Raw genomic sequence first — 56091 nt, forward strand, 5'->3', positions numbered from 1 at the left:
GGTGAGTGTCTCGGTGAGTACCCGCGCGATCCGCACGGTCGGGTCGGAGCGCATGGCGGCGGCTGCGATCTGCAGCTCGTGCGGCGGCAGGTCGTCGTGGATGCCGTGGTGAGCGCTCAGGAGTTGCTGGAGGATGTCGTTCCCGAGTTGGGTGACCAGGACGGCCGTGGGCGTCTCGCCGGGCCGGTGGTCCAGGAGCGCGGCCTGCTCGCTCAGGTTCTCGTTCCAGACGGCCTCGAGGTAGCCGCAGGCGCGCAGGACGTCGTCTGCCGGCAGGGGGTTGCTCACTGGTACTCCCACACGTTGTCGGTCTGCGCCTGGTCCAGGTCGAGTTGTACGAGCAGGCCGCGGTGGTCGGAGGCGCCCGCCGTCGGATCGAGCAGCCGGTAACGGGTGATGGCCTCGCGCAGCGGCGCGAACACCCACAGCTGATCGATCCGGTCATCGGTCCCGGTGCGCCGCAGCAGGTCCTCGTCGCCGGTGCGTTCCTAGAGCTCCCAGGCCGCGTCGACGTAGCCGGAGTAGGACAGCATCTCGGCGACGCGCCGGTCAAGGACCGGAACGGGCCCGTCGCCCGACTCGCTCGGCAGACGAGTCCTGCTCGAACGGCTGTACGGACGCATCGATGCATAGCCGGGAGCCGGGTGACTGGGGGAGTGGGGCGGGTAGTTGATGTCGCCTCCGACGATCGCGTACGGGCCGTAGCGGTAGGCCCGCGTCGCGACCAGTTTCGCCTCGGCTCGTGCGCGGTCCGCGCTGAAGGGATCGAGGTGTGCTGGGGCGACGGCGAGCGGCGCCGGCAGTCCGAGGTCGAAGGTGGCGACGCCGAAGCCGTGCAGGCTCTGCGCGGCGAAGTCGATGTTCCAGCGGGTCCAGCGGCCCATCGTCTCGCGCCGGTAGAACAGGACCGGGGGCATGCCGGAGCTGGACGGCGGGAGCGGGCAGGCGTCCATGTCGAGGTCGCGCATCGCGCGTGCGAGCTGTCGGTGCCCAAACGCCGACCAGCCGACAGCCTCGCACCCCAGCACCAGATCCGGCGCCACGCCCGATGCACGGATCCGTTCCACGAACAGCGGCCAACGGTCCTCCGGATCCCCGTCCCCGTTATGCAGGGCGCCCTGCTGGAAGTTCTGCACCCAGATCGAGATCGACCTCGTCATACCACCCCCCTTCGCCTGCCGCGCCGCCATCGAGGACACCGTACGGCCAGCTGTCCGCAGCTGTGCCGTGGTGCCAGTTGCAGACGCGCGTTGCGGGCCCGGCGGGGGATCCGGGGGAGTCCATACCGGGGACGATATGGGGACCGATTGCGGCCGCGCGGGGCGACTGCGCACGATTGCGCATATTCCCCGGAGGTCTTTCGTCGTTTACTCACGCCCCGTCAAGCGCGGCCTGGGCACGGCTGATCAGGCGCCGTGCGGTGGTGTCGTAGGCGGCGGAGTCGGCGAGCCACTCCCAGGCCCGTTCGTACAGGGTCACGCTGTCCTGGTCGTCCAGCCACATTTCCGCGTTGATCGTCTCCACGATGACCAGGCGCCGGTCGTAGATCCAAGACCCGTGCGCGGGTGTGCGGCCCAGTTGGGCGCCGAGCGGGATGATGCCCAGTTCGACGGTATCGAGGCCGATCAGCGATCCTAGGCGGTCCAGTTGCTGGGCCATCACCTGCGGCGGGCACACCAGCATGTACAGGGCCGCCTCCCAGACCAGGAATCGGAAGGTCTTGCCCGGCTCGTAGAGCGCTGCTTGCCGGCGGATCCTCGCCCGCACCGCGTCCTCGATGTCCTTCGAGACACCCTGGAAGGCCGCGGCGCTGGAGAGCATCGTGCGCGCGTACTCGGGTGTCTGGAGCAGGCCCGGGATGCGCGCGGTCTCGACGCCCCGGATCATCTTCGTCGCCGCGGTCTCCACGATCGCGACCTCTTGCCGGGCCCGGTGCCCCGCAGACCGCTGCCGGCGCCACGAGCGGTACTGCGTCTCCAACCCGTTGCGGCGCGCAACGAGCTCGCCCGCGAGGTCGGTCCGGCCGACCGCGTCCGCCCAGGCCCGCAGGTCCGCCTCGGACGGCGTCTGCCGGCCGTTCTCCAGCCGGCTCACCTTCGAGCCCTGCCAGCCCAGCAGCGCGGCCAGGCTCTTGCCGTCCAGCCGTGCCTCGGTGCGCAGTTCACGCAGCCGCGCACCGAGCGCGATCCGGCCGGCCTGGTAGTCGGTGCTCACCGCAGCGACGGTACCTGCGCCTGGAAGAGGCCGGTGGGGGCGGCGTGGTGCCAGGCGGCGTCCCGCACCTGGCACGCGGCCAGGACCTGGACAGGGTCCTCGGTGACGGTGACACCCACGGTCCCGTCCGCGTCATCGAAGTGGAGGCGCACCAGCAGACGCGAGTCGAACAGCCAAAAGTCTTCTCGCGGCAGGTTCAACCTGTCGGCGTCCGAGCGCCACAGATTCCGGACGTCCTCGCCCGCCTGCACGTTGCCGAGCCCCGTGGCGAGGAGGTAGCGCTGGCCCTCGCTGGGCGGAGCGTCGACCACGCGGACGCGTTCGATCCTCTTGCCCTCGCCGACCTGACGGCGCACGTTGACGGCCCAGGGCCGCCCCGCGTCGTCGGGCACCGTACCGGTGGCAAGGAAACGGGCGTACTTCTCGCTGCCCCGATCAGAGCCGTACCCGCGCCGCGTCTCCAGCCGCCAGGCCGTGTGCTCGAAATCCTCGAAGAGGTGGCCGACGTCAGCGAACGGGATCAGATCCGGCACGCCTACTCCTTGGGGGCGAAGCGTACGAGGAGCTCTCGCGGGATGCGGACGAAGGTCTCACCGGCCTTCACGTCCCGCAGCTGGGCCAGGTGCCCGGGATCGGTCTCGACGTCTCCCTGCACCAGGATCTCGCCGGTCTCCACGACCTCGTAGAGGGTGGGGCAGTCGCCGTTCTCACTGGTCGTACCGATGAACCTCAGCGTCATGATGGCCTCCGGGCCCGGTAGGGGAGGATCCAGAATGCGCCGGACCGCTTGCACCCGGCAGGCGATTGCAGCAGATTGCGCAAGGAGGGGCAGGGCAGGGGCCCGGGCATGACAGGACGTGCGTGCCTGGGACAGCCTTATTCACTGCCCTACAGTCCTCCCTACACTCTCCCCTACAATCCTCCCTACAGTGCCTATGCTCGACGTCCGGGCGTTGACGCAGTGGTCCGCTGCCGCGGACAGGATCAGTCATCCGCCGCTTGCTCTGGTCTTCGCCAAGGACGTCACCGCCACGGTCCTCGAGCGCCGTATCGCTACGGTCCGGGACCTCTCCCGAGCCTGCTGGTCCGCCCCGTGGACCAGCTACCAGGGCTTCGGGGCCGGGGGCGCGCGGGAGGACGACGGATGGCGCGAGTACGAGGACGTCATCCTGGTCATCACCACCACCCTCGCCCAGCTGCAGAAGCACGGCCCACACGGAGAGGTCTGGACACGCTTCGGCCGCTCCCAGCCCCAGTCCCTCACCAACGCGCTCGCCCCCCGCAACACCCACGAGGACTACATGGCGCGGAATGAGCGCCCTCAGGCCGCGAGACGTCCCCTGCCGGGTCAAGGCGGTAGCCCCCAGGGGATGCCAGCAGCGGATCCGCGGGCGGCTCCGGAGGCAGACCCATGGGCGGACGGCCTCCGACCTGGAAATGCCCCTCGTGCGGCACTGCGACCTCCACTGTGGCGCCGGGATTGGACGGCTACGCTCCCGAGTCGGGCGGCCGGTGCCCGCGCTGCGAACAGCTCCACCGCGAGCTCACCCGGAGCCGCACACAGGCCGGCGTCCTGGCGCGCTTGCGGGCACGCGCGGAGGGACGTCACCCAGCCTCCCCAGAAGCCTGAGATGACGGCGCGTTGAGAGTTCAGTGCCGGCCGGAGGCGCAGTCTGAGGTCGCGTCACCGGCCGGCGAGTGCCCTTTCCGGGGTGCGCACGCGTGAAGCGATCCGGTGGGGCGTTTCCGAGTGTGCCGTACCGCGGGATGATCGCGTGAACGGGCGCGTCACTAAAGCCGCGCGTTGTCTTCAGACCAGGAGAACCAACGCCGACAGACGAAATCTTCGCCGAGCCGGCATCGGTGATCCGCATGACGCATGTTGCGATATGGGCCGGCCGTCATACGGCAGCCGGCTGCGGCAGTTCCAGCACCCCGGCGATCTTCCGTGCGAGCGCCGCTACGTGGGGTGGCAGATAGCTCTCCAGTGCGTCGACGTCGTCACACAGCCGGGCGCGCAGCGCGTGCAGACATGCCTCGGTGAACAGCCTCTGCTCATCGGGCTCGGACATCAGTCCGCCTTCCGCACACCCCTGGCCCATCGAGAAACCGCATCTGCGCGTCCCGACCGTCCTCGGGGGAAGCGGCGTGCCGAGCATCCCGGCGACCGCCTGCCGGTCCGAATCCCTTGGGCCGGCCGCCCGGCTGCGCTGCTGCCGGGTCTGGAGGTACGAGGCGAGGGTGTCCAGGGCCAGCCTGAGTGTCGTCCCGTGCACGCGTGGGACGACGAAGGTGAGCCGCTGGTGCTGTGGAAGAAGGAACATGGGACGGCCCTGACCCTTTCCCAGTCCTTCCGCTTCGGCCCTCGCCTCGCCGACGAAGTCAACGGGTGGCTCGCCATCGTCGACGCGTCCGGCGTCGCGCCGCGACCCTGGGCATGGGCCGAACGGGTCCATCTGAGCCGGTCTGTGGGGGTGGGCCGCTGCGATCGCGATCTTGCCTGGCCCGCCGGGTTATGGTCCGCGTGGAAACGCTCCCTGAGGCAGTTCCTGCTGCTCCCGCTGGTGTGCTTGGAGGCTCGCAGGTATGCCCCGTTCGTACTGCGGGCCGGCGGACGGGCGACGTGACTTCCTGGCGGGGCTCCGGTCGCGAGCGGGCGCCCTGCTCGCAGTGGCCGCTGCGGTGCTGAGCTCGTTGGTCATCACCACGCCCGCCGCTGCGGCCGTGCCCAGTTGCAGCGTCGGGGCTTACGTCACCGACCTCTACGCGGTGGATCCGATCAGGGGCACCGTGAACGCGGACCTGTGGCTGTGGAGCGTATGTCCACGCAAGGACCTTGCCGCTGTCCAGCGTCTCGAATTCACCAACGCGACGAAGACCATGTTGACAGCGCCTTCCAGCGAGAAGGTGGACGACGAGTACTGGACTCAGGTCAAAGTGTCCGGGACCTTCCGGCAGGCCCTGGACCTGACGGACTTCCCGTTCGACAAACAGGTCATCCGGATCCAAGTTGAGGAAAACAAGCTGGACAAGTCGCGATTCGTCTACCGGGCGGATGTGAAGAACTCCACGTACAACCCCAGGATCCATCCCGCCGACTTCAAGATCACGCAATTCCGGATCGGTGTCGGGGACGCGCCCTACAGGACGAACTTCGGCGATCCCCGGCTCGAACAAGGAGGAAGCAGCCGCTACTCCCAGCTGATGATCGAGTTCCAGCTCACCCGAGAGGGCATCACAAGTTTCGGCAAGCAGATCCTGCCAGTATACGTGGCTTTCCTGGTCGCCCTGATCTCGTTTCTGATCTGGTCGAAGGACAACGAGGTCGCCATGGTCGCGCGGCTCGGGATCCTCGGCACCGCGCTTTTCACGATCATGCTCAACTTGCGGGCAGTCGACGAGGCGCTGGGCACCTTCCTGAACGTGACGCTGGTCGAAGAGATCCACTTCATGAGCCTGCTCTACGTACTGATCGGTGTCGCCAACACCGCCTACGTCATGAAGCTGCTGACCGATCCCATGGTCCAACCGGCAGCACGGCGCTTCAACAAGCGCATTTTCGCCATCGCGACGGGCCTGTACGTCATCGCCAACATCGTCGTCATCTCCCTCACCGTGTCGTTCTGAGTCCGTGCACTGCTCGGCGGGCACACCAGCTGGGAGGCGTACTGCCGGGCGGAGCCCGGCATCTCCCGCGCGCAGGCCTACCTGCTCCTGGACGTCGCCCGCGCCCTGGCTGCGATCCACGACGCGGTGGCCCGCTCCGAGGCGTCTCGCACGCGAGACACCGACTCGGCCACCGCGGCTGTGCTCGACTTCGGCCTGTCCCAGCGCGCCCCGGTCGCCGTGGCCGGCCTCACGGAAACCGTCGCGGATCTGATCACCCGTCGTCCCGCCACGCTCGTCGGCAGCGGCCTGCGCGGCCTCGATGCGCCCGCAGTCCGCGCGGTGGTCCGCCAAGCCGTCCGCGACACCCACACCGCCCCGCCCCGCCGCCCGCCGAAGGGCCGGCCGATGCGACCCTCGCCGCACTGCACCGCACGGTCGACGACCTCACTTCGGGCAGCCACCCGATCGGGGAGCTGCTTCTCGAAGTCGCGCCGGCCTACCTGTCCGATGCCGACGCGGCCCACACGCTCGCCCCACTGTGCGAAGAGATCGGCGAAGAGCTTGACCACGGCCTCGCCGCCCGCCGCTACGCCATGACCGGCGACCGCCGCGCCCTACACGGCACCGTCCTGTATGAACGCCTCGCTCACAGGCAGGCCTGATCACGGCCATTCCTGTGTGCCTTTTTGGCCGTTGTGCTGGAATCGTCCGCGCGGTCGGAGGTCTGGCCGTCGCTATCCGTGCGTGCTGAAGTCTCCCGGACGCCTCGTCCTCACCGCCGTCGCTGCACTGACCGCCCTCTCCCTCACCAGTTGCAGCACGGACTCACCGCCGCAGCAGTCCACCCGGCTTCAAAAGGCCGCGGGTCTCAACGCCAAGATCGACGCTGTGAAGAAAAGGCTGAGCCCGAGCGACCCGCCGCTACGGATTGTGGTGGACACCGCCTTCACTCAGCGCTGAACCACCCGGCTCTTCCCTTGCGGGAGCGGCCGACCCCTCAGCCCACCCACCGGCGGGCTGAGGGGTCGGCCGGCCGAAAGCTCGACAGATGTCTGCCCGTCATGCAATCGAGGCTGGCGTTCGGACGGCCACTGTCACTGGACGTGGTTGGTCTCGATGCTGTCGTCGATCCGGAACGTGATGCCCGTCGTCTTGCCGGCTTCGGCGTCTGGATCAACGAGATCGACGAAGTCCACGAGCTTCCTGTAGAGCCGATTGCTACAAGCGGATGTGGTCGCATCGTCCACTACTGACCCCGCCTGCAACGAAACGAGCAGCTGGGCCAGATTGTGACCGGAAAGGATCACCTTCTGCATGCCATTCTGGCGTCCGCCCTCTGTCAGCTTGGTGATCCTCCCGTCCGGAAGGTTTGGGTTCTGTGTGAACTTGTCCTCGTAAGTTGGACAGCGGGTTCCGGTAATTGAGCGGGTGACGCTGTCAGTCCAGGTCGGCTTCCAGGTGCCGAACGCGAGGATTGCCATGAAGGTCCACGTGTCCTCATGGCAGACCAAGGTCAGATAGGAGACGCCAGTGGCCACCTTGAGGTTCTCGTTGTGCACTGCAAGGTCGACGGCGTTGTCTGCGAGGGCTTTCTCGCGTGCCGCCCAGTCCTCTTCCAGCCAGTGCTTCTCTTGCTGCCAACGGTCAAGAGCGATCTGCCGCTCCAGCGCCTTGCCCGCCCGGTACTCCTCGCGCTATGTCTTGAGCATCCACTCTCCCCATCACTGAAAGTGCAAAGAGTATGCCTGTCCGTGTCCAGGGTCGGTAGTGCACCCTAAGCCGGAGGCAGGCGCGATCGGCTCTGTAGGGCGCCCACCTGCAGGGGCGGGCCGCTCGTCGACAACTTAAGTGGCCGGCACCCTCAGTCCGCCCGAAGGCGGGTGACGCGGGTGCCGGCCGACCCAAGACACCACCCCAAGGGGCGTGTGCTCGCCCCGCAGGTTGTCGCCCCCCGGCCGGTAGGTGAACCTGTAGTGTTGTTTTCTCGACACGTTTTCCGGTGGAGTGCCGGACGCGGGAGGCCCTGAAAATGATCCGTGCCGGACGCCGGCACCTGGTGCGCACTCTGGCCGACATCGCCGCGCAGCAGGACGTTGCTCTACAGACCCTGCTCAACACCCGCCAGCACCAGGCGGAGGGCTTCCCCGCGCCGTTGAACGCGGGCCGCACCCGGCTCTACGACGGAGAGCAGATTGACGCGTTCCTGGCCAGGCGCCCGGTGCCGCCGCTGCCGGCGAGCGATGAGGAGGAGGACCTCCTGGACCGTCAGGAGGCCGCCGCGCTGCGCGGGGTGGAGCCGTACCAGTGGGACACCCGCAAGAAGAACCCGGCCGTGGCCGAGCACCTGGTCCTCATCCATGGTGTCGAGCACTGGCCCCGCCACGTCGTACGCGACCACACCCCCACGCCGCGACGGCACGCCGGTGGGGGCGGGGGTGGCCGGCCCACCGGCGCAGGCGACCAGGTCCCGCGCGATCAACTGCACGCGCGCGTCGCGCAGCTCCTGGACGACGACCCCCACCTCACCGCGGCCGGCGTCACCGACAGGCTCGGCGTGCACCGCAACACCGCCCAGAGCGCGCTGACTCAGCTCCGCGCGGAACGCATGGCCGACCGCATGCAGGAGCGCGAGCTGAATACCGCGCAGGCCGCCACAGACCTCGGCTACCCGCCCGGCCTGACCCGCCGCGCCGCCGTGCGAGCCGAGGCGGTCCTGCGCGGCCGCCAGGTGCTGCCGTACCTCGCCGACGTCGCCCAGGCGCTCCACACGCAAGGGTGGACGTCGTCCGGCACCGCGCCGGCCGTTCAGTACCCCGACAACGTCTGCGTCGCGGTGCTCGTGCTGGATGCGCCCGCGGCGCCGGCCCCGGCCTTGGCGTGGTCCGAGCAGCACGGCTGGCGCACCGCGACCTCCCGCCGCCACCCCCTCGGACGGGGCGCAGCACGGCCCCCGCCCGGCGACGGCGTATGCCACCTCGCCACCGGCATCACCCCCGCCCCCGCCGCCCTCGTCCAGGCGCTGTACACCACCGGCTGACCCAACCCGCCCCACCGCGCACCGCCTGGGCCCCCAGGACCCCCTGGGGGCCCGCGGCATGCCCGCACCAGCACACCCGGGACCCCAGGGCGCGCCGGAAGGCCAACACGGCGCAGGGCCGCGACCGGGCGGGGCGCAGCAGCGGGCAGGGCGCGGACCGCCCCGTCGAAGTGAAGTTCCCTCAGCGGGGAGCGGCCGCGCCGGGGCCTGGCCGCTCCATATGGGTTGACCTGCGTAAACGTTCCCTCATAGGTAGATCAGTAAGCAAGTTAGAGATGCACTTGTCTTATTGGTCGATAGCAACATCCGACCAACACCCAAGACCACCAACGCACTTGAAGGGGATACCCATGCTCGCAACCAACCTCGCCCTCGTCATCCGCCCCGACGCCACGTTCGACGTCATCGACTGGCCCGCCGACGGCGCCACCCTGCGCACCCTCTACACCGCGCTCAACTGCGACTACGTCGACATGGTCGACGTATCCCCCGAGCTGTCCATGTGGCTGGACGACAGCGGAATCACCATCGGATCCCCCGTCAACATCCCCGCCACCAACCACCGAGGCGACACCATCGGCCTCACTCGCGAACAGTGCGACATGGTCCTCGGAATCATCGGAATCGAAACCCCGACCATCCCGCACCAGCACACCAAGTAACTCCCCAATCCCCGGCGGCCGGGGAGACGAACTCCCCCGACCGCCCGGCCGCCACACGCCCCCAGCGCCTCACAGCGGCCCGTCGGATGAACTCTCCGGTCCCCTTCTCCCCGCGCGCCAACAGCCCGAGTCGAGCCGCCCCATGGGCCCGCTCCTCGCCCCCGCGCCCCTCACACGCCCAAGGAACCCCTGTGATCCCGGTCAAGAGCACCGAAGAGCAGCGCGACGCCTACACGCGAGCGATCACCAGCACGTTGGACGCCGCCCCGCCGGACCAAAAGCGGCGCGGACGCGAGCGGTACGCCACGGCCCATCAATTCGCGGTCGGGATCTCCAAGGGAGCCACCTCGAAAGGCGCGGGAGTTCTCGCCGCACTGTCCGCCAACAAGTCATGGCGCAGAATTACAGGCTCGCCCGAAAGGCATTCATGGAGGGCACGGCAAGCGGACACGTCCGCGACGCGGTCACGAAAGCCAACCGCATCATGGCCGGTACCGGCCCCACCGAAGTTCTCCCCATGCACATCAAAACGGGATACTTCTATGTGTGCATCGCCAACCCCGAAGACGGGCAAGCGGCAGTGATTGGCCGTCACGCGCACGACATCGCCGTAAGAGAGATCTACGGCCAAAGGGAAAGGGGGCTCGGCGAACTCGGGCGCTACAACGTACTGGCCGACTGCTACCGAGCCGCCACACGAGAAATCGGAGAGGTACCCAGCAAAGTTCAGGCCGTCACGCCGGCAGCGCACATCGAGCTGAAGGCCCCCTCGTACCGTGGAGTCCGTGATACCAGGGGAAACAGAGGTTCATAGGGTCCGAGCAGCAGAAGTACGACGCCGAGTTTCGTGAGGGTGCTGTACGCATCGTGATCGAGACGGGCAAGCCGATCCCGGAGGTCGCCGAAGACCCGGGTGCTCATCCGGGGATGCTGCCCGCTGGGTCTCGCGCTGGAGGAGGAATGGATCGGCCTCCTCGGACCGGCCCGCGCCCGCCGCTTCGGGCGGCCGACTGCGGGAAGGCGAACGCGCTGAGCTGGAGCGGTTGCATCGCGAGATGGGTGAAAGGAACGCGAGCTGGAGATGGGGCGTGATGTCTTCAAACAGTGCATGGCCTTGTGGGTGAAGTAGCTGCCGCGGACCCGGCCCGGCTGGCCGGGGTGATCAGCGGCTGCAAGGCCGGGCAGAACATTCCGCACGCCGTGTCCTGCCGCGTGCTGGGCGTGCGCCAGTCGCGGTTCTACAAGTGGAAGGACAAGCCTGTCACCGCCCGCGAGGTGCGGCGAGGACAGCTGGCCGACGCCATCCGGCGCGTCTTCGACGCCTCGGGCGGCACCCACGGCTCACCGAAAGCGTGGATCACGCTCGCCCGGGAGGGATGGCGCATCTCGGTGAACACCGTCGCGAAGACCATGGCAGAGCTCGGTCTGGCCGGACGGAAGGTCCGCCGACGCCGCGGTCTCACCCGCCCGGGCCGGCGGGCCGCGGCACCGGACTTCGTGCGCTACGACGCCCCGGACCAGGTAGGGGCCGGCGACATGACCGAGATCGTCACAAGTGAGGGCAACCTGTACCTCGCCACGGTGATCGATGTGTTCTCAGGTCGTCTGCTCGGCTACGCGATGGGTGCCCATCGCGATGCCGAACTCGTCCTGGCCTCAATGCACATGGCCGCCGCCACCCGCGGCGGAGACGTGAAAGGCGTGATCTTTCACAGCAGAGGCAGCGAGTACGTCTCCCGCCACTTCAAGCGGGCCTGCCGGAAACTCGGCGTGACCCAGTCCATGGGACGCGTCGGGTCGTGCTTCGACAACGCCGTCAGCCAGGCGTTCAACAGCGTACTCAAGGTCGAGTACGTCCACCGGCGCACCTTCGCCACCCGCACCGAAGCCCGGCTGAAGATCACCACATGGATCACCGGCTCCTACAACACCCGCCGACTACACGGCGTATGCGGATACCGCAGCCCAATCGACTACGAAAACAATCACCAGACCGGCTCCGACCTTGAGCTGGCCGCATAGAAGAACTCCACACTTCGAGGGGATTGACACGAGGACCGCTCCCAGGGCCGCACCGGCAACGCGCCCCGCGTCATGGCCGGCCTCCGCAACACCGTGATCACCCTGCTGCGTCTCCACGGCCACCACAACATCGCGCCGCCCTACGGCATCACGCCCGTGACACCGACCGACCCGTCAGCCCCTTCCTGGCCGCATGATCAACAGCTTGCCGGGGCCCTGACCCGCAACATCCCCACCCCGGGGGCTGAACCGCACCAGCCAACACCAACGTCGTACCAGAAAAGAGTCCACCCATCCCCGACTCAAGCGTTGTCCCGTAACTCAGGGCATGAAGTCGGCGGGTCACCACAGGCAGATCCGATTGTCCGATCGTGCCCCAAATCACGGCCTCAACCCGATCCTGATCAAGTAGGTCGAACCCGACAGTGGTAAGGGCTGTCCAGAGTTACAGAACAGCCCTTAACAAACCAGCCCCCACCTACACGAAAGGCAAACCCCATGCCACACAACGAGGCCGCCCAGCGCCAGATCGAGGCCGCGTACGTAGAAGAACTCCGCAAGCTGGGGCCGGAAGACCCCCTCCCCAGCAAAAGAAGTTCCCCTCTTGGCGGGTACCTGGTGAGGATGCGGTCACGCGGGTCGGCCGGAAAGCCGGGCCCAGAGCTGTGCGAGGAGCTAAGGCGGTACGACCTCGAATTCACACAAAGGGTGACTGGCGGCAACTGGTTCCTGCCGTACCTCACCAAAGAGCAGCAGTACGCGACAAAAGCAAAAGCGCAGCGCAAGGCTATAGATGCAGGCGCGCACCAATCCTTCTCGCGTTTTTTGGGGTCCGAGGCCGCGTACGTAGAAGAACTCAACAAACGGAATGTGGGAGAACTGCCCGTCCAGAGGGATGCCGGCCTTGGTCGGTACTTGAGCGACATGCAGAAAAAAGGTCGGGCCAGTGTGTCGGAAGGGATGCATGATGCGCTGGGTCGGCAGGGCCTGTTCGTCGTCCGGAAGGACGGCAAATGGCACCTGCCGAAGGGCTACAAGGCGTCAAGTAAAGAGTTCGAGTCCATTTTGAGGAGTGCGGCGGGCCCTTCGTGGTCGGGGGACGTGTCTTACCCGGCCGGAGAACGGCAGCCCTCCACGTCACAGACCACGCGATCCCAGTGGTCACCGCCCGGCTTCGAGGGGGAAGGCAGTTCCCAGACACCGGCCCTCCCCGGCCGCACGCCCTCGCCGTATCAGTCCTTCCCCGCACCGACCTACCCCAGACTCCAGGAAGCACCCACGAACCACCAGCCCCAACAGCAGTACGGCAGCACACCCACCCAGCCCTATCCGCAACACCCGCACCACACCCTGCCCGCACCCACCCACCCGGCGTACCAGCGGCCCGCCACCTCCTCCCTCTCCAGCCTCGCCGACGCCATACCCGGCATAACCCACCTCACCCAACTACAGCCCACCGCATCCCACCAACAGCCCCCGACCCCCTCCACACAGCCATACCCCCAGTACCCGCACCAGCCGCACCCGGGACCGCACCACCAGCCGCCGAACACACAATCCGCCCGCCCCAACCCCCCAACCCCCCAAAGGCAGGCACCCTACACACCCCGCTACCTCCCCCTACCGCCCCAGAACACCACAACGGGACTCCCAAGCTCCTCATCCACACGCCCAACCCAACCCCCCACCCGCCCCAAAACCCCGGCGCGCAAAACCCGCTGAAAGACAGAACAAACCAACCAAAAAACAACCCGAACCGCCAGGGGACTGTAAGAAGAACAGCTCTGTTCCGTAGTCGGTGGTAACGGCAGGTGACAGGTGTCGTTGACCTGGTATGCGCGATGTCAACTCCCTTGTGGCAATGGTGTTTTCAGGGCTCTCGGCACTGGTCATCGAAGACGTGGCAGATGACGGCGAGGTGATCCGGGTCATCGCCCGGACCCGGGATGTTCCGGTGCCCTGCCCCGTGTGCGGGGTGCCGACGGGGAAGGTGCATGCACGAGTATCACGCCCGGACGGTGGCGGATGTGCCGGTGGACGGTCGGCAGGTCGTGGCCAGCGTCCGGGTGCGACGCCTGGTCTGCCCGGTCCTGGGCTGCCGGCGGCAGACCTTCCGCGAGCAAGTCCCTGGGCTGATCGAGCGCCTTCAACGTCGCACCATGCGTCTGACCAGCCAAGTCTCGAAGGTAGTCAAGGAGTTATGTGGCCGGGCGGCCTCCCGTCTCGCCCGGTTCCTGGCCACGCCCCTCTCCTACGCCACCGCCCTGCGCCTGCTGCGGCGCATCCCCCCACCGACGGTGCGGATCCCGAGGGTGATCGGGGTCGACGACTTCGCCCTGCGCCGCCGCCACCGCTACGCCACGATCATCATCGACGCCGAGACCGGGGAACGCGTCGACGTCCTGCCCGACCGCGAGGCCGCCACCTTGGAGGCATGGCTGCGCGGGAAGAAAGGGGTGGAGGTCGTGTGCCGGGACGGCTCGGCCACCTACGCCGAGGCGATCCGCCGGGCACTGCCCGACGCGGTGCAGGTCAGCGACCGCTGGCACCTGTGGCGCAACCTGTGCGACAAGATTCTGGCCGGAGTCCGCGCCCACGCCCCTTGCTGGGCCACCGTCAATCCGCCCCGGCCCGGCGGGGTACGCGAGCAGACCACCCGCGAGCGCTGGCACACAGTCCACGCCCTTCTCGACTCCGGCGTCGGCCTGCTCGAATGCGCCCGCAGACTGAACCTCGCCCTGAACACCGTCAAGCGCTACGCCCGCATCCCTGAACCGTCCGCCGATCGCATCGCCCCACGCTACCGGCCTACCGTGGTTGATCCCTACCGCGACCACCTGCGTCAACGACGGGCGGAAGACCCGACCGTCCCCGTCACCCACCTCCTCCACGAGATCCGGGAACTGGGCTACACCGGCAGTGCCAACCTGCTGGTCCGCTACCTCAACCAGGGCCGCGCCGAAGGCGACCGCCCCGTGACAACCCCACGCCGAGTCGCCCGGCTTCTGCTCACCCACCCCGAGCACCTGTCGACCAAGGACACCGACCTGCTCGGACTCCTCACCGCTGCCTGCCCGGAGATGACCGCGCTCGCCCGACTCACCGGCGAGTTCGCCGCTCTCCTGACCCCGGCCCAGGCCAACGACAACAAGCTCACCCAGTGGATCACCACCGTCCGCACCGTCGACCTGCCCCACCTGCACAGCTTCTGCAACGGCCTCGAACTCGACCGCGCCGCCGTGAACGCCGGCCTCACCCTGCCCCACCACAACGGCCGGACCGAGGGCGTCAACACCCACACCAAGCGGATCATGCGGCAGATGCACGGCCGTGCCGGATTCGAACTCCTCCGCTACCGCATCTTGCTCAGCGCATAGGCATGCAACGTCACCACCGACTACGGAACAGAGCCGTTGATTGGGCAGTCCCGGGGACTCACGACCGGCCCGTCGGCTCAGCCGACGGGCCGGTCCAGTCAGAGGGCGAAAGGCGTGCGAGCCTCCTGCGTCAGGTCACCCCAGGGGCAGTGTCAGGTGGGCCGCGCTCTTGGCGGGTGAGCTGATCGTTGTCGTGCTGTTGTCGGTGTCGCCGTCGGTGTCGGCGTCCGAGTAGAGCTGGTCCCTGGTCCCGACGACCAGCATCAGGCGGTGTTCCTGGGGTACGTCGTAGCCGGCTGCCTGAAGGTCCCAGGTGGCGCTCTTGTCCTGGCCGCGGGTCAGGTCGGTGAGTGTGAGGGGCTCGTGGGTGATGATGCGGGCGGTGTTGTCGGGGCTGACGTCGAACAGGTAGGCCACCAGGGTGGCGGCGTCGGCCGTGCTGCGCACGGTCAGGCTGAGCTGGGGGACGCCCCGGATGCGGCGGGCCGCGGTGAGTGGCGTGCTGGTCCAGACACCGAGGTACTGGCGGTCGAACTTGTCCGGGCTGTAGGTCTTCGGGCTGCCGTTCCACTCGGCCTGGCCGATGGTGATGACGGCGTCCACCGCTGTGGCGTCGGTCAGTTGTCCCGGGGCGAACTTCCGGTTCCAGCCCGTCGCCGGGTCTGCGCCCAGAACGCCGTCGCTGCTCTTTGGCGCGGAGCCGGTCAGGTACCAGCGTTCGGTGGAGGTGGTGACGTCCGCCCAGGAAGACCGGGGCTCGCGGATGCCCGGCTTGGTGATGACGTTCTTTCCGGTCTTCGGGTCGGTCCGGGTCTGGTAGCTGAACATGATGTGGCTGGTGACCGGGGACCAGTCGGGCACGCCGTTGTCGGCCCCGAGGACGTGGTGGTCCAGCCACGCGAACGCCTCGTCGACCGGCAGGTTCGGGCCGCTGAAGGGGATGGTGAGGCCGGCGCCCTCGGGGGCGGCGTGGTCACCGATCCACAGGTTCAGGTGCTTGGGCACAGCGAGCTTGTCGAAGTGCTCGAGGACCTGGTTCACCGGGAACAGCGTCTCGTGCCAGGTGTTGGAGAAGTACGTCGGGACGTTACGGTCGTTGGTCGCCGCGGCGTAGGAGGAGGGAGCCCGCTCGGTGCACCACTCCACGACGGATTCCATCCCCTGCCCGCGCATGAAGTCCGACAGGATCTGCTGGGTGGCCTCGTCGAACTTCCGGTCGAGCGGCCCGCCGGTGAAGTTGATCAGGGCTGTCACCGCGGCGAGGTGCCGGGTGTCGTTCTGGTAGAGGGCGGTGGCCAGGTTGCCCCAGGTGCTCAGGGCCACGACGGCGTCGACACGCTTGTCCTTGTCGTGCGCCGCGACCAGCTGGCTGATGCCCGAGCCGTACGACTCGCCGAGGAAGGCGACGCGGCTCGGGTTGAAGTACTGCTGGGCGTAGTCGATCGCAGTGGAGGCGTCGGACCAGTCCAGGGGGCCGGCGACATCGATGGTTCCCCCGGAGGTGAAGGGGCTGTCCACGTAGCCTCCGCCCGGCATTTGCGTCGTGAGGCCGATCCCGCGCGGCGTGTAGGCCAGCACGTGGTAGCCGCGCAGCGCCAGCTGGAGGTAGGTGTACTCGAACAGGGCCCAGCCGTACGGCGTCCAGCCGGAGGGCACGATCACCACAGGCATGGACTCCGAGGTGTTGAGTTTGATGGTGTGCGCCGACAGCCGCACGCCGTCGGCAGCGGTGATCCGGGGAAAGCCGACGGTGGCCGCTTGCTGCACCTTCCCCGTCAGCTGCCGGAGGTCAGAGGTCAGCACAGACCGCTCGGCCGTGCCCTGCAGGGTGGCGATCAGTGCCTGGGCGACGTTGACGGCGGCCGGGTTCAGCGAAGTCGGCGAGGCGTAGACGCCGTGCTCGGCACATCCTGGTCCGTCGGCTCGAAGACGTGCCAGGCCGCCTTCATGATCGCTGGTGGTCTCATCGTCGCCCTCGTGGGGGTGCGCGGTGCCCTGCTCATCGCTGGGCTGCTGTGTTTGGCGAGCGCGCTGCTCCTGCCATGGCGGCAGGAAGGCACCGCCACGGGGAATGTTCCGGCGCCGGCGACGGAAGCGGCTCCGTCCCCGGTGACGGATAGTCCCTCCGCATAGCGGTTTTTGCCGGATTGCAGTGATACGGCTTTGCCGGTGGGAGGGTAATACTCAGGGGCTGCGATCCGGGCCCGGTGGCCTCTTGGTGGGACTGCTGACCGTCAGTGCCAAGAGGATTCAGTCGCGGTGGGCCTCGCGGGAGGCCGGCTGTCCGCTCATGCGGGAGATGCGGCGGGTAATTCGCCTGGTCATCAGCGTGATCGTGGCCCAGGTGATGAGCGATTCCGAGTGTTGGACGAGCCGTTCGTAGTCGCGCGCGTGTCGACGGGCGTGCATGACCCAGGTGTGTGAGCGTTCGACGACCCAGCGTCGGGGCAGGACGACGAACCCGGGGACGTCCTTCGGGCGGCTGACGGTCTTGATCGTCAGGCTCAGGTAGGCCTTTGCCCAGGTCACGAGCTGTCCGGCATAGGCGGAGTCTGCCCAGACGATGGTGATCTCGGGGTGCATCAGCCGCAGCCGGAGCAGCACTTCCTTGGCCGCGTTGCGGTCGGTCATGTCGGCCGGGGTGACCATGACGAACAGCGGCAGGCCTTTGGTGTCCACGACCAGGTGCCGCTTGCGGCCGTTGATTTTCTTGCCGGCGTCGTAGCCGCGGGAGTCGTTGCCGACGGTGTCGGCGGCCTTGATCGATTGGGAGTCGATGACGGTGGCGACCGCCCCGGGCGCCTTCCCCATCTCGCGGCGAATCCGCTTGCGGAGCTGGTCACGGATCTGCCCGATGACGCCGGCGGTTGCCCAGCGGGCCATGAACCCGTAACACGTGCGCCAGGGCGGGAAGTCCTTGGGCAGTGCCCTCCACTTGCATCCGGTGTCGACGACGTAGCGGATCGCGTCGACCACCTCCCGGCGCGAGTGCTTCTCTGGGCGGCCCCCGGCCGGGGTCTCGCAGGCCGGTGTCGGCAGCAGCGGTTCGAGCAGGGCCCACTCGTCGTCCCAGGTGTCGGAGGGGGTAGCAGCGCCTGCGCGGCAACGTTCCCTCCTTGGAAGACGGGGTGGGCCCGGCCGCGAAGGGACCGGGCCCACCGGTCAGGCGTCGGCGTCGGTGAAGTCGGCGATGACGTCGAGCGTGGACTCGACCGAGTTGAGCTGGGTGTTTAGGTGTTTGATCCACCGGCCCTTGGGTTGAAGGACGGCGTGCGGGGCGACGGTCCCAGTGATGAACCGGCGGATCTCGGTGAGCTTCCCGCGGATGACCGCGACCTCGTATGCCTGGAGCTCGGCAGGGTCGGCGCAGAGCTTGTAGCCGTCCGGCCTCGTCCAGATCAGCGGCGGCCAGCCGCGTTCGGTGATGGTGTCCCGCAGGCAGGCCAGACCCGAGCGGGTCTGGTGGGGCGACAGTTCGCTGGATCTGACCAGTTGGGGGAAGGCCAGACCGGCCGGGCGGGCTTCGAAGAGTACGAACCGAACGGTGTCGGCGTGTCGCTGGGCGGCGGGTGATCTGCGCTCGGAGGCGCGGGGCATCGCCTACTCGCCTTGCAGCAGGCGGGCCAGTTCGCCGTCGACGTCGACCCTGCCGGTGTCCACCGGGGTCTCGATCCAGTCCAGCGTCGCCCTACGCGGGCGACGTTCTCGTGCACGATGGTGCGTTCGTCGTCGCCGAGCTGGCGGTCGCGCAGGCCCGGTACGACGCGGCCGGACGCCGCGACGAACGCGTGGCAGGCGGTGACCAGGTCCAGGAACTCCACCGACCGGTCGATGTTGCGGATCGCCGGGGCGACGGGGCCGGACTCCTCGAAGTGCTCGCGGGCCTGCCGCCCGCGTTCGACCTGGTGGCGGGCGGTGTCGTCCGACATCGCCCGGAAGGCGACGTCCGGGCGCCGGAGCAGCCCGGTGGTCACCTCGGCCGCGACGTGCTCGTCACGGGTCAGCTCCTGGACCGCCTTCACCTTGTCCGCCTTGGCGACACGGGCGACGACCGCGGGCCTGCGAAGGAAGTCCGGGGCGACGGCTGCGGCGACCTGGTCCTCCCGGGTCAGTTCCTCCACCGCCCGGACTTTGGCCCTGTCCTTGACCTGCGCGACGACCGCGGGACGCCGCAGCAGATCACCGGTGACGGCGGCGGCGACCTCTTCGTCCTGGGCGAGCGTGTGAATCGCGCTGACCTTCTCCTGCGGGGTGACCGGTTTGACGACCTGCCGGCCGACCCGCCGGTTCGCCTCGTCCGGCGTCCAGCGGGACTTGCCCTCGGGCGGGCTGAGGATGGTGGTGAACCGTTCCTCGTCGTCGGCGATGGACGCCAGGATCTGGTGGACCGTGAACGACACGCCCGCCTTCCGCCGGTCCTTCGGCCACTTCGACGTGGTCCCACCGGGGCCTTGTCCACCCTTGCGTAGGACAGCCCGATGTCCTCAGCCAGGCGGAACAGCGACTCCTTGACCGTGAACAGCGAGTCGCTCCGCTCCTGGTCCCCGGAATCGCGCATGGGCTCGACTTCGAGCGCGTAGTCGCCGCCCGTGAACTGGATCCGGCTGGCGGTCTCCACCAGCTTCCGCAGCTCGGCCACGATCTCCGCGTACCGGTTCGCGCTGACACTGCCGACCTTGTCGGCGTCGTTGATCTCTTCAGTCATGGGCTTCTCACCCTCAACTACGGGCCGACCACTCAACTCAGCAGCCACCCGCTTGCGCAACCGGCGGTCCCGGCGCCACTGCCTGGCACGACATGCCGCCGAGCAGTACACGACAGCGGGCCGCGCGTCCGGCCTCAGCCGTTCACCACAGCCCCCGCACGCACGCTCCACAGCCCCCCGGCGTCCTCGGACACCCAGCCAGCCTAGGACCCAAAGCTACTCAAAACCGGGGATCGAAAACAGGCACTGACGCGGGCGCTCGATGAGGCAGGCTCAACCGATCGAGAAGTCGGCGAACTCGACGTCACTGAAAGCGATGTGCTGCCCGTGGGCCCGGCGGCCCCACCCGCGAGAGTAGGAGCGCCCCAGCGCACGGGCGAGTATCACCGTCTGCTGCTGCTCACCCGCGCCGGCATCCCGAGCAGCGAACAACTCCCGAGCTACCTCTCCCGGCAGGTCCTGGGTGATCCACCGAACCCGCGGATCGTCCGAGGAGCCTGCAGGAGCCGCGAATCCGAATCGCGCACGTGTATGGAAGGCGGACCCCCCGCCTCTGCCTGGGCACGCCGACGGGCCCGTACCCGGGGTTGCCACCGACCCAGGACCGCTTCCTCAATAGCCCGCACCTGTGTCGGCCCCGGGGGACGACGTGCTCCGGGCTTCTTCGTCACCCACCGCTGCACGGTGCGCTCTGCAACGCCTGTGCGAGACAGCAGGAGCTATGCCCCGCCCTCACGCCCAGGGACGCGAGCGCCCTGTCACCTGGAGAGGGAGCGTGGCAGCCGCGGCAGATCCCGGACTGGAACGGCGACCGGCGCGTCGCGACCCTCGCCGTACTCGCCCACAACCCCCACACCTCGAAGCCGGCTGTAACCGACCTGCTGCCCACGCTGCACCCGGTCGAGATCCGCTGGCTGATCACATACGACAAGGCCCCTGCGTGGCTGAAGCAGGAAGCCCAGCGCCACGTCTCGCCGGATCCGAATGCCGGCGTCCTGCGGCTGCTGAGCGACGAGGAACTCGATCAGACGGCCGACCCGGCGGCCATCCTGCAATCCTGGATCGACACGGGAAACGTCTCCCACATGGACCAGGTGGCGTACGCCATCATCGCCTCCCGTCACTGCACCCGCGACCTCCTGCGCCAACTCCCATTCCGTATCCCGCTGACTTCCAATGACCGGGCGGCTGCGACCGATGAAGTCCTCAGGGCCTGTGGAAGCGATACCCGTTGCTGGCACAAGCTGCAAAAGGTACTGAAAGAGGCCTCGCGCGAGCGCACGTTCGGAGAGGTGCTGGACGGCGCCGACATGCCGGCGCCACGACCCGTGCTCGACGCGGGCCGCCACGCCGACAACGAGCCATCGCTGCCCGACGAGCACGTCTGACGTAGCCCCAGACCCCCAGGACTCGGGGAATCATGACGGCCGCCCGGATCGATCCGGGCGGCCGTCATCTGGGGAGTGTCAGTCGTCAGCCCCAGTGCCCGGGGGGAGGCCGTCGTCCAGGACGATGCGGATGGTCTCGCCTTGTCCATCGATGCCGGCGAGTTCGGCCGCGATGCGGTTGTAAGACGTCGTAGCCAGTGCCCAGTCGCCCTGCAGCGGAGTGGCGGTGGAGCGGGTGTTCCACAGCTCGATCAGCAGGGCGATGAGGGAGCGTCCGGACAGGACGGTCTGGACGCGTCCTTCCTTGATGTCCTCGACCGAGGGAGGGGTGCGGAAGTGGCCGTGGTCGACGGCGAGTGCGGTGAGCCACTCCCAGGTGTCACGGTGCGCGATCAGTTCCGCTGAGGCCACGCCGGCGGCCTTCAGCAGCAGGACACCGTGGGCGATCCGCGGATCCTGCGAGTCGGTGAAAGCCTGCGAGGCGGTAGCGAGAGGCTGTGCTGCGGAAGGGCTGGTCCCCTGATAGGCGGCCTCGATTGCCTGCTTGAGAGCGAGGTCCCGATCCTGACTTTCAGGCTCCGGCTGCGGCTGGCGGGCGCTGTGCTCCATGGTTCCCCCCTGGGAGTCGATGTCAGATGGGATGGGCGGCTGCATCGTTTCGGGGTCGACGGAGTCGGTGTCGCTCTCCGCTCCCGGCTCCGGCGAGGCTGTCTCTTCGGTGTGCCTGTGCGGGCCGTCGCCGGGCTGCTCACCCGTCCCCTGTAGCGAGGCGAGGGGACTGAGGGTGTCGAGGTGGTCCAGCAGTTGCCGGAGCTCGCCTCGGGTTTCATGCAGATCGCTGATCATTCGGTCCTGGCGCCGGCGTACTTCCCGGTTCTCCTCGCGCAGTCCGGTGACGCCTCCTTGGACGGTTTCCAGGATCTTCAGCCGGCCCTGTGTGAATTCTCCGTGCAGCGCGGTCAGCCCGACCGTCGGCTCATCAAGACGTGCAACTTGCTTCCGTATCGCCTCCAGCTCTTTCATCGCGCGATCGAACGCGTCTTTCCACTTCACGTGACCCCCTGGTTACTCAGAGCATCCATCTGCCCGTATCTCCCCGCAAACCCTCCCCGTGACGCGATGCTTTCCAGCCCTTCCCCGGCCGGGGGGTACTTCCTGCCACCGCACGCGCTTCGTACGCGATTTGTACTGTAAATGTACACTGATCGTACGTTTCATGAGGTAGAGTGGCACTCGGGAGGTGCTTCATGTCCGAGTTGTTCGACGCGGTCGACGCCCTGCTTGCGTCCCGCGCCACGCTCCCGCCGCCGGCGGAGCGCAAGCGGCTGCGCGCCGCGCACGGCCTGACGATCGACGAAGTGGCCACCGCGCTGAAGGTGCGCCGGGCCACAGTGTCCGGCTGGGAGTCCGGCAAGACCGAGCCCCGCCCGCCCGAGCGCGACGCCTACGCCCGGCTGCTGGACAAGCTCGCCGAGCTCTACCCCGCAGCCGCGTCCAATGCGGTCGCGCCCCTCCAGGACGTCGCGGAGCCAGCCACTTTCACCGCCGTTCCCGACCCGGCGGAAGACCAGACTCTGTCCACAGGGGAGGCGTCCGAGGCTGCGGCCATGACTGCAACCGAGAACACCCAGCCCCCTGCCCCTGTCGCCACTCACCCGGCGGGCGCGCCACATCCGGCGGGCGCGCCACATCCGGCGGGCGCGCCACATCCGGCGGGCGCGCCACATCCGGCGCGCACCACCAAGACGTCGTCGACGTCGCGCCGCCCGGGTGCGAAGAAGGCGGCCCCGGCCGGAACCCCGGCGGCCGATCTACGGTTCGAGAACGGCCCGCTAGCCGTCCTGGACGTCGACGACGACGGCAAGGCGCTGGCGTACTGCACCGGCGGACTGATCCTCGACGTGCCCGCCAAGAGCATCCCGGCCCTGGTGGACTGGACGCTCAAGGAGGCGAAACTCGGGGCGCCGAAGCTGTCCGGTCCGGGCAAGGACGCCGATCCGCTGCTCGTGCTCACCAAGGCCGCGCTGGAGCGCTACGGCCTCCCCGTCACCCTCACCGAGGAGGAGCGCCTCGCAGGGCGCCTCACGGAGGACCACAAGGTCATCAAGCAGCTGGCCCGCGCGGAGTGGAAACTGACCAAGCGCGGCCTCGGGCCGTGGGCGCGAATCTACCGCCCCGCCACCGGCTCGGAGCGGGCCTGCGTCCAGCTGTGCATCCCCTCCTGGCAGGCCCTGGACACGCGGCACTGGGGCGAGGCCGGACAGCTCCCGCCGGCCGAACTCGCCCGCGTCCTGGGCGTGTACGCGTCGCGGGTGATGACGCCGCGCGGCTCCACGGCCGTGACGGGCCTGGAGCTGATGACCGCGTTGCATCCGCCGACCCGGGCCTCCGAGCCGGATGCCGACGGCAAGCGGCACTCCGAGCACAACCCCGGCTCACTCGGAAAAGACGCCATCGAAGCGATGGACTGGCCGCCGTGCGAGGTCCCCGACGGCCACCCGGTCCTCAAGGATCTGCCCCGCTTCCATGTGCGCGGCCCGGCGGAGAAGCTGTTCGAGGAGGCGTACGACTGGGCACGGCCGATGACCGATGCCGAGTGCACCCTGCGCCACCTGGTCGGCATCGACGTGAACATGGCTTTCGCGGCCGGTGCCAACGGTTTGCCGGTCGGCCTCGGAGCGCCGGCGCACGTCACGGATCCGGTGTTCGACCCGAAGCTGCCCGGCTCGTGGCTGGTGGACCTGTCCCACGTCGACCTGTCGAAGGTGAAGGTCGGCAAGGAGTGGGTGGATCTGGACGGCGCGCTGTTGCCCAGCCCGTTTACGCCTAAGGGCGAGCGGCCCGAGGGCCTGGCCTGGTACGCGACGCCCACCGTCGCCTACGCGGCGGAGCTCGGCTACGAGGTGCGTCCGGTGGAGGCGTGGTTGCGGCGTGAGAGCGGCCGGTACCTGGACGGCTGGTACAACCGGCTGCGCGACGCCTACCTCGCCACGATGGCCGACCTCGGCGTCGATGCCGACTTCTCGCCGGCCGACTTCCTCGCGGAGATGGACGGCTACCGCGGCCGTGACCCGGAGCTGGCGATCGTTGTTTCGGCGGTCAAGGCGACGGTGAAGGGCGGACTGGGCAAGCTGCGCGAGCGGCCGCGCGGCGAGGGATGGCGTCCCGGTGAGCCGTGGCGCGCCCTGTCCCGTCCGACGTGGCGCCCCGACATTCGCGCGGCGGTCATCTCCCGCACCCGCATCAACCTGCATCGCAAGATCGTCAAGCACGCGGCGTTCACCGGGCAGTACCCGGTCGCGGTCCTCTCGGACTGCGTCGTCTACGCGTCCAACGGGCCCTCGCCGCTGGACTTCCTGCCCTACCGGGAGGGCAAGCCGCTTCCCGGCGGCTTCAAGCTCGGCATCAACCCCGGCCTGGTCAAACACGAGGGCACCCAGTCCGTGCTGTGGGGCGAGGAGGTCCGCGAGCGATTCAACGCCCCGGAGCTCAACTTGGCCAGGTACATCAAGGACGGCACCGTCACCGACGCCGACAACGGAGAGTAGGAGCAGCCGACGATGACCCTGTTCGGCGACGGCCTGGACGCCGCGGTACAGAAGGCGTTCACCCGCCCAGCGCCCAAGAACGCCGGCCCACAGATGCGCTACCTGGTCAAGCAACTGGGCGGCACCAAGCTAGTCGCGCAGATGCTGCGGATCTCCCAGCGCACCGTCGAGCGGTACGTGAAGGACCAGATCAAGAAGCCGCGCCCGGACCTGGCCGCGCGCCTAGAGCGCGAGGTGAAGAAGCGGTGGCAGCCGCAGATCCGGGCGAAAGCCCGGAAGAGGGCGGCGAGCACAGGCGGCATCGTCATCGACGCCCGTGCCCGCATGGGCTACACCGCGCCGATCGGGTCGACCGACCAGGACCGCATCCGGCACCTGACCGTCGCCCTGCCTCCGCAGTACGCCGCCCAGCTCTTCGAGGCCCAGGAGGCCGGCGCCAGCGACGCCCGCCTCCAGGACATCGCGGGCGAAGCCCTCAAGGAGGTGTACTTCCAGGACGGCGGCCGCCGCGCCGGCAGCCTGGAGGAGGTGCGCTTCACCGACGTGGAGCACCTGGAATTCGACTTGTAACACCCGCGCCCCGACCAGCCGTGAGTCCGGTGTTGTGGCTGAGCACTTCAGTTGGCGGGGCCGAGCACGGTCGATGGCGAACAACTCGGCGGAGTATGTGGACGCGGTCAGCGTTTGACGCGACTGCGCACGGCTAGGACCGCGAGTCCGAGGAGCAAGGGTTCGGTGAGGCGGGAAGCCATCTCGGTGTAGGTGCCGACAGTGGTCAGGTCCTGGCCGGAGGACCGAAAGATCACCGAATTGATCACCACTCTGAGGGATCTCTCAAATCGTTCGGTGGTGACGCGCTCTGGCCAGCGGCTGGTGGGATTGACTGGATCGGGACTGTCCGTGGTCAGGGTAAGTGTCTGCCCGGCGGTGACTTGGCGGCCGATGGTTTCCTGCTTCGAAGCCTGGGCCGGTACACCCCAGAGGATCATGACCGCGATGGTGGCGGTCATTGCTGCCGCAAGGCAGGCCAGAGCGCGAGAGGCGCGCAACCCGTACCCGGCCATCGCCCAATACGCCGTCAGCAGGACGCGTTCAGTCCAGGGGGTGCCGATGCGATCATAGCGGCGCATTTCGCACTCGCCGTAGTAGAAGTCGGCGGCCCCGGGTTCGTTCTTGCCGTCTTCCAGTGCTTTCCGCAGCTGTCGGTAGAGCGCGGCGAGGGTCTCTGGGCCCCGGAGGTGCAAGAGGTCCGGGTGATGCGGTCCGGGCTGCCACTCGCGGAGGGAGGGTTCCTGGCCGGGGGTGAGGCGTCCCGTGGCGGCGCGCCAGTGGTGCTCCTCGGCCAGGGTGCGACGCCTGGACCATCGCAGCGGCACCGGCCCTCGGTGCTGCCAGCCCGTCGGTGGGCGGGCGAACGTGGTGCGGCCATCCATGCGGAGCTGGTCCAGGTGCACCGCGCCGGCGAAGCGGCACTCGGACAGGTCCACGTCAGTCAGGGCAAGATGGGCGGCATCCACCCCACTCAGGTTCCTCACCCGCACACCTGCGTCCTGGGCCGCCAACACCTCCTCGGGCACGGGGCGGTCTAGCGGGCCATTCACGGGGGCCTGTTCCGCTGTCACGGTGACCGGGTGCTCCAACACTGCACCGGCCAGATCCATTTCGGCATGTCGCAGCCGCAGCGCGGCCGTGGCCCCAAACCGTGTCCGCCGCAGCGATAACTCTCGCGCCGAGACCATCATCGTCACCGGTGCCTCGAATACCGCACTATCCAGACCCACCGTTCCGCCGCACACCAGCGGTCCCAGCCACGGAGCGTTCTCGAATCGGGCGCCGGCGAACGAGACATCGCGGTTGAAGATCGCTCCAGGAAACTGGACGGCGTCGGCGAACGCCGCCCCGCGGAAGTTGGCAGCGCCGGCGAAGGACGCGCTCCCGAACGCAGCGGCGCCGGTGAAGACCGCTCTGTCGAACCACGCGGCGAAAGCGAAGGCCGTCTGATTGAATGCGGCGAGACTGGCGAAGACCGTCCCGGCGAACGACGCGGCATGGGTGAACGTCGCACCGTCGAATGACACGGTGTCGGTGAAGACGGCTCCGTCGAACCGCGCGGAGCCGGTGAAGGACGCCCCGTCGAATCGGGCCGGGCCGAAACTGGGATGTCCGCTGGTGGGATCGCGCAGGGCTTCGAGCAATCCGGCCAGCAGGTCTTCGCTGAACGGGGTGCCTCGGTGGTCGATTGCGGCTCCGGAGGCCAGGGCCGCGAGATATGCGACTCGGTCGGCCGGGTCCAGGTGGGCCGGGCATGCGGTATGTCCGGGGACGCAGATGCCCCTACAGCCGACCGGATCCTCTTCGGTGGTGCCGTGGCCGCAGTGAGGCCACAGTGGGTGGGCGTGGGATGGCGGTTCGGGCTGTCCAGACGTCATGCTCTAGGGACGATCGGCGCCGCCAGGCAGTTGCTTGACGCTAGAGAGTGGGGCATGGAACCTGTGATCGTCGCAGCGACGGTCACCGTGGCGCTGAATGTCGTCAACGGGTGCGAGTCGCCCAAGGGTAGTGGCGGGCCTCGGTGGAGATAGCGCGTATCACCGAGACTGCGAAGATTGCTCGCGTACAGTGCTTCGCCTGCCGGGCCCGCTGGGCCGCCATCGAGGGCACCGTACGGCCGGCCGCGCGCAGTTGGCCGACCGCGGTGACTCGCTGCACGGGGACGATGCACCACGCGCCGCCACCGCGTCGGATTCACCCAGGAGGGCACTGGCCCCACAGCACCCGTCTTGGGTCACGCGCGGGGGCGTCGCATGATCTCGAAACCTGTCATACCGGTGCTGAGACGGATCCAGACGGGGCCCAGCACCGCCCACGGCGCCAGCTCAACGAGCGTCACCAGCCCAAGACCGACCCACGCGTCGCCTTTCACGGGGTGGCCGAACATCAGGTAATTGAAGTAACCCACCGGGGCTGCGGCTACCACGAGCAGCAGCCAGCCCCAGAGGTTGGATGGCATCAGCTCCAGGAGGGCTGCAGCTACCCCGACCGTGACCACACAGAACAGGGGGATCCCCGCGGCTTCCAGGGAGCTAAGCCCGTGGCCGTGCAGGGCGGGGTAGACGGTGACCTCCAGCATCACTGCCATGGAGATGGCGTACAGGCCCGTCAGGGTGATCGTGAGGGCGGTGCCCCACTGCGGCCACGTGGGACGCTCTCGCTGATGCCCGGGGCCCGCTGCCACATTCACGTCCGTGTGATCAGTCATGCACGCATTGTGGTGGGTGCCGATGGAACGCGATGGGTGTTCACCCACAACGCTCCCTGACCGGCCCCTTATCCGGCCATCCGGCTCGCCGGGACGGGCAAGCGTCCCTCAGTCGGCCTCGGGGCGCTCTCGGACGTAGCTGCCCTTCCCGTGGGTCGTGACAATCAGGTCTCGTTCGCGGAGTTCCTGGATGGCGCGGCGTGCTGTGCCGAGTGCGACGCGGTAGGTGCGGGCCAGGTCTCGCTCGCCGGGCAGCCTGGCGCCCGCGGACAGTTCGCTGGCCTCGATCTGCCGTTGCAGTTCGTTCGCGAGCTGTGCGTATACCGGTACGGGTGAACTGGCCTGGAACGGGCTCTCCTGGTCGTCGTCCATGACGGCACACTCACATAGGGGGCAGCTCCCCACAGATCCTCACAGCTCCATACAGCTCTATAGAGCTCTGGACCGGTAGGCTCGATTCCGGGTCGTCGGTGGCCCTACGGGCGGAGTACGGGGAAGGTGAGCGGCTGTGGGTGCGAGTGTGAGCCGGGGAGGCGGCGACGGTAGGCCTGGTCCGGTGCAGCAGACGATGGATCAGCAGCGGATGCGTATCGACGCGGCCTGGCGCGCGCCTACACCGGCCACACCAGGAAGTGCTCGGCGTGCGGCACAGGCGTCGATTGCCCGAAGGCGCGGACGCTGCGGGCGGTATGGCGCGAGCTGGTCCCCCGCGTGTAAAGCACTCTGCAGCCCTTCGCCGTGTCAGTTGACGTTCTATGGCCGAACTCGAACTTCCCGACCTGAGTTGACAACCTGCATGAGGGGAGGCTCACCCAGGCGGACCTGCAGGCGAGGCACTACCTGTCTTTCGGTCGTGCGGTAGTGACGGTGAAACACCTGCTACTCCGGCCATGGGGGGCGGGGTCCGGAGGAGCCCCCCATGGGGTCGCGCAAGGGCGTAGCCCGCAGCCCCGCAGCGCAGCGGAGGGGTCGCCATAAGGAGGCCGCAACGGCGAGTCCTTGATCCCGGACAGGGTCCGGCCGACGGCGGCGACGTACTGCCGGACCGGGCCGAAGGCCCGGTGCACCACCCACGACGGCAAGACACGGCTTCTGCCGCTGTTGGCTTCGGGTTGCACAGATAAGGGCTTGCCCGGCCCCGAGGTGGCAAGCCCAGGACCGTATGCACGACAGCTTGCCCCGCCGGCTCAAGCCAAGGTCTCTTGGTAGGGGCACGGACGTGCCAGACTCGCTCGCACTGCGGGTAGCGGCCGTCCTGTTCAGGGCTTTAGCCCTCAGAGCCCGTCTGATCACTTCCTGGTGGTGCCGAGCGGGGAGGCATCAGTGCACTGCCGGGGCTCGCGTTCTCCGCATCACAGGTTGTCTGTGCCTCCAGGCTGGCGGACTGCCACCCTGGAGGCCGCTGACCGGCGGGACTCTTCTCGACGCTGGTAGTCGTCGCGGGCGTTGTGGTGGGTGAGCGCGACCGTGAGAGGTTCCGGGCGGGAGCGTCCGAAACGCGTCCACGTCGGCCCGTGAGGCCCCTGCTCCTGGAGAAAGGCGAGAGTGGTGGTCACGACGGGAACGGGGCAGTCATGCGTGACGGCTGCTGCCGCAGCTGATTCAGAGATGCAAGATGAGAAGTGGCCTTGCTTCTCTCTAAATAAAACTTGCCTTGTGAGCAGGTACCGCGTTAGAAAAGCCCTGCCACTCTGCCTGTAGATACGTTCACCTGAACCGTTCGAGGTCGACGAGCTGAGTCAGATCATTCGGAATCGGCAGGCTTCAGCCGCAGGGATAGGCTGTTGATGCAGTATCGCTTGTCCGTTGGGGTTGCGAACCCCTCCCCCTCGAACAACTCTCCAAGATACGACCCGCAACGAGCACATCGAACCACGGGATAGGAGGATCCGCCCCGCTGTACTTGGACCGAGCCGAGGTCCTTAGGGTCGTAGAACGCAGGCCAGCCACAACGAGAGTCGAACTTTTCCTCAGAAGTGAAAAGATCGGCACCGCAGGCCCTGCAAGAGTACACACCATTTTCCTTTGTATCGGTGTACTCTCCCGTAAACGCCGCTTCGTCCGCAGCGCAACGCAACACCCTGTATTCTTCAGGGCTGAGCTCCGCGTGCCACTCGTTGTTTGACTTCTCAATATCGTATGCCATGACTTCAACCCTCCGGGATTTTGACGACGCGGCGGTGGAGGCCCGCCCGTACGGGCAAAGCCAAGTGTCGGAGCCGTATCCTGTGTCGGACGCCCGCCGGAGACTAAGCGAGATATGTCTCAAGAATTCCGAATCCCAAGACAGAATCCGAAGCCGGACGGAACACCTCAGCCACGAGTCCGACGCCCGGATAGCGGCCTCCGCCAACGGCATTTTTGTGCCGAAAGCGGCCTTCGCGCCAGGCTCCTGCCTGGCTTTTGTGCGGCCCGGGAACGACGAGTCGGGTGTCGGCGTCGATGGCGATCTGTTGGTGGTGGACTAGCGGCTGTTAAGTAGCTCATTGGTGGGCCGAGCCTGCGACGCAAGGGACACCAAGCAAGATGGACGCTTGCCGCCGTTCCGGGACCGAGATCCCCGCAGTCAGGTCGGTTGCACCATGCTTCGTTCCTACCCGGCGCGGGACAGGCGGGTGACACCAGGATCAAGGTAGTGGGCTGCGCTCTCGCCAATAAGGCCATTAGGCAGAGGTCCCATCACGCCTTGGCAGCACCCAATCTTTGCGGGGGAAGTGGCACGTGTAACCGTTCGGGTAATTGATGAGGTAATCCTGATGCTCGGGCTCCGCCTCCCAGAAGGGGCCAGCTGGCTCGATCGTCGTCACAGCTTTACCCGGCCATAGACCGGACGCGTCGACATCCGCGATCGCGTCCTTTGCGACCTGCTCCTGCTCAGGCGAGAGGGGGAAGATCGCCGAGCGGTAACTCGCGCCGATGTCGTTTCCCTGGCGGTTCAGGGTCGATGGGTCGTGGATCTGGAAGGAGAACGCCAAGATGTCGCGGTAGGTCGTCTGGGCCGGATCAAAGACGACCTCGACCGCCTCGGCGTGGCCGGGGTGATTGCGGTACGTTGCGTGATCGTTCTCCCCGCCGGTGTACCCGACGCGCGTGTCCAGCACGCCGGGTTGCCGGCGAATGAGGTCCTCCATACCCCAGAAACACCCGCCGGCTAGGACAGCCGTCTCGGTGTCCGGTTGGCGGGTGATCTGTCCGGTGTCGTGAATTCCGCTGGTCATGATAGGCGCTCCTCCCTGTTGATGATTTCGGCCGCTTCGAACGGCGAGCGGTACTCGCCATTTCCCTGTGTCCCGGGCTCGAAGAACGGGACGAAGCGAAGCGAAGCGTGATCGAGCTCATCCAGTCGCTGGTCGCCGGCGTCGGTTTGGCCATATCGAACACGCGCCCAATCCCAGAGTAAGTCGGGAGCCAAAGATCGCAAATTGCCTGCCGTAACGGCGCTGGACTGCGGTCAGAGCCGACATCGTGGGGCTCAACGGTGGCCGTGTCCTTGATCAGAGCATCGACCGGGCCGCCAGACAGCAAGTCGTCGATGGTCCCGAGTGTCGTTGGTCGAATCGCTAAGGGCTGTCCCGTAACTCCCGTGGGCGCTCGACGTCGCCCGTTTCGGTCCGATTCGGAGCGCCTCATACATGGCCGAGAGTGGGACAGATACGGACAAGTCCCGGTCTCGAGGCCAACCTGTTGTCCACCTCAGGCACTTACGGGACAGCCTTAGCTTGATCTTTAACTTGTGCGTCGTGGTCGTGGGGTAGTTGGCTTCGTCTTTTGCCGCTTCGCTGGGTGGTGTCTGGCGGATGTGTGCACGTCGTAGCGTGGCGTGGGCCAGGTGTTCTTCTGGCCTGGTGGCCGTCCGGTGCCTGGGCGGGAGGGTTTCGGTGCGCGGGCTGGGCAGGCGGCTTGTAGGCGGATGTGCCGAAAGTCGCGGCGGACGCGGGCCGGGGTGAGCCTGTCCGGGGAACTCGGCTTCTCCCAGGGGTGGCGGCGGTCGGCGGCCAGGGTGCGGGCCAGTCGCAGTTGGGTGTAGGCGGCCAGAACGAGCCAGGTCCAGCGGTCGGCCGCTTCCGCAGTACGGATCTTGGGGCAGGTCCAGCCGAGGGTCTGATTGAACAGGCGGAACGTGTGCTCGATGTCGAAGCGTCGCAGGTAGGCCTGCCAGAGCCGGTCGGTGTCCGCGGGAGTGGCGTCGGTGCCCGACCACCACAGCCAGACCGGCTTTGGGGTGGCTCCGCTGGGCAGGTGGCTGATGTCCAGACGGATCACTGTGCCTTCGACGATCGGCAGGGTTGCATCGGCTGCCGCCCAGGATGAGCGATGGGTGAGTTTCGGGTGCAGCCGGTCCCAAGAGCGGGCGAGTGCGGTGCCGTAGAGGCGGGTGTGGTTGAGAGTTTCGACGTCTGGTGTGCCCCAGGTGTCGGGCCGGCCGAAGACGAACTCGGCGCGGTGTCGGGGTGGCCGGCCCGTGGTGTGCGGCTGCCGGGTTGGGACGGACCTGGGGCCTTGACCCCGAATCCTGAATACGGGTTATGCGGCTGGTGCCAGCGTAGTTGGTGTGAGGTGGCGGGCGTTCTCGAAGGCGATCGGTGATCGTTGTCCGAGGCGGGAGTGTCGGCGTCGGGTGTTGTAGCGGTGGAGCCATCTGAAGGCGTCGAGTCGGGCCTGGCGTTCGTCGGGCCAGCTCTTTCGTCCCTGCAGTGTCTCGCGTTTGAAGGTCGTGTTGAAGGACTGGGCGAGTGCGTTGTCTGCGCTGGAGCCGACCGCGCTCATGCTTCGTCGGGCCCCTGCTGACCTGCAGGTTTGAGCGAAGGCCCTGCTTGTGTACTGGGCTCCGTGGTCGGTGTGCATGATTGATTCGGCGAGGCTGCCGCGGGTGCGGACCGCCGCGGCAAGGGCGTCGGTGGCGAGGTCCGCGCGCATGTGGTCGGCGATCGCCCAGCCGGCCAGACGGCGTGAGGCGAGGTCGATGACGGTCGCCAGGTAGCAGAATCTCCCGCCGTCGATGGGCAGGTAGGTGATGTCGCCCACGTACTTCGTGCTGGGTTTCTCGGCGCTGAAGTCGCGGCCGATAAGGTCCGGTGCTTTGGCCGCGGCCGGGTCGGGGACGGTGGTGCGGTGCCGGCGTCGCAACCGGACCCCTTCGAGCCCGGACGCCCGCATAATCCTGGCGACGCGTTTGTGGTTGACGGCTTCACTGTTCGTCTCGCGAAGTTCGGCGGTGATCCGTGGGGCTCCGTAGGTGCCGTCCGATTCCTGGTGCACCGCCCGTATCCGGGCGGCCAGCCTCGCATCGCCGCCTGCCGGGCGGCCCGGTCCGCGGCTGTCCGGCGCCAGTAGTAAAGGCTCGAGCGGCTCACGCCGAGGATGCTGCACAGCCGCTTCACGCCGTAGCGGCGGTGGAGGTCGGCGACGCACTGGAAGCGGTTCACCAGCGCGTCTCCCCGGCGAAATACTTCGCCGCTTTGCGGAGGATCTCGCGTTCCTCCTCCAGCTCGCGGATCTTCTTCCGCAGAGCCGCGTTCTCCGCTTCCAGCGGGGCCGGCGGCTGGGCCGGTTCCTGCGTCCGGCGTCCCCGCGGACGGCTTGCTCCGGCAACCCTCACCCAGTTCCGCAAGGTCTCTGGATTGATCCCCGGATCGGCGGCGACCGACCTGATCGTCGCGTCGGGCCGCGACTCGTACAGCGCGACCGCGTCCGCCTTGAACCCCGGCGGGCAGTTCTTCATGACCACGAGATGTCCGTTCTCAGATCCGCAGGATCCAGTGTCTCGTGTGTCCAACATCAGGGGTCAAGGCCCTCTCGGTGTTCACCCCGAGATCACCGGCGACCGACTTAATCGTCGCTCCCGGCCTCGACCGGTACAACGCGACTGCGTCCGCCTTGAACTCGGCGGGATAGTGCTTCATCCCCACGGGGACTCCGTTCTCCTGGACCGACAAGATCCAAGTCTCTCCGGTGTCCAAGATTTGGGGTCAAGGCCCCTGCTCTACGCCCGCACCTGGACCTCCGAAGCGGAGCGGACCCGGGCGATCGCGGTCTGGAACGTCCACCACAACTACCACCGGCCGCACACCACCGCAGGGAACCGTCCTCCTGCCTCACGCCTCCCCATGAGCGTCACAAACGTCACGGTCAGCAACATCTAGACGGCCTGTTGACGTTGCCTGGCAAGCCACTTGCCGATGTTCATTCCGCACACGGTGACGCCGGGCAGGACGTCGGCCCCTTCTCCGGCGGCGACCAGCTCGTGCAGGGCGGCGTAGTGTCGCTGCCACTCCGCCGGCCAGGCCGGGTTCCGGTGCTCGTCCACGGCCTCCAGTGCGGTCTTCCACTCGGCCTGGTCGTCCAGCGCGATCGAGCGGCGCAGATTGGACACCCATTGCTCCACGGGTCGATCCGGTGTCGTCGCTTATGGCGAGACCCGGACGGCTTTCACGGTGGGCGGTTGCTGGTAGCGGCTGGTGTGGATGATACGGACTTCTGCCTGGTTGCTGATCTCTGCCTGGACGATGCCGCTCTCGTCGGTGTAGATGGGGTTGCCACCGGGGCCTGTGCGATCCGTGCGGTGGACGAGCACTGTTTCGTCTTCGCCGCCCGGTTCCTGGAAGACCAACTCGTATCGGACTACGTGGCCGGCCCCTCGTTCTTTGTCTGGCATGCATGTCACCGCCCGCGGAGTGAGGTCCTGTCGGTAGTCGCAGCGCGCCGCCGGCAACGGCATCGGCGGGGCTTTTCAGGTTCTGGGCCATTCGTGCGGTCGGCTGCCCTGCCATTCAATCCAGGCGGGGTCGTCGATCGCTGCTTCGGGGTCGTCGATGCCGGCTTTTTCCAGGAAGACGGCCAGGTCCACGTCGGAGTGGGCAACGCCGACGATCTCGTCGTGTCCGCCGGAGCGCCGCACAGAGACGTGCCGGCCGCCGGTTGCAGTCGGTCGATGTACGACGATTGGAGCGCTCTCCACCTTCCCATCGTGCCATTGCGGGCACCATCAGGCATGTCACGGGCTCTCCACGCTTCGGCGCACGCCAACGCGTCACGGATGGCCCACCGCCCAGCCGGCGCTGCAGCCCGAACGTCCTTCAGCTTGTCCTACCTCCCAAGCGTGGGTCTGAGGCGGTCATTCGTAAGAGGACGTTCCGGTGAAAAAAAGGGATAGTTCATGGGTTGTATCAGGTTATAGGTGTTTCGCCGGTTGCTCGTTTCTCGAGGTTCGAGATCATCGCGAGGCGGATCATGCTCTCGGAGTGCGCAGGTTTGGTCTCGTAGTCGCGGGCCAGGCGGCGGTGCATCATGATCCATCCGAAACTCCGCTCGACGACCCAGCGCCTGGGGATCACCGAGAAGCCTTTGACCTGCTCGTTCCGTGGGACGACGTCGACGTCGATGCCGAGGGTGGCGCCGTGCTCGATGGCCTTGGTCTTGTAGCCGGTGTCGACCCATGCCTTGGTGATCGTGGGGTGGTCTGTGGCGAGTTGGGTGAAGAGTTGCTTGCCGGCCTCGTTGTCGGAGACGCTGGCGGCGGTCACGATGACCAGCAGTAACAGGCCGAGCGTGTCAACGACGATGCTGCGTTTCCGGCCCACGATCTTCTTGCCGGCGTCCGTGCCCTGGGTGTCGGTGGGGACGCTGGTCGCGGTCTTGACGCTCTGCGCGTCGATCACGCACGCGGTGGGTTCCGCGGTGTGTCCTGCCTGTTCACGGACCATCCGGTGCAGGTGAACGCCGAGCTTCTCGATGGTGCCGTCGGCGGTCCAGGCGCTGAAGTAGCCGAACACGGTGGTGTGCGGCGGGAAGTCGTGCGGCAGGTAGCGCCAGGGGACGCCGGTCCGGTTGAGGTAGAGGATCGCGTTCATGACTTCTCGCAGATCAGTTAGCTTGCCGCCGAGGTGGAGCGAAGTCTTCTGGCGCTCGGCCCGCCAGGCCGTCAAGGTCGGTTCCATCAACGCCCAGCGGGCATCGGAGAGATCACTCAGGTACGGCCGGCGTGGCTGCGAAGAAGTCATAGGGATACTCAGGCATGGGGTTCCGGACCGGGCATATCGCTCGATCGAGCGAGGCAAAAGCCACTTTCAGAAGGTTCTTCGAACCGGACAGGAGCTATCGGATGAAACAGGGCTTAAACGCGCGGTCACGTCCACTGAAGCTGCAGACGCAAATCACCTGTTCTGCCTGGATGCGGCCAAACCCGGCACGACACAACCACCTCAAACCGTCACGTAAATACCACGAACGTCCTCTGATGACCCAATAGCAGAAAGGTGCTGCTGACCTGCAAGGATGCGAGTGTCTAGGCCGTATCCGTTGCGAGAGTCAGGGCACCTTTCCGGTGGGCGAGCGTACAGGGTGGGATCGTCGGCTGCGTGTACGGGCCGACGGCAAAGGGCTGGTCGGGCATGCCGGAGCGGTACTGCTGCGTCGGTGCGCCGACCGGATGGGGTTGACCAGGGCCCTGGCTGATGTGCTGCCGGTGGGCGTCGGGCACGTCTGGCGCGATCGGGGGATCGTGGTGGTCCAGCTCGCGGTGGCCATCGTGCTCGGCGCGACGAACCTGATCGAGGCCGAGCAACTCGGCCTGCACCAGGGAGGACTGTTCGGCCCGGCCGCTTCGGACTCCACCGTCCGCCGCGCCCTGCTCGATCTGGACAACGCCGCACTCACGCTGATCGCGAAAGCCCGGCGGAAGGTCCGCCGTCACGTGTGGTCGCTCATCACCGCGGCCTCGAAGAAGGAGAAGGCCGCAGCCACGTTCAAGGGCACGTTCGGGTTCCACCCCCTGGCGGCCTGGTGCGCGAATACCGCCGAGTGCCTGGCCATGGAGCTCCGGCCGGGCAACGCCGGAGCGAACACCGTCGTCGACCACCTGCGGGTCCTCACCTCCGCACTGGCCCAGATCCCGTATTCCAGCGCCGCCAAGCTCCTGATCCGCGTGGACGGAGCCGACGCCACCCACGGCCTGCTGGAGCATCTGGTCGCGCTGAACACCAAGCGGCGCACGGTCCGCTTCAGCGTCGGATGGAAGATCACCGACGAGGACGAGACTGCGATTGCGAAGCTGCCCGACAACGCCTGGGAGACCTCGCTGAAACAGGACGGCTCGCTCCAGGAAGGCTACTTCGTGGCCGAGTTGACCGGCTTGAACACCCGGGAGGGCTGGCCGAAGGACACCCGGCTGATCGTCCGCCGGGTCAAGCCCTCGGGCCGCCAGATCAAGAAGCTGACCGACTTCGAGAAGAAGACCGGCTGGCGCTACTCGATCACCGCCACGAACATCGGCCGGATGTGGGGCGTTTTGGGCTCGCATCAGGTGCAGTTCCTCGACGCCCTGCACCGCGATCACGCCGAAGTGGAAGATCGAGTACGGACGAACAAGGCTCTTGGCCTGCGCAATCTTCCCTCGACATCGTTCGCGGTGAACCAGGGGTGGATGCTCACCGCGAATCTCGCTGCCGACCTGGATGCCTGGGTCCGCCTCCTTGGCCTGCACGACATCGATGGCCTGGCCGGCGCCGAGCCGGACACCATGCGATTCCGCCTGTACCACCTGCCCGCCCGCCTTGCGAAACACGCCCGCAACCGGTGGCTCCGCATCGAGACCACCTGGCCCTGGGCGTCAGCGTTCACCACCTGCTGGCGCAGGCTCACAGACCTCCCGGCCGTCACCTGACATCCGGCTCCCGCCCCGACGAAGACCAGAACGGAGGAAACCCGCACCACCCCCCGGAGACGTGGAACCCCGGCGCATCCGCAGCGTCACGCGAAGGCCCGCCCCGAACGACGTGGGGACATTACGGGCGAACCGTCAAGTCGATCAACAACCGAACCCCACTGACGAATCGAGGCCAACCATCAATAAATATTTCGCCTGAGCGTCGACTGCGAAGTGTTCTGCCCGGATACCGTCGGATCCGCGAGCGCAGTGAGCTGGACCACCTCACGTCCAACTAAGAAAGGAGCAGTGCCCAGGCCGACTCTTCACGTAAACCGACAATTACTCCCAGCGGATCGGAAGAGCGTTGTGGGGCGGGTCATGAACCATCTCCCGCGTGCCGTCATGTGCCAGACGTCGTATGGTTAAGACCACGGACGTTTCCGAGTCCGAAGGGGCGATGTGTAGGAGTAGGAGGCGATATGGGTAAGGGGATCCCACTCAGCGAGAAGCTGCAACAGCTAGGTAAGCCCCTGTTGCGCGCAGGGCTCAGCCTCAATCTGTTGTGGATCGGGCGGCTGAAGTTTGAGGACTATGAGGTCGAGAACATACGTCCTGTCGTAATAGGGAGCCCTCTCCTATCGTCCCTTGCTGAGCGACTGGGCGAGCACCGTCTAGCAAGGGGCGTGGGTCTCACGGAGATCACGATGGGGGCCATGATTGCGTCTAAACCGGTGGCGCCTAGGGTCGCCGCAATAGGTAGCTTGGGTGCTATCGCAATGTTCGCATTCACGCTCAGTTTTCTGGTCACGACGCCAGAGGCGTGGCAGCCTGAGAGCAGGGAACCCAAGCTGTCGCCGGCCGGGCAATTCATCGTGAAGGATGTCGTCATGATGGCTGGGGCTATGCTGACAGCCAGCGAAGCACTCGAGGCCACCAAGCGCGGATAAAACTTAATGATTTAAACCGCTTCTCGACCCGGGGCCTCGTCGAACAGAGCGGGTTGACAGGGCTCACTTCCTACCCCACTCTTTAGTACTCCAGTAGCGGTTCGTGTCATGCGGTGTATCTTTGTTGGTCGCGGTGGCTGCCGGATGGCTTTCCGACTTTCGGTCGAGTCGGGATGGACCACGGGTGCCATAGTCAACGTCGACGGCGGCGTTGTGGGGGACCGCAACTGACTGGCCGTACACGACAGATGAATGTCCCGTTTGGATCTGTCTGAGGTGACCGAACTGTTGAGGCATGCGGTTTGCAGAAGCGCTGCAATAACGCCCTACCTTGTCAGCTCATCGGAATGAGAAAACGCACCCCAAATAATCTTTGCAGAGCATGGAGAAAAACATGGCAAGTATTCATGTGGTAAATGTAATGGACAGTGACTTCGAGACCGAGGTCCTCAGTTCCAAGGTACCCGTCCTGGTCGACTTCTGGGCAGCTTGGTGCGGCCCCTGTAAGATGCTGGCCCCGGTCGTTGATGCACTTGCCGATGACTACGTGGGAAGGCTCAAGGTTGCCAAGCTCGACGTCGACGCGAATGCAGCCACAGCACAGAAGTATCAGGTGCAGGGAATCCCGCTGCTTCTTCTCTTCAAGGAAGGTGCGGTAGTAGAAGAGGTCTTGGGTGCTCAACCGCGCATGGCTGTCGAAGGATTTGTGGTCAAGCATCTCTGAGGGTACACACGATCAAGCAACAGGGGTGGCAGTATAAAGCGAGACGTCATAGGGGCTGACGATTGATGCTTGCGTGCGGTATCACCGGAGGATGAGGTATCCACAGGGTGGCGGGCTGACCGCTGAACGACAGTGCAAGCGCGAGGAGTTACGGCTTCAGGCGGCTGAGCGGTTTGCCCTGGGCGAGGGCAGTTCAGCGATCGCCAGGGATCTGCGGGTCAGTGTCCGGTCGGTGCAGCGATGGCGTCGTGCATGGGCCGGGGGCGCCCCACGATCCCTGCGGTCGCAGGGGCCCGCATCGCTGCCGCGGCTAACTGATCATTTCAGAATGAGGATATGAGGCGTCTCAAGCAGGTGATGCTGCAGGCGAGTTGGAGGAGCCTGAGGTGCAGGTCGGCGCGTATCTCGTAGCGGATGCGGAGTCGTTTGAACTGGTGGAGCCAGGCGAACGTCCGCTCTACCACCCAGCGGGTCTTGCCCAGGCCAGAGCCGTGCGGGGCACCGCGTCGGGCGATCTTGGGGGTGATTCCTCGCGCTCGGATGAGGCGCCGGTACTTGTCGAAGTCGTAGCTGCGGTCGGCGAACAGGCGCCGGGGGCGATGACGTGGTCGGCCGCGCAGGCCATGGATGTGGGGAATCGCGTCCAGGAGTGGCATGAGCTGGGTGACGTCGTGACGGTTTCCGCCGGTCAGCGAGACGGCGAGCGGGGTTCCCTGCCGGTCGACGACGACGTGGTGCTTGCTGCCGGGCCGGGCGCGATCGACCGGCGAAGGTCCGGTGTGAGCCCCCCTTTGAGCGCCCGGACGTGCGAGCCGTCGATCGCGGCGTCGTCCATCTCCAGCAGCCCTTCCTTGCGCAGTTCCGCCAGCAAGACCTCGTGCGGCCGGGGCCACACTCCCGCTTCGGTCCAGTCCCGAAGACGCCGCCAGGCCGTTACCCCGCTGCAGCCGACTCGCTCCGCGGGAACGTCCCGCCAGCTCACACCCTTGCGCAACACATAGACGATGCCCGCAGAGCGGCACGGTCATCCGCCGGCAACCGGCCTGGATACCGGCGGCGCCGGGGCGGACGAACCGGCAACAGCGGGACAACGCGTTCCCACAGGTCATCAGGCACGAGATTAGCAGGCACACAACAGATCCTGCCGACTCACCACCCAACTGACAACCCACCAGACAGAGTTCATTCTGAAACGATCAGTAAGCTAAGCACACTCATGCCACGACCACCCCACCCCCAACTCACGCGCACACTGGCGCTCCGGTTCCGCCGTCGCCTCTCCCTCCGGCAGACACGAGCGACGCAGTCGAAGTCCTCTTCCTTGGGGCGTTCTGCGAGGATTGCGTCAAGGGAGTCAGGATTTGGCCGTTCGTCGGAAAGGGCTGGGCGAGCTTGGACAGGTTGGCCAGCTCAGGGCCGTCACCTTCCCGGTTCCAGCGGCCTTGGACGCACACCGCACGCGGAGAAGGCCGTACGCGGGCCCTGCGCCGTCGGCGCCCACGTCAGTGAGGAAGCACGCTTGACGTGCCGCGGCGAGCCGCTTGATCAGCTGGTAGAGCATCCAGAGGGACTCAGCCCGAGCTCGGACCACAACGGATTCTTGTCGCTAAGGCCGCATCAAGAGGCAGGTCGGAGGACATACTTGAAGGCGTGTGAAGGCTCCGCGCAGGCGCGGCTCACGGAAGGGGACGTTCAGTGGGGGTTGTCGGCAACGTGCTGGGCAAGGTCGAGGTGCGGCTCAAGTGGGACCCGAGTCCTCTGGGCGAGCCCCCGCGCCATCTCGACATCGTCGCCGCGACCTACTCCATGGACGACCCCTTCGGCAAGCCGGCGTACCTGGTGCACTACGACAGCCGCTCACCCGACGGCACCATCAACATGAGTCGTCACAGTCAGACCGGCCAGGGTTTCGGGTTCGTCGAGGTGATGTCCTTGGAGTTCGACCGTCTGTCCGGCGCCTACGCGAGGGTTATCGTGGGCGTGGTCATCCATCAGGAGCCGGTTCCCCGGACGTTCGGCGACATTTCGAACGCGGGAGTCGTAATCCTCGAGGGCTACGAGGAACTGCTCACCGACGATTTCTCTGGCATGGCCGGATCGACCGCGACGACCCTCGCCGAGTTCACCCGCAACGACACCGGCCACTGGAAACTGCGCGAAATGATCCGGGGATCCGACAGCGATCCGGCGGGCTTCATGATCGAGATGGGCGCTGTCCGCCACATCTGACCGACGGGCCCGCGTGCGGCCATCCCGGTTTGAGGTTCGCCTTCTGGCTGAACGCTCCGCTCGTCGAGCTGACCGCGCTGCCTTCTGGTTCATCGGGTCATCCCGAGGATCTGCTCGATGGCCGAGACCATCGTGATCTGGGAGTAATACTGACTGCGCGCAGACGTGCCGCTCGTCGGCTCTGACGGCAAGGTCGCCAAGGATGGCCAGAGCCCTTGCGGTGGTGAGCTTCGCTTTCTCCTCGTATCGCATGCGCTCAGTGTGCTGATCCTCGAAGTCGCTTGTCAGCCTGTCCTGCGGGGTTTGGTGCCGACCTTGTGATGGGCGGGCCGGCTGTATGCCTCGCCGGTGGCGAGCACTCTGCCCACATCATGACGGATGGCTGGGCGGCGGTTCGTCGACCCCGGGGGCCGGCCTGGCCCGGGCCGGGACGGTTTCGGTGTACCGGCTGGAGAGCCAGTCTTCGCGTGCAGGTTCCTGAACCCTCTGCGGACGCGGGCGGGGGTCCGTTTGTTCGGCTCGGTCGGCTTCTCCCAGGGTCGGCGGAGGTCGGTGTCAGTGGGCGGGCTAGCCGGAGCTGGGCATAGGCGGCGATCACCAGCCAGGTCCACCGGTCGGCCGCTTCCGAGCTGCGGAGCCGGGGCTTGGGCCACCCCAAAGTCTGCTTGAACAGGCGAAATGTGTGCTCGATGTCGAAGCGCCAGAGGAAGGACTGCCAGCAGCGGTCGAGGTCCGTTTCGGTGGCATCGGTGCCCGACCACCACAGCCATACCGGCTTGCTGACCCCGCCGCTGGGCAACTTCTCCACGACCAAGCGGATGATGGTGCCCTCGATGATGGGCAGTTGGCCGTCGTGGTCGAGCCATGTGGCCCGGCGGGTCAATCTGGGGTGCAGCCTGTCCCATGCCGGCGCGGTCGCCTTCCCCTAGGACTTGTCCGGGCGATCATGTGCGGAGCCAGATGACGAGGGTTGCTGCGGTTGCGGTGCCGAGGTAGACGTAGCCTCGTTTGTCGTATCGCGTGGCGACGGCTCGGGATTGTTTGAGCTTGTTGATCGCTCGTTCGACGGTGTTGCGTTTCTTGTAACGCTCCGCGTCGAAGGCGGGTGGCCGTCCGCCGCGTGAGCCTTTGCGCAGGCGGGCGGCCTGGCTGTCGGTCTTCTCCGGGATCGTGTGCCGGATACCCCGACGCCGCAGGTACCGGCGGCAGGGGCCGTTGCTGTATGCCTTGTCCGCGGCAAGGCTGTCGGGCTTGCCGCGCGGCCTGCCCACGGTCGTGCGCGGGACTCGGATCTTCTCCAGCACCGCTTCGAACTGGGTGCAGTCCGCCCGCTGTCCGCCGGTCAGAACCAGGGACAGGGGGCGGCAGCGTCCGTCGGCGCTCAGGTGGAGTTTGCTGGTGAAGCCGCCCCGCGAGCGGCCCAGGCCCTCACCTCCCGCACCACCTCCACCAGCCGGCCGTGCAGGCTCTGCCAGGGCGTTTCGTCCTGGTGTTCTGCCTGTTCGCCCCCCTTTGAGGGGGCGGGCGGCGGATCGGTGTGGGCACCGGCCGCATGCTGATGCGCACGCACGATGGTGGAGTCGACCGCAATGTCCCAGTCGATGTCACCAGCCGCGTCGGCCGCGGCCTGAACCTGCCGCAACAGGCGTTCCCATGTCCCGTCCGCCGACCACTGCCGATGACGTTCGTAGACGGTCTTCCACGGCCCGAACCTCTCCGGAAGATCACGCCAGTGCACGCCGGTTCGCACTCGGTGCAAGATCCCGTCGATCACCTGCCGGTGATCCCGCCACCGGCCACACCGGTTGTTGCTGACCGGCAGAAACGGCCGCAGCCGCTCCCACTCCGCATCCGTCAAGTCACCCCGCCCCATGCCCAGGACAACGAGCCAGAAGTCAGACAGTCACATGATCGGGCGGACAAGCTCTAAGTGGACCGCCGGCTCCTCCGCCGACGCGGCGCCGTCGTCGATCCCCACGTCCCTGGCCCAGTAGTCGTCACCGTCGCTCGTGCCACCGATGCCGTCCGTGCCTTCCTCGTCCCAGAAGACGAGGCGCCCGGAGCGTACGGTGCCCACCTGGCCATCGATGATCTCGCCGTCCGTGTCCGCGCTGTCACCCAGGCCGTCGCCGTCCTGGTCCACACCGTCACCGACCTGGCGTATGCAGCCGGTCATCAAGCCCACCGCGTTGATCATCGATGACACCGGGTTCCTCAAGGACGGGGACGCGTCCGCGTGTGTGACCAGGCAGTACACCGGCACCGCGGGCAAGGTCACCAACTGCCAGGCCGGGATCTCCTTGCATCTTGCTTCCAACGGCCCCTCGGCAGCGGTGAACTGGCGTTTGTTCCTGCCCGGGAGCTGGGCGGCCGGCAGGGGGAACCTCAGCCGTGCATCCCGGCCTACTCCGGCCGCGGCCCACGGCCCGTTCCTGCCTACTCCGAGCCGGCCCAGAGGGTGAAGAGCCTGGTCATCGCGGTCGGGAAATCTGCCGCACGGCCGGTGCAGTGGAGGGAGGGATCACGGCCCGGCAGTGGCCGCAGCGGGCACAAGCGCATCTACTCGCGCTTCGTGACCCTACGGATCCGGCCCGCCGGACGTGAGATCCGCAAGGCCACACCCGACGCGAGCTTCCGGTCCGCTGGCTGCTGGCCGAATGGCCCGCTGGCCAGGACGAGCCCTCGACTACCTCCCACCCGAAGATTCGAGGCCCGCCACCACCGATCCCAAGCGACCACGAACACCGCCTGAAACCACAGAAACCGGCCGCTACGAAACCCAGGGCAGCTCAGCGGGATCCGTACGCATCAGGGTCTACGACGTGAATGGCCGACTCTTCTGCTGATGCCGCGCCGCCGTCGATACCCACATCCTTTGCCCAGTAGTCATCGCCGTCGTACTGTGCCCCGCTAACGTCTTTATTCCACACCGAAAGGCGACCGGCACGCACGGAGCCGACCTGGTCGTCGATGACCTCGCCGTCCGTGTCTGACGTATCGCCGATGCCGTCGCCGTCATCGCTCCGATTCTCCTCCACCTCACGTGCCAGCCGCCTGGACAGGGATTCGTGGCTCTGCGACTCACGCTCGGTTATTCCCCACTCGCTAACGGCGAGAGGACGTTCGGCCGGAGAGTACCCGGCGTCCAGGTAGTCCCCAATTTCGTCTTCGTCAAGTTCTTCCGAAGCCCTAAGGAGCCCCGGGGCCTGCTCTTCATCGCCCATGGTGTCCTCCTGAACTGCGTGCCCGGCTGGCTCGGCTCTCTGCCTCCGCAAAACAAGTTTATGTTCTTGTCCGCGGAGGTGAGCACGGAGGGCGCGCCGGCACGGTGCAGGCGCCCGGTGGCGGCTCGGGGCATAGAGCGGCATACTCCATCGCGGCGGATGTGGCTGTACGGCGGGCCAGGAGAATGACGGCGGCGGTCGCGGTGAGGACGCTCACGGCTACGGCGTAGACGAGGGCTGTGTCATGCAGGCCATATAGTGCGGTAGCGATGCCGCCAATGACAGCTGGCACTGCGGTGGCGACGTAGCTGACGATGTAGATGGCCGTGATCAGCCCGGCACGCTGGCCGGGCGTGACTGCGGGGGCCGTAGCCGTGGCGCGGTAGGCGCCGAGGAAGCCGGGACCAAAGCCGAGTCCTGCGATAGCAGTGCCCAGAAACAGGACCCAAGGTGTGCTGGTGTCAATGGCCGCAAAAGTCACCAGGGCCCCGGCGGTAAGAGCGAGACACCCAGCCAGCATCACGCGGGCTGGCCTCACCTTGGCGAGTGCTCCGGAGGCCGCGGCCCCGAGCCCTGTGAGCAGGAAGATCAAGATGCCGCCCCAGAGTAGGTTATGGGAGTGCAGCAGCTGGCTGGCGAGCGATGGTCCAAGTGATAGGTAGAAGCCACCGAGCGCCCACACGCCGACCAGGCAGGGCAGGGCGGCGGCGAAGGCACTCCTGGACGGGTGCGGCACGCTGACCTGCGGGCGGAGCGAGCCCAGGGCATGGGGGCGCCTGCTTCCGGGCTCCTGGGTAGTCAGCACGGCGAGCAAGCTTGCGACGAACATCGCAAGCAGCAGCCACCAGATCAATCGGGTCGGTGCCGGGGCGTACTGGCCCAGTACGCTGGTGACGATCGCACCGAGGGCTTGACCAGCGGTCGGCGCCGCACTGGACAACAGCGGTGCCGCGCTGCCGTGTGGCCGCAAGTCGTGCAGCGCAGCAGCGGCCGCACCGGTGATAAGGCCGACCGCGAGGCCCTGCAGCGCGCGCGCCGCAAACAACAACCCGACTCCGTGCGCGAGCAGGAACAATCAGCACGCAACGGCGCCTGTGGCCAGCCCGGCCAACAGCAAGGGTCGACGGCCTACGTAATCCGAAAGGGAGCCCAGGGAGAGCAAGGTGCACAGCAAGACGATGATATAGACCGTGAACAGCAAGGTCAGCGTGATCGCAGGGAACCGGAACTGCGCCTGATACACCCGGTAAAGCGGTGAGGCGGCAGCGTTCGACGCGAACGCCAAGAACGCAGCGACGGCTGCTACGCCGAAAGCCGCGCCCTTCGGTAGGGCGAGCCGCCGCAGCGGCCCTTTGGCTTCTTCAATACGCGTGAAGCGTACTCGGCTGCTGTCGCCCATCAGACTGTCGTCACGAATGCGAGCTTGGCACTGTCGATGATATTTTGCATGTCTTGGGCGATGATTCCCACTGTTTCTAGCCTTCCCCTGGCGGGACGTGGCGGCGTACGGGCTACGTGACTGGCGGCTGGCGCCCGGAACCCGCTGCCACTCATCGCAGACACTCGCCTGTTCGTTGGGCTGAAGACTGGAGTCGGCCACGCCGCCGACGAAGGTCTAACCGAGACCCCACTTCAAACAGATCGAGTTACAGGCTCTCTGTACCTGTTTGGAGGTACTGAGGTTTAACTCGTGGTGTCGGTGGGGCGGTCGATGTCACGGGCGTGGTGCCGTAGGGCGGCTGCGATGTTGTGGTGGCCGTCCAGGCGGAGCAGGGTGATCGCGGTGTTGCGCAGGCTCGCCATGACGCGGGGCGCGTTGCCGGTGCGGACCTGGGAGCGGTCTTCGTCGAAGGTGACGCGGACCCAGTGCAGGCGGTTCTCGATCTCCCAGTGTGACTGCACCCATCCGGCCAGGACTGCCGGCGGTGCGGTGGCGGCCTCCGCGCTGGTGATCAGGTAGACCATCTCGACGGTCCGTTTGCCCTTCCGGGTGACGGTGCGCCGCAGTTGAGCGCGACCTGCGAGGCGCCGCTGAACTCAACCCAGGCCGGCACGTCGACGACCTTACTGTAAACGGGTGAACGGAGGGGTCCATACGGTCCATGGTTGCGGTAGGGACCTTGTAGATCGGCCGTCGATCTTGCTGCAGGAGGGTGGAATGACCGGAAGGGACTTTTCATCCTCAAACGGAGTGTGATCTGTATGGCCTCGGACTTCGAAGGCAAGAAACTCGTCGCGATCGGCGGCGCAAGCGGCATGGGACTGAAAACGGCGCAGAACGTCATCGAGAAGGGTGGCAGCGCGGTCATCATCGGCCGACCGGGCCAGAAACTCGACGATGCCGTTGCGAACCTTTCGCGCTCAGGCAGCGCATATGCGATCGCAGCCGACCTGTCGAACTGGGAGCAGGTCGTCGAGGCGCAGAGGCAGCTGGTGCAGAGCCACTCCGACGCGACTCTTCTCGTCAACTCAGCGGGGTTCTTCCTGCCCAAGCCGTTCCTCGACCACGAGGTCGCGGACTACGACTCGTATCACGACCTGAACAGGTCGACGTTCTTCCTGACGCAGACAGTCGTACGGGGCATGATCGCCGGTGGTCAGGGCGGCGCCATCGTGAACGTGGGCAGCATGTGGGCGCACCAGGCTCTCGCTGTGACGCCATCGTCGGGCTACTCGATGGCCAAGGCGGGCTTGCACGCCCTCACACACAACCTGGCCATCGAACTCGCCGGGGAGGGCATCCGGGTGAACGCCGTGGCCCCCGGTGTCACCGATACACCGCTCTTCGCAAAGGTCTTCCCCCCCGACCAGCTGAAAGGGGCGCTTGAGCAGCTCAGCGGCCTGATGCCACTCGGCCGGACCGGCACCCCGCAGGACCTCGCCTCCACCATCGCCTTCCTCCTCTCATCGGAATCGAGCTGGACAACCGGCGCCATCTTCAACGTCGACGGTGGGATCATGGCAGGACGCAACTAAGTCGCTGTTGTCGTTCCGGCCATGAGGGGTGGGCTTCGAACCGGGGTTCCCGATCGGGTGGTCGGGGAGGTGTCGGCGCATAAGGGTGGGGCCTTCTGAACAGCTCGATGGTGTCGAATCAACGAGCAACGTCAGGGGGCCCCGGTGTTGGAGTGTTCCGTGTGGATGGCCGGGCAGTCCAGTTCAGTTGCCCCGGAGTGTGACTGCCTGGCACACCGGTTCGGAAACGCCGCCGACAACAGCTGCCGGCAGCGGCGATATCCGTCGGATATGACGGACGCGGAGTGGGCGGTGGTCCGGCCGCTGCTGCCGGTGCCGGGCTGGATGTGGGGCCGGGGCGGGCAGCCGGAGGCCTACTGCCACCGGGCGATACTGGACGGGGTCCGGTACCTGGTCGACAACGGAATCAAGTGGCGGGCGATGCCGGCCGGTTTCCCGCCGTGGGACCGGGTCTACGCGTTCTTCCGCCGCTGGCGCGGCCACGGCCTGGCCCGGGAGTTCCACGACCGGCTCCGCGCCCGGGTCCGCGAACGGGAGGGCCGCGACGCCGAGCCGACGGCCGCCGTGATCGACTCCCAGTCGGTCAAGGCCGATGCCGTCGTCGGCACGGACAGCCGTGGCTTCGACGGCGGCAAGCTGATCAACGGCCGCAAGCGGCACGTCGTGGTGGACACGCTCGGCCTGCTGCTGGGCGTGATGGTCACCGCCGCGGACATCGGGGACCGCACCGCCGCCCAGGTCCTGCTCCGGCGGGTGGCCGACGCTCACCACCGCCTGGAACTGGTCTGGGCCGACGGCGGCTACACCGGCAGCCTCGTCGGACACTGCCTGGCCGCACTCGCTCTCGTCCTGAAGATCGTCAAACGCAGCGACGGCCAGAAGGGGTTCGTAGTGCTGCCCAGCGGTGGATCGTGGAGCGCACGAACGCGTGGCTGATGCGCACCCGACGCCTGGCCCGCGACTACGAACGCCGCACCACCAGCGCCGAGGCGATGGTTTATTGGTCGATGATCCTGCTCATGACCCGGCGCCTGGCCCGGCCGCACCCGCAGCCAGCGTGAACCGGCCCGGTCCCGGCTCGGTCAGCCAGCCACGTGTAACCAGGCGTTTCGCCTTCGACCGCAAGGCCTCCACCCGCGCCGGGACCACGTCCATCCCGAAGGCCGCGGCCATCTCCTGGCAGGTCAGCGGCCCTTGATGAAGCCGGGACCGAGTCTGCGAGCACCTGCACGATGCGCTGGTAGTCCACCGACAGCACCGCCGGGGCAAGGCCCTCCCGCCACACCGGCACCTGCGACCTCGGCTTGACCACATCCCCGGGTGCCGACGGCACATCCGCGTCCAACGGATCCAAGGTGACCTCCGTCCCGGCGGTGCCGGCGCTGGGAGCCAGCACCGCATCAACCCGCCTATGGGCGATCACCCACTCCTGCCATTCCTGCTCGGCCGCGGCCAGCTCGGCCTGGATCCGATCGGCCTCCTCCCGCAGCCCGTCGACACGACGACGAGCAACGAACTCGTGCTCTTCCAGCAGTCCGACAACCGACGGCATCCAGGCCTCCCCGGCGAGTGACAACCCGACAGGCCACAACTCCCACCGAACTGCCGAACCTATGCCTGACCAGAGAAAATGCCGCCACCAAGTTCGGAACGACAACAGCTACTCAGGTGCGGGCGGCGCCCTGTCGGGGCTGCGTCCAGGTCAGCACGATCTTCCGACCGCCGGCCTGTCCGGCAGAAACCCGAGCGAAGGCCGCCGGCCCCTCGCTCGAGGGAAGCACCTCCAGGTTCTGCTGCAGCCTCCCGGCTACCGCCGATTCAGCCAGATGCGCAAGCTGCGCCGCGTCAGGCCGAACGTAGATATCCCTGCTCACGATGCCACGTTCCCCTGCAGGCGCGTCTGAGGTGAGCGAGATCAGACGTCCGCCATCGCGCAGCACAGACATGGCCTCCTGTGACGTTCCTTCAACGGCAATGAGTACGCCATCGAACCCGTGCGGAACCTGCCCCCGCCAACCCGGCTTCCGGTAGTCGACCACCTCGGACGCGCCCAGAGCGGACAGCCGCTCGCCCGCTGCAGCGGATGCTGTCACCGTCACCTCGATCCCGCGCGCGGCAGCGATCTGCAGCGCCAACGCGCCCGTAGCCCCTCCTCCATTGGTGATCAACAGTCGCTGTCCGCTCGTCAGCGCTAGCTCTTCCAGGGCCTGGTATGCCGTGAGTCCGGCAACTGGCAATGCCGCTGCTTGAGCGGCATCCAGCTCCGTCGGGCAGGGTGCGGCGCTAGCCGCGGTGATCAGTGCCCGCTCTGCCCAAAAGCCGCTTCCGCCGGGCAGCGGGGCCTCGTGGGCGAGCACTCGGTCGCCAAGGGAAAAGCCCTCGACGCCCGGACCGACCGCCACCACGCGGCCTGCCCCCTCCACTCCGAGCGCGGCCGGGGTCCGCAGCCCTACGTCCCAGCTGGCGTCGGTCAGCAACTGGTCCCACGGGCCGACACCGGCGGCGTCCACCTCGAGCAGAAGCTGGCCAGCCTCGGGCGCCGGGGGCTCGGGCAGATCGAGCAGGACGACATCTGCTCCCGGACCGGAAACTCCGCATGCCTTCATAATCATCCCTTCATTCGATCCGGCTGACCTGGAGGTACAGACCGGGATCCCGATACACAACTAAAGGCTGTCCCGTAACTCTTGGGAGGGGCAGTCGAGCCAGTCCTGCTCGACTAACTTGTCCGCTTCTAACCCGCTTACCGGACTCGACAATGACTCATCGAATCGGGTCGAAGTGGACTCACCCAGGGCACCAGAACAGTTACGGGACAGCTCTTAGGCGGTCCAGCAGACCGCTGTGATCTCGAATGCGTTGCCGATGTGTTTGTTAATCCAACCGCCAAGAGAACTCTATGGTCCAGAAGCCCCGGCGCGGAGCGCTGGGTCCGTCGATCGTGCGCGCAGGCAGACCAGACCATCGAACCCGGCCTCAGCCTCTCTATGATCGCAGCAGATCTCCGGAAACGGGACGATCCACGGCCGAGAGCAGGCATGCTTGCCAAGTGGTGTCGCGCCATCCTAACGTGGACGGAATAGTCCCATTATCTCATATCTGACGACACGAGTTGTCGGTCTGGATGACCCGGCCTTGCACGGCGATTCAGACGGTCTGTGACCTGTAACGTGTCCGCGGAGGAGTCCCGGCCTTCGTGGCGCCCGGCCGGCACCAACCTTCCGCCGCGCTGGGGGATCACGGCCGTACCGCGAACGACCAGGTGGCGTCCATGGCTCCGGTTCACGAGCGTCGCCAACTGCTCACCGTCACAGTGGTGGGCGGCGGGGTCTCCGGATGCGCGTCCGATACCGGTAACGTGTGCCCCTTCTTCACGGCCGACCTTGGTCACCGCCGAACCGAGTCCGCCGGCCTCGCCATGCACGAGGATCGCCGGCCAGGTATTCGCCCCTCGGGCACTCCGGATAGCCCGCGGACGACGTCGTCCAACACCTGGTTTGTCAGGTCCGCTGTGAGGTTCCCCCGGGATGCGGGGAATGGTGACAGCAGGTCAGATGGGTCTCATGAGAGGAGCCCAGACGATGCCTGCCCCGAGGAAGTACCCGCTGGAGTTGCGTGAGCGTGCGGTGCGGATGTACCGGACTGCCGAGCCGAAGCCGGTGATCCGTCGCATGGCCGAGGATCTCGGTGTGCATCACGAGGCTCTGCGCCACTGGATCCGGCAGGCCGAGGCCGACGCCGGCGAGCGTGACGACCTGCTCACCACCGAGGAGAAGGAAGAGCTCGCCCAGCTGCGGCGCGAGGTGCGGGAACTGCGTCGGGCGAACGAGGTCCTGCGGACGGCCTCGGCTTTTTTCGCCGCACAGCTCGACCCGACCCGGCCCAGGTGACCGCGCTCCTCACAGAGCACCCGCACCTGGGGGTCGAGCCTGTACTCCGGGAACTGCACATCCCCTCCTCCACCTACTACCGCTGGCGCCAGGCCGAGACCGAGCCCTGCGAGCGGAGCCGCCAGGACACCGAGCTGACCGGGCAGATCCGGCGGATCCACCAGGACTCCGGCGGCATCTACGGATCGCCCAGGGTCCACGCCGTCCTCCAACGCGAGGGCGTTCACGTCGGCCGCCAGCGCGTCGAGCGGCTCATGCGGGAAGCCGGCCTGGCCGGATCAGCCCCCGCAGGAGCAAGGCCTTCACCCGCCGGGACCCCGACGCCGACCTCGCCCCTGACCTGGTACAACGCGACTTCACGGCGTCCACGCCGAATCGATTGTGGGTCACCGACCTGACCATGATCTCCACCCTGGAGGGACCACTGTGGCTGTCGGCGATCCGGGATGTCTTCTCACGCAGAGTCGTGGCCTGGGAGACCTCCGCCCGCGCGGACGCCGACCTGGTCCTGTCCTCGTTGGAGTACGCGCTGGCCAGCCGTGAAGTCGCCCCCGGCGAACTCGTCCACCACGCTGACCACGGCACGCAAGGCGGATTCAACTGGTCGTCGCAACACCTTGGTTATGGAGGTGTTGGATGGGACGACCAGTTGAATCCGCCCTGCCCCCGCGGGTCGCAGTGGAGCGGTGGGTGTCCCTGAAGGCGTTGCTGCCGCATATGGGCCTCGTCGTAAGTCATGGAGGGTCGGGCACGACACTGCATCCGCTCGCGGAAGGACTGCACTTCGTACTCCCGCAAGGCGCTGACCAATTCAGCAACGCGCAGGTGATCGCCGACACCGGCCTCGGCATCCGGCTGCTCAACGAAGAGCTCACGGCCGACTCGGTCGGCGAACTCTCGGCGGCGCTGCGGCATGCCCTCATCGGCGGACGTCGTCTGCCGGCTGCCGGAACCCATGAGGGAATCGGGCCGGTAGAGGCGTCCTGCGGTCGGGGCGGGGCCAATACGAAGGGACGCGCGGAGGAATAAACCCTGAAGCCTGTGGTGGAGCGCCTCTCGGTCGGCGTTAATCCTCCGACGGGAATCCCGACGGGAGCGCGGCCCGCGCTCGACGATGCCCACCTTCCTACCCGCGCCCGCCAGATCGGCAGGGAGGAACCCCCGCCCTGACTGGTCCCGAGTCGAGCCCGGGCGCGGGCAGAGTGGGCACGGTGCCGGCTTCTACGGCGTCGGCCTCCGGGGCGGCTGCGGTCAGCTCTGGTGGGCGAGGTCGGCCGCGGTGAGTCCCTCGAGTGCCATGCCGAGTTGCGTGCCTTCGGCGAGGCGCCTGCTGATGCGCTGGCGCAGCGTGACGGCGAGGTAGCGGGTGAGCAGGTGCGGCCGGCCGGCCAGGGTCTCGGCGAGTTCCTGGGCGCGGGCCAGGACCTCGCTCCCGGGGAGCACCTCGGCCACCGCGCCCCAGCGTTCGGCCTGTTCGGCGGTGAACGATCCGTGGGTGAGGGTGAGGTAGCGGGCCCGGTTGAGGCCCAGGGTCTCCTCCCAGACGACCTGGATGCCGTCGCCGGGGACGATCCCGAACGTCAGGTGGGGGTGGTCGGAGAAGACGGTGGTGTCGGCGGCGATGACGATGTCGGCGAGCAGGGCGTACTCGCTGTGGACGGTGGCCGGGCCGTTGACGGCGGCGACGATCGGCATCTCCAGGTCGGCCAGGCGCTGCATCACCCGGCGGCCCTCGGCGAGGGTGCGGTCCCAGTGTCCGGGCTTGGTGATGTCACCGAGGCTGGGACCGTCGATGTCGGTCATGAAGCGGTCGCCGGTGCCGGTCAGGACCAGCACCCGGTTGTCGTGGTCCTCGCCGATCTCGTAGAGGGCGCGCGGCAGGTCGGTGTGCAGCCGGCCGGTGAAGGTCGCCGGGCCGCCGTCGCTGTGGAAGCGCACGGTGAGCACACCGGAGGGGGTACGTTCCATCGCCAGGTTCTCAAAGGCGCTGAAGTACTCGGGCAGGGTGGTCATGCGACGGCTCCTCGCGTAAATCGGGTAGGGCTCGAGTCCCCAAGACAACATCCCGAGAAGCGAAATCCCAAGCAACAGGCCCGAGGGCCGACTGTGATTCCGAGGTTCGTAGCTGGTGTGGCGAGGGCTGCTTGAGCTGGGGTGTTGGTGATTCCCTGATAAGGAGTCCGGCGCTTACGGGGAGCTGGAGACAGTGGTGATGGGGCGTCTGGCCTGTGGTTGTTCGGGGTTCGTTGATAACGGCGGTGTGGTGTTGGTGATGGGCTCCGGTATCTAAAGGGTCGGTGCGGGTTTGTGCTGGTCAGCGGCTTGCTGCATGGTCGGGGTCTGCTGGTGGGCTATGCCGTTGCTGTCGGGTGGGGGTTGCCGCCGGTCCAGTACAGGGCGGTGTCGATGTCGCGTGCGGTCCAGCCGGCGGCGTGTGCTCCGCCGTGGTGGAGGAGGTCGTCGAGGAGCTGGAGGTAGCGGCCGTAGCGTCCCGGTGTGGGGGTGAGGGGGAGGCGGAGGGTGTCGAGGGCGTGTTGGACGCGGCGGTCGTAGACGGCCATCCGCTGGGGTGCTGCTGCGGTGAGGATGGCTGAGGCGAGGGCGTCGCCGGTGCGGAAGCCGGGCAGTTCCCAGATGATGCCGCGCCCCGTGCGGGCGGCCTCCCCGCGCGAGATGGTGGTGTCGCGGACGGCGGTGACGACTCGCTCGGTGACGGCTCGGACCTGGGTGTCGGGCAGGGACATCAGTTCTGTCACCCAGCGGGTTTGTGCGGAGAGCCGTTTCCAGACGACGAGGGCTGCGATGTCCGTCTTGCCGAGGCTGCCGGTGTGCTCGGTTCGCTGCGCGACGTCGTGGAGGACCTCGTCGTAGTGGGGTGAGACGCCTGCCAGGTAGTCGGCGCGGGCGGGGATCAGGGTGTCCCAGGCCTGCCGGCAGAGGGCAGCGAACTCGTCGCCGCCTGGCGTTTCGGTGGTCGTCTTCATGTCCGCATCATGCCGTTCTGGCGGGTTGGCGGGTTCGGGGGCGGCTTGCTTCTTCGGCGAGGTGGTCGAGCTGGATAGCTTCGAGCGCCTTTTTGGTGATGCGTTCGGTGCCGTCGCAGATGGCGGTGATCGCTGCTTGGCGGATGAGGCGGGCGAGGCTTCCGATGCGGCCGGCGGTGCGCTGGTGGAGGTAGGAGGCGTGGCGGGGGAGTGTGCCGGGTGTGTGCTGGGTGAGGTCGAGGGCGTTCTCCATGTCGGTGATGAGATCGGTGAAGGGGCGGGTGTTTCCGTGGCGGGCGGGGAGGGGGCCGCAGGTGATGAGGCTGGCGCGGCCGGCGAGTTGGGCGCCGCGTACTCCGGAGAACAGCGTGGTTGAGGCGACGTCGATGCCGGTGTAGACGAAGGTTGCTCTGATGCGTTCGGTGAGGTCTTTGAGCAGGTCGGCGGCTTCGGCGCCGGTGGTCGTGCGCGGGTTGAGGCGGTGGATCTCGTCGATGAGGACCAGGCGGACGCCAGCGGCGGTGTAGGTGTGGCAGACGGCCTCGGTGATCTGGGTCTGGGTCATGCGGGTGGTGACGGGGATGCCGAGGTAGCGGGCGAATTCGGTGGCCAGGGTTTTCGCGGTGGCGCCGGCCGGCACCAGCAGGTACGCGACCGGTGTCTGCTGGTGGGTGCGTCCGGGCGGGGCGGGGTGTTTTCGGGTGTGGGCGAGGTGGCAGGTGCGTCCGACTTCGAGGAGGGCGGTCGTTTTCCCGGCCGCGGCGGGGCCGGTGACGATCAGTGAGGGCCGGGCGGTGGTCTGCTGGTGGCGGCCGAGGAGCATCAGGGTGCGGACCTGGGTGGCGAGGGTGTTGATGGCGGGGGTGCGGACGGTGACGAACGCGGAGTGGTAGGCGAGGCGTTCTTCCGTGCTGCGTGGGGTGTCGCCGGGCTGGGGCGGGGTGAGGGGCGGGGTGGTGGCGAAGCGTTGCCAGCCCTGCCAGGTGGTGATCGGCCATTCCGGCTCGACTGCCTGCGTGCCAGGCGGCGGTGCCTCGGTGTTGGCGGGGGCGTGGTGGTTGCGTGCGGGGCTGGTCACCAGTTGAGGGCTTCCTGAGCGGGGTCGTAGAGGCCGAGTCCGGTGTACGGGACGGGCACGTCGCTGGTGTCGCCGGGTCCGAGTTCGTCTTCGCTGTCGGCCTGTTCTGGTTCGTCGGGCTGGTCGTCGAGGTCGTCGAGGTCGTCGATGCTGTCGTCGTCCCAGGCGTCGTCCCAGGCGTCGGCCTGCGGGGCCGGATCGTAGGGAGGGCGGGTGCCGGCTGCGGGCGGGGGTGTTTTCAGTGGTGCGGCGCGGGTGATCAGGCGCTGTTCGCCGGGGGTAGCGGTGCCGGCGTGGGCGCGGCGCATGAGCTGGTCGAGGGCGTCGGCGAGGTCGGCTTCGTGGGTGTCGCGGTCGCTGTGGCGGGTGGTGATCGTTTTGATGTGCTGCCAGGTGGCGCTGTTGAACGGCTGGTGAATGTGGTCGCGGTGGATCCACGGGATCTCTGTCAGGTGTCCGTCGGGCAGGCGGATCCAGACCTGGCGGGCGTCGTGGGGGTTGGTGTGGACTTCCCATTTGCCGCCGCGTGCGGTGACGGGGGAGGGCTGACCGCGGTAGGGGGCGAGGACATC

General features: G+C 67.2%; 54 protein-coding genes and 11 pseudogenes (2 of these 65 only partly in view). 25 read left to right on the top strand and 40 right to left on the bottom strand.

All coding sequences use genetic code 11. The annotated features are described in order from the left end of the window. From OG310_RS38060 to OG310_RS38090, 7 genes are all read right to left on the bottom strand, one after another. Positions 1–288, bottom strand: partial view of a hypothetical protein gene (locus OG310_RS38060; protein ID WP_329460749.1) — the 5' portion only. 162 nt of this gene lie to the left of the window's left edge; only the first 288 of its 450 coding nucleotides appear in the window; its start codon is at positions 286–288; the stop codon falls past the left edge of the window. Beyond that, positions 285–422: a hypothetical protein gene (locus OG310_RS38065; protein WP_329460750.1), complete on the bottom strand. Its 138-nt coding sequence runs from the start codon at positions 420–422 to the stop codon at positions 285–287. The genes OG310_RS38060 and OG310_RS38065 overlap by 4 nt, the downstream gene beginning before the upstream one ends. 66 nt (positions 423–488) lie before the next feature. Continuing rightward, complete coding sequence (locus OG310_RS38070; RefSeq protein ID WP_329460751.1) at positions 489–1160, bottom strand: hypothetical protein; 672 nt, start codon at positions 1158–1160, stop codon at positions 489–491. A gap of 211 nt (positions 1161–1371) precedes the next feature. Beyond that, positions 1372–2214 carry a helix-turn-helix domain-containing protein gene (locus tag OG310_RS38075; protein WP_329460752.1) on the bottom strand — a complete coding sequence of 281 codons (843 nt, stop codon included), beginning with the start codon at positions 2212–2214 and terminating at the stop codon, positions 1372–1374. Continuing rightward, on the bottom strand, positions 2211–2747 hold the full coding sequence (locus OG310_RS38080; RefSeq protein ID WP_329460753.1) for a DUF6879 family protein: 537 nt from the start codon (positions 2745–2747) through the stop codon (positions 2211–2213). Before OG310_RS38080 ends, OG310_RS38075 begins: the two co-directional genes overlap by 4 nt. Positions 2748–2749: 2 nt before the next feature. Further along, positions 2750–2953, bottom strand: coding sequence for a hypothetical protein (locus OG310_RS38085; protein WP_329460754.1), 204 nt, complete (start codon positions 2951–2953; stop codon positions 2750–2752). A gap of 1162 nt (positions 2954–4115) precedes the next feature. Next, complete coding sequence (locus tag OG310_RS38090; protein ID WP_329460755.1) at positions 4116–4538, bottom strand: hypothetical protein; 423 nt, start codon at positions 4536–4538, stop codon at positions 4116–4118. Between the two features lie 262 nt (positions 4539–4800). Between OG310_RS38090 and OG310_RS38095 the strand changes: the two genes are divergently transcribed. Beyond that, positions 4801–5841 carry a hypothetical protein gene (locus OG310_RS38095; RefSeq protein WP_329460756.1) on the top strand — a complete coding sequence of 347 codons (1041 nt, stop codon included), beginning with the start codon at positions 4801–4803 and terminating at the stop codon, positions 5839–5841. A 726-nt stretch (positions 5842–6567) separates the two neighbouring features. Continuing rightward, positions 6568–6783, top strand: coding sequence for a hypothetical protein (locus OG310_RS38100; protein ID WP_329460757.1), 216 nt, complete (start codon positions 6568–6570; stop codon positions 6781–6783). Positions 6784–6917: 134 nt separating this feature from the next. Here OG310_RS38100 and OG310_RS38105 read toward each other — a convergent pair whose 3' ends face one another. After that, entirely contained in the window at positions 6918–7382 is a 465-nt protein-coding gene (locus OG310_RS38105; RefSeq protein ID WP_329460758.1) for a hypothetical protein, read from the bottom strand. A 470-nt stretch (positions 7383–7852) separates the two neighbouring features. On the opposite strand from OG310_RS38105, the gene OG310_RS38110 reads away from it, so the two are divergent. The 4 genes and pseudogenes from OG310_RS38110 (at position 7853) to OG310_RS38125 (ending at position 11544) form a co-directional block, all read left to right on the top strand. Next, the gene (locus OG310_RS38110; protein WP_329460759.1) at positions 7853–8860 is read left to right on the top strand and encodes a hypothetical protein; all 1008 of its coding nucleotides are present in this window, start codon (positions 7853–7855) and stop codon (positions 8858–8860) included. 350 nt (positions 8861–9210) lie between these two features. Then, a complete protein-coding gene (locus OG310_RS38115) occupies positions 9211–9522 on the top strand; it encodes a DUF3846 domain-containing protein (protein ID WP_329460760.1) in 312 nt (103 codons plus the stop codon). 86 nt (positions 9523–9608) lie between these two features. Then, positions 9609–10336 (top strand): annotated as a pseudogene (locus tag OG310_RS38830) (DUF7178 family protein). Positions 10337–10680: 344 nt separating this feature from the next. After that, the gene (locus OG310_RS38125; RefSeq protein WP_329460762.1) at positions 10681–11544 is read left to right on the top strand and encodes an IS3 family transposase; all 864 of its coding nucleotides are present in this window, start codon (positions 10681–10683) and stop codon (positions 11542–11544) included. A 675-nt stretch (positions 11545–12219) separates the two neighbouring features. Here the strand turns inward: OG310_RS38125 and OG310_RS38135 are convergent. Further along, positions 12220–12564 carry a hypothetical protein gene (locus OG310_RS38135; protein ID WP_329460763.1) on the bottom strand — a complete coding sequence of 115 codons (345 nt, stop codon included), beginning with the start codon at positions 12562–12564 and terminating at the stop codon, positions 12220–12222. Between the two features lie 814 nt (positions 12565–13378). Between OG310_RS38135 and OG310_RS38140 the strand changes: the two are divergent. After that, a pseudogene (locus tag OG310_RS38140) lies at positions 13379–14921 on the top strand (ISL3 family transposase). A gap of 135 nt (positions 14922–15056) precedes the next feature. On the opposite strand, the gene OG310_RS38145 reads toward OG310_RS38140, so the two are convergent. From OG310_RS38145 to OG310_RS38160, 4 genes and pseudogenes are all read right to left on the bottom strand, one after another. Beyond that, positions 15057–16724, bottom strand: coding sequence for an alpha/beta fold hydrolase (locus tag OG310_RS38145; RefSeq protein ID WP_329460764.1), 1668 nt, complete (start codon positions 16722–16724; stop codon positions 15057–15059). A 447-nt stretch (positions 16725–17171) separates the two neighbouring features. Further along, positions 17172–18005, bottom strand: a pseudogene (locus OG310_RS38150) (IS5 family transposase); the annotation flags it as partial. A gap of 78 nt (positions 18006–18083) precedes the next feature. Further along, positions 18084–18428 (bottom strand): RacP protein, encoded by a 345-nt coding sequence (locus tag OG310_RS38155; RefSeq protein ID WP_443078965.1) that lies wholly within the window; start codon positions 18426–18428, stop codon positions 18084–18086. Beyond that, positions 18320–19321 (bottom strand): DUF6192 family protein, encoded by a 1002-nt coding sequence (locus tag OG310_RS38160; protein WP_443078953.1) that lies wholly within the window; start codon positions 19319–19321, stop codon positions 18320–18322. Before OG310_RS38160 ends, OG310_RS38155 begins: the two co-directional genes overlap by 109 nt. Before the next feature lie 892 nt (positions 19322–20213). On the opposite strand from OG310_RS38160, the gene OG310_RS38165 reads away from it, so the two are divergent. Further along, the gene (locus tag OG310_RS38165) at positions 20214–21014 is read left to right on the top strand and encodes a hypothetical protein (RefSeq protein WP_329460766.1); all 801 of its coding nucleotides are present in this window, start codon (positions 20214–20216) and stop codon (positions 21012–21014) included. A 78-nt stretch (positions 21015–21092) separates the two neighbouring features. On the opposite strand, the gene OG310_RS38170 is transcribed toward OG310_RS38165, so the two are convergent. Next, positions 21093–22067, bottom strand: a complete 975-nt coding sequence (locus OG310_RS38170; RefSeq protein ID WP_329460767.1) for a hypothetical protein — start codon at positions 22065–22067, stop codon at positions 21093–21095. A 194-nt stretch (positions 22068–22261) separates the two neighbouring features. Here OG310_RS38170 and tap point away from each other — a divergent pair, with 194 nt between their 5' ends. Next, entirely contained in the window at positions 22262–24562 is a 2301-nt protein-coding gene (tap, locus tag OG310_RS38175) for a telomere-associated protein Tap (RefSeq protein ID WP_329460768.1), read from the top strand. Positions 24563–24574: 12 nt separating this feature from the next. Further along, entirely contained in the window at positions 24575–25132 is a 558-nt protein-coding gene (tpg, locus tag OG310_RS38180) for a telomere-protecting terminal protein Tpg (protein WP_329460769.1), read from the top strand. A 107-nt stretch (positions 25133–25239) separates the two neighbouring features. Here the strand turns inward: tpg and OG310_RS38185 are convergent, their stop codons facing one another. From OG310_RS38185 to msrB, 4 genes are all read right to left on the bottom strand, one after another. Continuing rightward, a complete protein-coding gene (locus OG310_RS38185) occupies positions 25240–26757 on the bottom strand; it encodes a pentapeptide repeat-containing protein (RefSeq protein ID WP_329460770.1) in 1518 nt (505 codons plus the stop codon). A gap of 590 nt (positions 26758–27347) precedes the next feature. Then, a complete protein-coding gene (locus tag OG310_RS38190) occupies positions 27348–27821 on the bottom strand; it encodes a hypothetical protein (protein ID WP_329460771.1) in 474 nt (157 codons plus the stop codon). Positions 27822–27929: 108 nt separating this feature from the next. Continuing rightward, entirely contained in the window at positions 27930–28193 is a 264-nt protein-coding gene (locus tag OG310_RS38195) for a GntR family transcriptional regulator (RefSeq protein WP_329460772.1), read from the bottom strand. Between the two features lie 1372 nt (positions 28194–29565). Continuing rightward, positions 29566–29967, bottom strand: a complete 402-nt coding sequence (msrB, locus tag OG310_RS38200) for a peptide-methionine (R)-S-oxide reductase MsrB (RefSeq protein ID WP_329460773.1) — start codon at positions 29965–29967, stop codon at positions 29566–29568. On the opposite strand from msrB, the gene OG310_RS38205 reads away from it, so the two are divergent. After that, complete coding sequence (locus OG310_RS38205) at positions 29966–30289, top strand: hypothetical protein (RefSeq protein ID WP_329460774.1); 324 nt, start codon at positions 29966–29968, stop codon at positions 30287–30289. The genes msrB and OG310_RS38205 overlap by 2 nt on opposite strands. Positions 30290–30484: 195 nt before the next feature. Here OG310_RS38205 and msrA read toward each other — a convergent pair whose 3' ends face one another. The 4 genes and pseudogenes from msrA to OG310_RS38835 all read right to left on the bottom strand — a co-directional run bounded on the left by msrA (position 30485) and on the right by OG310_RS38835 (position 33724). Next, positions 30485–31039 carry a peptide-methionine (S)-S-oxide reductase MsrA gene (msrA, locus tag OG310_RS38210; protein ID WP_329460775.1) on the bottom strand — a complete coding sequence of 185 codons (555 nt, stop codon included), beginning with the start codon at positions 31037–31039 and terminating at the stop codon, positions 30485–30487. A 508-nt stretch (positions 31040–31547) separates the two neighbouring features. Further along, a pseudogene (locus OG310_RS38215) lies at positions 31548–32315 on the bottom strand (NF041680 family putative transposase); the annotation flags it as partial. Between the two features lie 30 nt (positions 32316–32345). Next, positions 32346–33549, bottom strand: a pseudogene (locus OG310_RS38220) (IS3 family transposase). 13 nt (positions 33550–33562) lie between these two features. Further along, positions 33563–33724, bottom strand: coding sequence for a transposase (locus OG310_RS38835; RefSeq protein WP_443078966.1), 162 nt, complete (start codon positions 33722–33724; stop codon positions 33563–33565). 78 nt (positions 33725–33802) lie between these two features. Between OG310_RS38835 and OG310_RS38225 the strand changes: the two are divergent. Then, positions 33803–33964: pseudogene (locus tag OG310_RS38225) on the top strand (IS481 family transposase); the annotation flags it as partial. On the opposite strand, the gene OG310_RS38230 reads toward OG310_RS38225, so the two are convergent. From OG310_RS38230 to OG310_RS38245, 4 genes are all read right to left on the bottom strand, one after another. Next, a complete protein-coding gene (locus OG310_RS38230) occupies positions 33961–34194 on the bottom strand; it encodes a helicase associated domain-containing protein (protein ID WP_329460776.1) in 234 nt (77 codons plus the stop codon). The pseudogene OG310_RS38225 and the gene OG310_RS38230 overlap by 4 nt on opposite strands. Positions 34195–34227: 33 nt before the next feature. Further along, positions 34228–34476 (bottom strand): DUF6296 family protein, encoded by a 249-nt coding sequence (locus OG310_RS38235; RefSeq protein WP_329460777.1) that lies wholly within the window; start codon positions 34474–34476, stop codon positions 34228–34230. A 75-nt stretch (positions 34477–34551) separates the two neighbouring features. After that, a complete protein-coding gene (locus tag OG310_RS38240) occupies positions 34552–34779 on the bottom strand; it encodes a hypothetical protein (RefSeq protein WP_329460778.1) in 228 nt (75 codons plus the stop codon). Positions 34780–34987: 208 nt separating this feature from the next. Then, positions 34988–35821: an IS5 family transposase gene (locus OG310_RS38245; protein ID WP_329460780.1), complete on the bottom strand. Its 834-nt coding sequence runs from the start codon at positions 35819–35821 to the stop codon at positions 34988–34990. A 353-nt stretch (positions 35822–36174) separates the two neighbouring features. On the opposite strand from OG310_RS38245, the gene OG310_RS38250 reads away from it, so the two are divergent. The 4 genes and pseudogenes from OG310_RS38250 to OG310_RS38265 form a co-directional block, all read left to right on the top strand. Continuing rightward, entirely contained in the window at positions 36175–37482 is a 1308-nt protein-coding gene (locus OG310_RS38250) for an IS1380 family transposase (RefSeq protein ID WP_443078967.1), read from the top strand. Between the two features lie 464 nt (positions 37483–37946). Beyond that, positions 37947–38414 (top strand): YkgB family protein, encoded by a 468-nt coding sequence (locus OG310_RS38255; RefSeq protein WP_329460782.1) that lies wholly within the window; start codon positions 37947–37949, stop codon positions 38412–38414. Positions 38415–38808: 394 nt separating this feature from the next. Further along, positions 38809–39138, top strand: coding sequence for a thioredoxin (trxA, locus tag OG310_RS38260; RefSeq protein WP_329460783.1), 330 nt, complete (start codon positions 38809–38811; stop codon positions 39136–39138). A gap of 91 nt (positions 39139–39229) precedes the next feature. Then, positions 39230–39457, top strand: a pseudogene (locus tag OG310_RS38265) (helix-turn-helix domain-containing protein); the annotation flags it as partial. Positions 39458–39461: 4 nt separating this feature from the next. Here OG310_RS38265 and OG310_RS38270 read toward each other — a convergent pair. Then, a pseudogene (locus OG310_RS38270) lies at positions 39462–40269 on the bottom strand (IS5 family transposase). 564 nt (positions 40270–40833) lie between these two features. Here OG310_RS38270 and OG310_RS38275 point away from each other — a divergent pair. Further along, positions 40834–41367, top strand: a complete 534-nt coding sequence (locus tag OG310_RS38275; RefSeq protein WP_329460786.1) for a TerD family protein — start codon at positions 40834–40836, stop codon at positions 41365–41367. 284 nt (positions 41368–41651) lie between these two features. On the opposite strand, the pseudogene OG310_RS38280 reads toward OG310_RS38275, so the two are convergent. The 3 genes and pseudogenes from OG310_RS38280 to OG310_RS38290 all read right to left on the bottom strand — a co-directional run. Continuing rightward, positions 41652–42292 (bottom strand): annotated as a pseudogene (locus OG310_RS38280) (NF041680 family putative transposase); the annotation flags it as partial. A gap of 19 nt (positions 42293–42311) precedes the next feature. Further along, a protein-coding gene (locus OG310_RS38285; RefSeq protein WP_443078954.1) for an IS5 family transposase occupies positions 42312–43240 on the bottom strand; the annotation gives its coding sequence in 2 pieces (ribosomal slippage) (positions 42312–42863 and positions 42866–43240; 927 coding nt in all). A 30-nt stretch (positions 43241–43270) separates the two neighbouring features. Beyond that, positions 43271–43564, bottom strand: coding sequence for a DUF5709 domain-containing protein (locus OG310_RS38290; protein ID WP_329460787.1), 294 nt, complete (start codon positions 43562–43564; stop codon positions 43271–43273). Here OG310_RS38290 and OG310_RS38840 point away from each other — a divergent pair. Beyond that, positions 43557–44049 (top strand): annotated as a pseudogene (locus OG310_RS38840) (transposase); the annotation flags it as partial. The gene OG310_RS38290 and the pseudogene OG310_RS38840 overlap by 8 nt on opposite strands. A gap of 107 nt (positions 44050–44156) precedes the next feature. On the opposite strand, the gene OG310_RS38300 reads toward OG310_RS38840, so the two are convergent. From OG310_RS38300 to OG310_RS38315, 4 genes are all read right to left on the bottom strand, one after another. Further along, on the bottom strand, positions 44157–44591 hold the full coding sequence (locus OG310_RS38300; RefSeq protein ID WP_329460788.1) for a DUF5709 domain-containing protein: 435 nt from the start codon (positions 44589–44591) through the stop codon (positions 44157–44159). A 58-nt stretch (positions 44592–44649) separates the two neighbouring features. Next, complete coding sequence (locus OG310_RS38305) at positions 44650–45666, bottom strand: MFS transporter (RefSeq protein WP_329460789.1); 1017 nt, start codon at positions 45664–45666, stop codon at positions 44650–44652. Beyond that, positions 45667–45990 (bottom strand): hypothetical protein, encoded by a 324-nt coding sequence (locus OG310_RS38310; protein WP_329460790.1) that lies wholly within the window; start codon positions 45988–45990, stop codon positions 45667–45669. Positions 45991–46274: 284 nt separating this feature from the next. After that, positions 46275–46556 (bottom strand): transposase, encoded by a 282-nt coding sequence (locus tag OG310_RS38315; RefSeq protein WP_443078955.1) that lies wholly within the window; start codon positions 46554–46556, stop codon positions 46275–46277. Between the two features lie 237 nt (positions 46557–46793). On the opposite strand from OG310_RS38315, the gene OG310_RS38320 reads away from it, so the two are divergent. Together OG310_RS38320 and OG310_RS38325 are read left to right on the top strand one after the other, a co-directional pair. Continuing rightward, positions 46794–47567: an SDR family NAD(P)-dependent oxidoreductase gene (locus tag OG310_RS38320; protein ID WP_329460791.1), complete on the top strand. Its 774-nt coding sequence runs from the start codon at positions 46794–46796 to the stop codon at positions 47565–47567. A gap of 270 nt (positions 47568–47837) precedes the next feature. Continuing rightward, positions 47838–48628, top strand: a protein-coding gene (locus tag OG310_RS38325) for an IS5 family transposase (protein WP_443078956.1) whose coding sequence is annotated in 2 segments (ribosomal slippage) — positions 47838–48468 and positions 48468–48628 — 792 coding nt in all. Because the reading frame shifts where the segments join, the coding sequence is not laid out codon by codon here. Here OG310_RS38325 and OG310_RS38335 read toward each other — a convergent pair. Next, positions 48585–49056, bottom strand: a pseudogene (locus OG310_RS38335) (hypothetical protein). The gene OG310_RS38325 and the pseudogene OG310_RS38335 sit on opposite strands and share 44 nt — an antisense overlap. Here OG310_RS38335 and OG310_RS38340 point away from each other — a divergent pair. Next, positions 48979–49140 (top strand): hypothetical protein, encoded by a 162-nt coding sequence (locus tag OG310_RS38340; protein ID WP_329460832.1) that lies wholly within the window; start codon positions 48979–48981, stop codon positions 49138–49140. The pseudogene OG310_RS38335 and the gene OG310_RS38340 sit on opposite strands and share 78 nt — an antisense overlap. 91 nt (positions 49141–49231) lie before the next feature. Here OG310_RS38340 and OG310_RS38345 read toward each other — a convergent pair whose 3' ends face one another. Beyond that, positions 49232–50179, bottom strand: a complete 948-nt coding sequence (locus OG310_RS38345; protein WP_329460793.1) for an NADP-dependent oxidoreductase — start codon at positions 50177–50179, stop codon at positions 49232–49234. Between the two features lie 969 nt (positions 50180–51148). On the opposite strand from OG310_RS38345, the gene OG310_RS38350 reads away from it, so the two are divergent. From OG310_RS38350 to OG310_RS38365, 4 genes are read left to right on the top strand one after another with little or no spacing between them, the layout of a single operon-like run. Further along, the gene (locus OG310_RS38350) at positions 51149–51457 is read left to right on the top strand and encodes a transposase (protein ID WP_329460794.1); all 309 of its coding nucleotides are present in this window, start codon (positions 51149–51151) and stop codon (positions 51455–51457) included. Then, on the top strand, positions 51454–51855 hold the full coding sequence (locus OG310_RS38355) for an IS3 family transposase (protein WP_329460795.1): 402 nt from the start codon (positions 51454–51456) through the stop codon (positions 51853–51855). The genes OG310_RS38350 and OG310_RS38355 overlap by 4 nt, the downstream gene beginning before the upstream one ends. A 2-nt stretch (positions 51856–51857) precedes the next feature. After that, positions 51858–52157: a DDE-type integrase/transposase/recombinase gene (locus OG310_RS38360; RefSeq protein WP_329460796.1), complete on the top strand. Its 300-nt coding sequence runs from the start codon at positions 51858–51860 to the stop codon at positions 52155–52157. Continuing rightward, complete coding sequence (locus OG310_RS38365) at positions 52148–52486, top strand: glycosyltransferase (RefSeq protein ID WP_329460797.1); 339 nt, start codon at positions 52148–52150, stop codon at positions 52484–52486. The genes OG310_RS38360 and OG310_RS38365 overlap by 10 nt, the downstream gene beginning before the upstream one ends. Positions 52487–52708: 222 nt before the next feature. Here the strand turns inward: OG310_RS38365 and OG310_RS38370 are convergent, their stop codons facing one another. The 4 genes from OG310_RS38370 to OG310_RS38385 form a co-directional block, all read right to left on the bottom strand. After that, a complete protein-coding gene (locus tag OG310_RS38370) occupies positions 52709–53470 on the bottom strand; it encodes an enoyl-CoA hydratase/isomerase family protein (RefSeq protein ID WP_329460798.1) in 762 nt (253 codons plus the stop codon). Positions 53471–53808: 338 nt separating this feature from the next. After that, complete coding sequence (locus OG310_RS38375) at positions 53809–54441, bottom strand: hypothetical protein (RefSeq protein WP_329453789.1); 633 nt, start codon at positions 54439–54441, stop codon at positions 53809–53811. A 7-nt stretch (positions 54442–54448) separates the two neighbouring features. Continuing rightward, a complete protein-coding gene (locus tag OG310_RS38380) occupies positions 54449–55432 on the bottom strand; it encodes an ATP-binding protein (protein ID WP_329459966.1) in 984 nt (327 codons plus the stop codon). Between the two features lie 83 nt (positions 55433–55515). Continuing rightward, positions 55516–56091, bottom strand: the end of a protein-coding gene (locus OG310_RS38385) for a Mu transposase C-terminal domain-containing protein (RefSeq protein WP_329453788.1). The gene runs 1587 nt beyond the window's last position; 576 of the gene's 2163 nt are visible here — the last part of the coding sequence; its start codon lies off the right edge, out of view — the gene reads right to left on this strand; its stop codon occupies positions 55516–55518.

The sequence above is a fragment of the Streptomyces sp. NBC_01497 genome (genome assembly GCF_036250695.1).
Lineage (GTDB): Bacteria > Actinomycetota > Actinomycetes > Streptomycetales > Streptomycetaceae > Streptomyces.

Excerpts from the sequence above, each read along its gene's own strand:
- tpg (WP_329460769.1), top strand. The coding sequence starts at position 24,575 with ATGACCCTGTTCGGCGACGGCCTGGACGCCGCGGTACAGAAGGCGTTC.
- OG310_RS38340 (WP_329460832.1), top strand. The coding sequence starts at position 48,979 with ATGGGCGATCACCCACTCCTGCCATTCCTGCTCGGCCGCGGCCAGCTC.
- OG310_RS38320 (WP_329460791.1), top strand. The coding sequence starts at position 46,794 with ATGGCCTCGGACTTCGAAGGCAAGAAACTCGTCGCGATCGGCGGCGCA.
- OG310_RS38375 (WP_329453789.1), bottom strand. The coding sequence starts at position 54,441 with ATGAAGACGACCACCGAAACGCCAGGCGGCGACGAGTTCGCTGCCCTC.
- OG310_RS38255 (WP_329460782.1), top strand. The coding sequence starts at position 37,947 with ATGGGTAAGGGGATCCCACTCAGCGAGAAGCTGCAACAGCTAGGTAAG.
- OG310_RS38195 (WP_329460772.1), bottom strand. The coding sequence starts at position 28,193 with ATGGACGACGACCAGGAGAGCCCGTTCCAGGCCAGTTCACCCGTACCG.
- OG310_RS38070 (WP_329460751.1), bottom strand. The coding sequence starts at position 1,160 with ATGACGAGGTCGATCTCGATCTGGGTGCAGAACTTCCAGCAGGGCGCC.
- OG310_RS38235 (WP_329460777.1), bottom strand. The coding sequence starts at position 34,476 with ATGCCAGACAAAGAACGAGGGGCCGGCCACGTAGTCCGATACGAGTTG.
- OG310_RS38310 (WP_329460790.1), bottom strand. The coding sequence starts at position 45,990 with ATGGGCGACAGCAGCCGAGTACGCTTCACGCGTATTGAAGAAGCCAAA.
- OG310_RS38315 (WP_443078955.1), bottom strand. The coding sequence starts at position 46,556 with ATGGTCTACCTGATCACCAGCGCGGAGGCCGCCACCGCACCGCCGGCA.
- OG310_RS38360 (WP_329460796.1), top strand. The coding sequence starts at position 51,858 with ATGATCTCCACCCTGGAGGGACCACTGTGGCTGTCGGCGATCCGGGAT.
- OG310_RS38290 (WP_329460787.1), bottom strand. The coding sequence starts at position 43,564 with ATGATCAACGCGGTGGGCTTGATGACCGGCTGCATACGCCAGGTCGGT.
- OG310_RS38300 (WP_329460788.1), bottom strand. The coding sequence starts at position 44,591 with ATGGGCGATGAAGAGCAGGCCCCGGGGCTCCTTAGGGCTTCGGAAGAA.
- OG310_RS38110 (WP_329460759.1), top strand. The coding sequence starts at position 7,853 with ATGATCCGTGCCGGACGCCGGCACCTGGTGCGCACTCTGGCCGACATC.
- msrA (WP_329460775.1), bottom strand. The coding sequence starts at position 31,039 with ATGACCAGCGGAATTCACGACACCGGACAGATCACCCGCCAACCGGAC.
- OG310_RS38095 (WP_329460756.1), top strand. The coding sequence starts at position 4,801 with ATGCCCCGTTCGTACTGCGGGCCGGCGGACGGGCGACGTGACTTCCTG.
- OG310_RS38115 (WP_329460760.1), top strand. The coding sequence starts at position 9,211 with ATGCTCGCAACCAACCTCGCCCTCGTCATCCGCCCCGACGCCACGTTC.
- OG310_RS38090 (WP_329460755.1), bottom strand. The coding sequence starts at position 4,538 with ATGTTCCTTCTTCCACAGCACCAGCGGCTCACCTTCGTCGTCCCACGC.
- trxA (WP_329460783.1), top strand. The coding sequence starts at position 38,809 with ATGGCAAGTATTCATGTGGTAAATGTAATGGACAGTGACTTCGAGACC.
- msrB (WP_329460773.1), bottom strand. The coding sequence starts at position 29,967 with ATGGCATACGATATTGAGAAGTCAAACAACGAGTGGCACGCGGAGCTC.
- OG310_RS38345 (WP_329460793.1), bottom strand. The coding sequence starts at position 50,179 with ATGATTATGAAGGCATGCGGAGTTTCCGGTCCGGGAGCAGATGTCGTC.
- OG310_RS38085 (WP_329460754.1), bottom strand. The coding sequence starts at position 2,953 with ATGACGCTGAGGTTCATCGGTACGACCAGTGAGAACGGCGACTGCCCC.
- tap (WP_329460768.1), top strand. The coding sequence starts at position 22,262 with ATGTCCGAGTTGTTCGACGCGGTCGACGCCCTGCTTGCGTCCCGCGCC.
- OG310_RS38370 (WP_329460798.1), bottom strand. The coding sequence starts at position 53,470 with ATGACCACCCTGCCCGAGTACTTCAGCGCCTTTGAGAACCTGGCGATG.
- OG310_RS38190 (WP_329460771.1), bottom strand. The coding sequence starts at position 27,821 with ATGACTGATCACACGGACGTGAATGTGGCAGCGGGCCCCGGGCATCAG.
- OG310_RS38205 (WP_329460774.1), top strand. The coding sequence starts at position 29,966 with ATGACTTCAACCCTCCGGGATTTTGACGACGCGGCGGTGGAGGCCCGC.
- OG310_RS38835 (WP_443078966.1), bottom strand. The coding sequence starts at position 33,724 with ATGAAGCACTATCCCGCCGAGTTCAAGGCGGACGCAGTCGCGTTGTAC.
- OG310_RS38350 (WP_329460794.1), top strand. The coding sequence starts at position 51,149 with ATGCCTGCCCCGAGGAAGTACCCGCTGGAGTTGCGTGAGCGTGCGGTG.
- OG310_RS38245 (WP_329460780.1), bottom strand. The coding sequence starts at position 35,821 with ATGACTTCTTCGCAGCCACGCCGGCCGTACCTGAGTGATCTCTCCGAT.